Origin of the sequence: Bacillus sp. EB01 (genome assembly GCF_000613125.1) — a bacterium.
Taxonomy (GTDB): domain Bacteria; phylum Bacillota; class Bacilli; order Bacillales; family Cytobacillaceae; genus Bacillus_D.
In genome coordinates this window covers 580,691-638,361 of the sequence record NZ_HG964497.1, presented here as the reverse complement: position 1 = coordinate 638,361, position 57,671 = coordinate 580,691, and the positions used below count along the sequence as shown (strand labels likewise).

General features: G+C 42.5%; 51 protein-coding genes and 1 riboswitch (2 of these 52 running past the window's edge). Of the genes, 36 read left to right on the top strand and 15 right to left on the bottom strand.

What is annotated here, in order from left to right:
- The 10 genes in view from gvpO to gvpU are tightly spaced (at most 42 nt apart) and all read left to right on the top strand, a layout consistent with a single transcriptional unit that may run on beyond the window.
- A protein-coding gene (gvpO, locus tag TY16_RS02835; RefSeq protein WP_043930219.1) for a gas vesicle protein GvpO crosses the window boundary here: on the top strand, positions 1 to 72 show its 3' portion. Its footprint begins 192 nt before the window's first position; only the last 72 of its 264 coding nucleotides appear in the window; its start codon lies off the left edge, out of view; the stop codon is at positions 70 to 72.
- 14 nt (positions 73 to 86) lie between these two features.
- Positions 87 to 1,013 (top strand): gas vesicle protein GvpN, encoded by a 927-nt coding sequence (gvpN, locus tag TY16_RS02830; RefSeq protein WP_043930218.1) that lies wholly within the window; start codon positions 87 to 89, stop codon positions 1,011 to 1,013.
- Positions 1,014 to 1,028: 15 nt separating this feature from the next.
- On the top strand, positions 1,029 to 1,796 hold the full coding sequence (locus TY16_RS02825; RefSeq protein ID WP_043930217.1) for a GvpL/GvpF family gas vesicle protein: 768 nt from the start codon (positions 1,029 to 1,031) through the stop codon (positions 1,794 to 1,796).
- Positions 1,793 to 2,047 carry a gas vesicle protein GvpG gene (locus TY16_RS02820; RefSeq protein WP_043930216.1) on the top strand — a complete coding sequence of 85 codons (255 nt, stop codon included), beginning with the start codon at positions 1,793 to 1,795 and terminating at the stop codon, positions 2,045 to 2,047. The genes TY16_RS02825 and TY16_RS02820 overlap by 4 nt, the downstream gene beginning before the upstream one ends.
- A complete protein-coding gene (locus TY16_RS02815; protein ID WP_231505551.1) occupies positions 2,044 to 2,868 on the top strand; it encodes a GvpL/GvpF family gas vesicle protein in 825 nt (274 codons plus the stop codon). The genes TY16_RS02820 and TY16_RS02815 overlap by 4 nt, the downstream gene beginning before the upstream one ends.
- A 14-nt stretch (positions 2,869 to 2,882) precedes the next feature.
- Entirely contained in the window at positions 2,883 to 3,155 is a 273-nt protein-coding gene (locus TY16_RS02810) for a gas vesicle protein (protein WP_043930213.1), read from the top strand.
- Positions 3,121 to 3,405 (top strand): gas vesicle protein K, encoded by a 285-nt coding sequence (locus TY16_RS02805; RefSeq protein WP_043930211.1) that lies wholly within the window; start codon positions 3,121 to 3,123, stop codon positions 3,403 to 3,405. The genes TY16_RS02810 and TY16_RS02805 overlap by 35 nt, the downstream gene beginning before the upstream one ends.
- 22 nt (positions 3,406 to 3,427) lie before the next feature.
- A complete protein-coding gene (gene gvpJ / locus TY16_RS02800; RefSeq protein ID WP_043930210.1) occupies positions 3,428 to 3,760 on the top strand; it encodes a gas vesicle protein GvpJ in 333 nt (110 codons plus the stop codon).
- Between the two features lie 42 nt (positions 3,761 to 3,802).
- Positions 3,803 to 5,398, top strand: coding sequence for a GvpT/GvpP family gas vesicle accessory protein (gvpT, locus tag TY16_RS02795; RefSeq protein ID WP_043930209.1), 1,596 nt, complete (start codon positions 3,803 to 3,805; stop codon positions 5,396 to 5,398).
- A complete protein-coding gene (gene gvpU, locus TY16_RS02790) occupies positions 5,391 to 5,792 on the top strand; it encodes a gas vesicle accessory protein GvpU (RefSeq protein ID WP_043930208.1) in 402 nt (133 codons plus the stop codon). Before gvpT ends, gvpU begins: the two co-directional genes overlap by 8 nt.
- 54 nt (positions 5,793 to 5,846) lie before the next feature.
- On the opposite strand, the gene TY16_RS02785 is transcribed toward gvpU, so the two are convergent.
- The 4 genes from TY16_RS02785 to TY16_RS02770 all read right to left on the bottom strand — a co-directional run bounded on the left by TY16_RS02785 (position 5,847) and on the right by TY16_RS02770 (position 10,350).
- Positions 5,847 to 7,793, bottom strand: coding sequence for an FtsX-like permease family protein (locus tag TY16_RS02785; protein ID WP_043930207.1), 1,947 nt, complete (start codon positions 7,791 to 7,793; stop codon positions 5,847 to 5,849).
- A complete protein-coding gene (locus tag TY16_RS02780) occupies positions 7,783 to 8,544 on the bottom strand; it encodes an ABC transporter ATP-binding protein (protein ID WP_043930206.1) in 762 nt (253 codons plus the stop codon). Before TY16_RS02780 ends, TY16_RS02785 begins: the two co-directional genes overlap by 11 nt.
- 107 nt (positions 8,545 to 8,651) lie before the next feature.
- Positions 8,652 to 9,659 carry a sensor histidine kinase gene (locus tag TY16_RS02775; protein WP_043930205.1) on the bottom strand — a complete coding sequence of 336 codons (1,008 nt, stop codon included), beginning with the start codon at positions 9,657 to 9,659 and terminating at the stop codon, positions 8,652 to 8,654.
- Positions 9,652 to 10,350 (bottom strand): response regulator transcription factor, encoded by a 699-nt coding sequence (locus tag TY16_RS02770; protein WP_043930204.1) that lies wholly within the window; start codon positions 10,348 to 10,350, stop codon positions 9,652 to 9,654. Before TY16_RS02770 ends, TY16_RS02775 begins: the two co-directional genes overlap by 8 nt.
- Before the next feature lie 318 nt (positions 10,351 to 10,668).
- On the opposite strand from TY16_RS02770, the gene TY16_RS02765 reads away from it, so the two are divergent.
- The 6 genes from TY16_RS02765 (at position 10,669) to TY16_RS02740 (ending at position 18,836) form a co-directional block, all read left to right on the top strand.
- A complete protein-coding gene (locus TY16_RS02765) occupies positions 10,669 to 11,952 on the top strand; it encodes an NCS2 family permease (protein ID WP_043930203.1) in 1,284 nt (427 codons plus the stop codon).
- Positions 11,953 to 12,248: 296 nt separating this feature from the next.
- Positions 12,249 to 12,980 (top strand): sulfite exporter TauE/SafE family protein, encoded by a 732-nt coding sequence (locus TY16_RS02760; RefSeq protein WP_043930202.1) that lies wholly within the window; start codon positions 12,249 to 12,251, stop codon positions 12,978 to 12,980.
- 278 nt (positions 12,981 to 13,258) lie between these two features.
- Positions 13,259 to 15,382: a choice-of-anchor J domain-containing protein gene (locus tag TY16_RS02755; RefSeq protein WP_155922120.1), complete on the top strand. Its 2,124-nt coding sequence runs from the start codon at positions 13,259 to 13,261 to the stop codon at positions 15,380 to 15,382.
- A 181-nt stretch (positions 15,383 to 15,563) separates the two neighbouring features.
- Positions 15,564 to 17,444, top strand: coding sequence for a molecular chaperone HtpG (gene htpG, locus TY16_RS02750; RefSeq protein ID WP_043930201.1), 1,881 nt, complete (start codon positions 15,564 to 15,566; stop codon positions 17,442 to 17,444).
- A 67-nt stretch (positions 17,445 to 17,511) separates the two neighbouring features.
- Positions 17,512 to 17,558, top strand: a riboswitch (PreQ1 riboswitch).
- Positions 17,559 to 17,677: 119 nt separating this feature from the next.
- Positions 17,678 to 18,178, top strand: coding sequence for a preQ(1) synthase (gene queF, locus TY16_RS02745; RefSeq protein WP_043930200.1), 501 nt, complete (start codon positions 17,678 to 17,680; stop codon positions 18,176 to 18,178).
- A 13-nt stretch (positions 18,179 to 18,191) separates the two neighbouring features.
- The gene (locus TY16_RS02740; protein ID WP_043930199.1) at positions 18,192 to 18,836 is read left to right on the top strand and encodes a queuosine precursor transporter; all 645 of its coding nucleotides are present in this window, start codon (positions 18,192 to 18,194) and stop codon (positions 18,834 to 18,836) included.
- Between the two features lie 43 nt (positions 18,837 to 18,879).
- On the opposite strand, the gene TY16_RS02735 is transcribed toward TY16_RS02740, so the two are convergent.
- Together TY16_RS02735 and abc-f are read right to left on the bottom strand one after the other, a co-directional pair.
- The gene (locus tag TY16_RS02735; RefSeq protein WP_043930198.1) at positions 18,880 to 20,214 is read right to left on the bottom strand and encodes a S8 family serine peptidase; all 1,335 of its coding nucleotides are present in this window, start codon (positions 20,212 to 20,214) and stop codon (positions 18,880 to 18,882) included.
- Between the two features lie 206 nt (positions 20,215 to 20,420).
- Positions 20,421 to 22,163 carry a ribosomal protection-like ABC-F family protein gene (gene abc-f / locus TY16_RS02730; RefSeq protein ID WP_043930197.1) on the bottom strand — a complete coding sequence of 581 codons (1,743 nt, stop codon included), beginning with the start codon at positions 22,161 to 22,163 and terminating at the stop codon, positions 20,421 to 20,423.
- A gap of 424 nt (positions 22,164 to 22,587) precedes the next feature.
- Between abc-f and TY16_RS02725 the strand changes: the two genes are divergently transcribed.
- From TY16_RS02725 to TY16_RS02705, 5 genes are all read left to right on the top strand, one after another.
- Entirely contained in the window at positions 22,588 to 23,703 is a 1,116-nt protein-coding gene (locus TY16_RS02725; RefSeq protein WP_043930196.1) for an NAD(P)/FAD-dependent oxidoreductase, read from the top strand.
- A 160-nt stretch (positions 23,704 to 23,863) separates the two neighbouring features.
- On the top strand, positions 23,864 to 24,556 hold the full coding sequence (locus tag TY16_RS02720; RefSeq protein WP_043930194.1) for a response regulator transcription factor: 693 nt from the start codon (positions 23,864 to 23,866) through the stop codon (positions 24,554 to 24,556).
- The gene (locus TY16_RS02715) at positions 24,534 to 26,720 is read left to right on the top strand and encodes a sensor histidine kinase (protein ID WP_043930193.1); all 2,187 of its coding nucleotides are present in this window, start codon (positions 24,534 to 24,536) and stop codon (positions 26,718 to 26,720) included. The genes TY16_RS02720 and TY16_RS02715 overlap by 23 nt, the downstream gene beginning before the upstream one ends.
- A gap of 150 nt (positions 26,721 to 26,870) precedes the next feature.
- Positions 26,871 to 27,722, top strand: coding sequence for a KPN_02809 family neutral zinc metallopeptidase (ypfJ, locus tag TY16_RS02710; protein ID WP_043930191.1), 852 nt, complete (start codon positions 26,871 to 26,873; stop codon positions 27,720 to 27,722).
- 38 nt (positions 27,723 to 27,760) lie between these two features.
- A complete protein-coding gene (locus TY16_RS02705; RefSeq protein ID WP_043930190.1) occupies positions 27,761 to 28,261 on the top strand; it encodes a cupin domain-containing protein in 501 nt (166 codons plus the stop codon).
- Between the two features lie 50 nt (positions 28,262 to 28,311).
- Here the strand turns inward: TY16_RS02705 and TY16_RS02700 are convergent, their stop codons facing one another.
- The 3 genes from TY16_RS02700 to TY16_RS02690 all read right to left on the bottom strand — a co-directional run bounded on the left by TY16_RS02700 (position 28,312) and on the right by TY16_RS02690 (position 32,253).
- Complete coding sequence (locus tag TY16_RS02700) at positions 28,312 to 30,009, bottom strand: membrane protein (RefSeq protein ID WP_043930189.1); 1,698 nt, start codon at positions 30,007 to 30,009, stop codon at positions 28,312 to 28,314.
- A gap of 121 nt (positions 30,010 to 30,130) precedes the next feature.
- Complete coding sequence (locus tag TY16_RS02695; RefSeq protein WP_043930187.1) at positions 30,131 to 30,850, bottom strand: YebC/PmpR family DNA-binding transcriptional regulator; 720 nt, start codon at positions 30,848 to 30,850, stop codon at positions 30,131 to 30,133.
- A 146-nt stretch (positions 30,851 to 30,996) separates the two neighbouring features.
- Positions 30,997 to 32,253, bottom strand: coding sequence for a GGDEF domain-containing protein (locus tag TY16_RS02690; RefSeq protein ID WP_043930186.1), 1,257 nt, complete (start codon positions 32,251 to 32,253; stop codon positions 30,997 to 30,999).
- Positions 32,254 to 32,589: 336 nt separating this feature from the next.
- On the opposite strand from TY16_RS02690, the gene TY16_RS02685 reads away from it, so the two are divergent.
- The 3 genes from TY16_RS02685 to TY16_RS02675 all read left to right on the top strand — a co-directional run bounded on the left by TY16_RS02685 (position 32,590) and on the right by TY16_RS02675 (position 35,285).
- Positions 32,590 to 32,925, top strand: a complete 336-nt coding sequence (locus TY16_RS02685; RefSeq protein WP_043930185.1) for an MGMT family protein — start codon at positions 32,590 to 32,592, stop codon at positions 32,923 to 32,925.
- A 260-nt stretch (positions 32,926 to 33,185) separates the two neighbouring features.
- Positions 33,186 to 34,070 carry an ABC transporter ATP-binding protein gene (locus TY16_RS02680; protein ID WP_043930183.1) on the top strand — a complete coding sequence of 295 codons (885 nt, stop codon included), beginning with the start codon at positions 33,186 to 33,188 and terminating at the stop codon, positions 34,068 to 34,070.
- A complete protein-coding gene (locus tag TY16_RS02675; RefSeq protein WP_043930181.1) occupies positions 34,071 to 35,285 on the top strand; it encodes an ABC transporter permease in 1,215 nt (404 codons plus the stop codon).
- An 86-nt stretch (positions 35,286 to 35,371) separates the two neighbouring features.
- Here TY16_RS02675 and pepT read toward each other — a convergent pair whose 3' ends face one another.
- Complete coding sequence (pepT, locus tag TY16_RS02670) at positions 35,372 to 36,604, bottom strand: peptidase T (RefSeq protein WP_043930180.1); 1,233 nt, start codon at positions 36,602 to 36,604, stop codon at positions 35,372 to 35,374.
- Positions 36,605 to 36,894: 290 nt separating this feature from the next.
- Here pepT and TY16_RS02665 point away from each other — a divergent pair, with 290 nt between their 5' ends.
- From TY16_RS02665 to TY16_RS02640, 7 genes are all read left to right on the top strand, one after another.
- Positions 36,895 to 38,061 carry an ABC transporter substrate-binding protein gene (locus TY16_RS02665; protein WP_043930179.1) on the top strand — a complete coding sequence of 389 codons (1,167 nt, stop codon included), beginning with the start codon at positions 36,895 to 36,897 and terminating at the stop codon, positions 38,059 to 38,061.
- Positions 38,062 to 38,307: 246 nt separating this feature from the next.
- Positions 38,308 to 38,472, top strand: coding sequence for a hypothetical protein (locus tag TY16_RS26030; protein ID WP_155922119.1), 165 nt, complete (start codon positions 38,308 to 38,310; stop codon positions 38,470 to 38,472).
- A 148-nt stretch (positions 38,473 to 38,620) separates the two neighbouring features.
- Positions 38,621 to 39,499, top strand: a complete 879-nt coding sequence (locus tag TY16_RS02660) for a branched-chain amino acid ABC transporter permease (protein ID WP_043930177.1) — start codon at positions 38,621 to 38,623, stop codon at positions 39,497 to 39,499.
- Positions 39,500 to 39,510: 11 nt separating this feature from the next.
- Positions 39,511 to 40,485, top strand: a complete 975-nt coding sequence (locus tag TY16_RS02655; protein WP_043930175.1) for a branched-chain amino acid ABC transporter permease — start codon at positions 39,511 to 39,513, stop codon at positions 40,483 to 40,485.
- Positions 40,460 to 41,239, top strand: coding sequence for an ABC transporter ATP-binding protein (locus TY16_RS02650; protein ID WP_043930174.1), 780 nt, complete (start codon positions 40,460 to 40,462; stop codon positions 41,237 to 41,239). Before TY16_RS02655 ends, TY16_RS02650 begins: the two co-directional genes overlap by 26 nt.
- Positions 41,239 to 41,946, top strand: coding sequence for an ABC transporter ATP-binding protein (locus TY16_RS02645; RefSeq protein ID WP_043930173.1), 708 nt, complete (start codon positions 41,239 to 41,241; stop codon positions 41,944 to 41,946). The genes TY16_RS02650 and TY16_RS02645 overlap by 1 nt, the downstream gene beginning before the upstream one ends.
- A gap of 180 nt (positions 41,947 to 42,126) precedes the next feature.
- A complete protein-coding gene (locus TY16_RS02640) occupies positions 42,127 to 43,335 on the top strand; it encodes an MFS transporter (protein WP_043930171.1) in 1,209 nt (402 codons plus the stop codon).
- 396 nt (positions 43,336 to 43,731) lie between these two features.
- On the opposite strand, the gene TY16_RS02635 is transcribed toward TY16_RS02640, so the two are convergent.
- The 4 genes from TY16_RS02635 to TY16_RS02620 form a co-directional block, all read right to left on the bottom strand.
- On the bottom strand, positions 43,732 to 44,475 hold the full coding sequence (locus TY16_RS02635) for an amino acid ABC transporter ATP-binding protein (RefSeq protein ID WP_043930169.1): 744 nt from the start codon (positions 44,473 to 44,475) through the stop codon (positions 43,732 to 43,734).
- A gap of 12 nt (positions 44,476 to 44,487) precedes the next feature.
- Positions 44,488 to 45,153, bottom strand: a complete 666-nt coding sequence (locus tag TY16_RS02630) for an amino acid ABC transporter permease (protein ID WP_043930168.1) — start codon at positions 45,151 to 45,153, stop codon at positions 44,488 to 44,490.
- 39 nt (positions 45,154 to 45,192) lie between these two features.
- Positions 45,193 to 45,972, bottom strand: coding sequence for a transporter substrate-binding domain-containing protein (locus tag TY16_RS02625; RefSeq protein WP_043930167.1), 780 nt, complete (start codon positions 45,970 to 45,972; stop codon positions 45,193 to 45,195).
- A gap of 215 nt (positions 45,973 to 46,187) precedes the next feature.
- A complete protein-coding gene (locus tag TY16_RS02620; protein ID WP_043930165.1) occupies positions 46,188 to 47,975 on the bottom strand; it encodes a TIGR04190 family B12-binding domain/radical SAM domain protein in 1,788 nt (595 codons plus the stop codon).
- Positions 47,976 to 48,497: 522 nt separating this feature from the next.
- On the opposite strand from TY16_RS02620, the gene TY16_RS02615 reads away from it, so the two are divergent.
- From TY16_RS02615 to ybaK, 5 genes are all read left to right on the top strand, one after another.
- Positions 48,498 to 50,360 (top strand): GAF domain-containing sensor histidine kinase, encoded by a 1,863-nt coding sequence (locus TY16_RS02615; protein ID WP_043930164.1) that lies wholly within the window; start codon positions 48,498 to 48,500, stop codon positions 50,358 to 50,360.
- Entirely contained in the window at positions 50,335 to 50,982 is a 648-nt protein-coding gene (locus TY16_RS02610) for a response regulator (RefSeq protein WP_043930163.1), read from the top strand. Before TY16_RS02615 ends, TY16_RS02610 begins: the two co-directional genes overlap by 26 nt.
- A 250-nt stretch (positions 50,983 to 51,232) precedes the next feature.
- Positions 51,233 to 53,716: a S8 family serine peptidase gene (locus TY16_RS02605; RefSeq protein WP_052342570.1), complete on the top strand. Its 2,484-nt coding sequence runs from the start codon at positions 51,233 to 51,235 to the stop codon at positions 53,714 to 53,716.
- Positions 53,717 to 53,920: 204 nt separating this feature from the next.
- On the top strand, positions 53,921 to 56,374 hold the full coding sequence (locus tag TY16_RS02600; RefSeq protein WP_052342569.1) for a S8 family serine peptidase: 2,454 nt from the start codon (positions 53,921 to 53,923) through the stop codon (positions 56,372 to 56,374).
- A gap of 157 nt (positions 56,375 to 56,531) precedes the next feature.
- A complete protein-coding gene (gene ybaK, locus TY16_RS02595; RefSeq protein WP_043930161.1) occupies positions 56,532 to 57,008 on the top strand; it encodes a Cys-tRNA(Pro) deacylase in 477 nt (158 codons plus the stop codon).
- A gap of 306 nt (positions 57,009 to 57,314) precedes the next feature.
- On the opposite strand, the gene TY16_RS02590 is transcribed toward ybaK, so the two are convergent.
- On the bottom strand, positions 57,315 to 57,671 hold the 3' portion of the coding sequence (locus tag TY16_RS02590; protein WP_043930160.1) for an HD domain-containing protein. Its footprint extends 180 nt past the window's final position; the window shows 357 of its 537 coding nt (coding positions 181–537); its start codon lies off the right edge, out of view; the stop codon is at positions 57,315 to 57,317.

Sequence of the window (57,671 nt, the reverse complement as noted above, 5' to 3'; positions counted from 1 at the left end):
CAGGAAAAGGAAATTACCTCTTATAAAAGAAGAGATTTGCGGTTTAGAAGTTCCGTTAACCTAGAAATGTAGGGCGTGGTGAAAGAGTGACGGTATTAAAGAATAAAACTAAAACGCAAAAACAAAAGCAATCAATTGTTCGAGATCAAGTTACAGAGGATTTGTTGGCCCGTTCAGCCCGATATTTGAAGGCAGGTTATCCTGTCCATTTTACAGGGCCTTCCGGGACAGGGAAAACCTCACTGGCGCTTGAACTCGCAAAAACAAGAAAAAGGCCAGTGATGCTTATCCATGGGCACCACGAATTGAACAACAAAGACTTGATAGGAGACTTTACAGGATATACGAGCAAAAAGGTAGTAGATAACTATATTCGCTCTGTTTATAAAAGAGACGAAAGCATTACCGAAACATGGAGAGATGGGCGCTTGCTAGAAGCGGTGAAGAACGGCTACACACTTGTTTATGATGAATTCACCCGCTCCAAACCTATAACAAATAATATCTTCCTATCAATCTTGGAAGAAGGAGTTCTCCCTCTTTACGGAACAAAATTAACCGAACCGTTTATTCGTGTCCATCCTGATTTTGCTGTCATTTTTACCAGTAATCCTTCTGAATATGCGGGGGTCTATACAACACAGGATGCGCTATTGGACCGCGTGGTTACCATTCATATTGACCATAAAGACAGCGAACGGGAGGCTCTCATATTATCAGGGAAAATTGATATCAGTAAAAGTGAAGCAACAGCTATTACAAACCTGGTAGCTGGTTTACGGAAACAGTGCAAAGGCGAGTCTGGTCCAAGCCTTAGAGCCTCATTAAGGATTGCTGCAATAGCCAAAGATGAGGGGATTTCTATAAATGGAAATGATCCGGAATTCCAGAAGCTTTGCACCGACATTTTAGGCCAGCAAATAAGCCGTTCTATTGATGTAGAGAACCCAATAGAAACAGCAAAGGAAATGATTAAAAAGGCATGCAATAACCTGGAGCTTAATAAGGAGTAAAAGGAGAGACGTACTATGAGCCAAGGAGAAACGGGGATTTATATATTTTGCGGAATACAAGCTGATTCGGATGAAAGTTTTGGCCAGGTCGAAGTTGAAGGTGATAAAGTAGACCTTTTTGTTATTCGTTATAAGGATGCAGCAATGGTTGCAGCAGAAGTCCCGATGAAAATCTACCACCCGAATAAAGAGAATTTAATGATGCACCAGGGGACTGTTTCTCAAGTTATGAAACAAAACCAGACAGTCATCCCAGTCAGCTTTGGTAATGTTTTTAAATCCAAAGAAGATGTTGCTGTACTTCTAGAAAATCTATATCCGCAGTTTGAAAAACTCTTTCCTGCAATTAAAGGAAAAATTGAACTTGGCCTTAAAGTGATTGGAAAGAAGGAGTGGCTGGAGTCCCAGGTGAGCGAAAACGAAAAGCTTGGGAATTTAACTAAATCGCTTCAAGGAAAATCTGAAGCAGCTAGCTATTATGAAAGAATTAAATTAGGCGGTATAGCACAAAAAATTGTTCAATCCCTTCAAAGAGAGGTTGAACAGGAAATATTTGAACCTTTAAAAAAGCTGGCTGAGGCTTCAAAGGCAAATGATCCGATAGGAGAAAAAATGTTATTGAATGCCGCGTTCTTGATAGACCGAGAAAAAGAAGCAGAGTTTGATCAGAAAATTAATGAGGCTTATGAAAAATGGAAGGATAAGGTCGATTTCAACTACAGTGGCCCCTGGCCTGCGTATAACTTTGTCAATATCCGTTTAACTGTCGAGAATGCGGGATGATTCATAAGCTTGTTTCTGCACCTATTAACCTTGTTGTAAAAATTGCGGAGAAGGTTAAGGAGGAGGCGGATAAGGAACTTTATGACCTTCCTACCATACAGCAAAAATTGATTCAGCTACAAATGATGTATGAGCTTGGAGAAATACCAGAGGAAGCCTATAAGGCTAAGGAAGAGGAATTGATCCTCCGGTATGAAGTTGCAAAGCAGCTCGAAATGAAACAATGGGAAGATATGGCGAAAAAGAAATGAGGGCAGCAGAAACGATGGAAGACTTAATTTATTTATATGGATTGGTTCCGACAAAGGAAATGGCTGAAAAACCATTGCCATCCTATAAGGATTTTGACGGCAAAGGAGAGATTTATCCTATTAAAATCAATGGGATAACGGCCGTCGTATGCAAACTGGATTCACAAACCTATACGGAAGAAATGATTAAGGAACGAATTGACAATGATATGGATTGGCTTCAGGAAAAAGCCTTTCACCATCATGAAACGGTTTTGCATCTATCAAAACTTTTTACTATTATTCCTTTGAAATTTTGTACTTTGTACAAAAGTGAAAACAGCCTAAAGGAGTCGATTCAGTCCAATTCTTCCCGAATGGAAAGTGCCTTCAATTTAATTTCCAACAATGAAGAATGGAATTTAAAGATATACTGCGATGACAAGTTACTAAAAAAAGAGGTAAGCGCGAATAACCCTGCAATAGAAGCGAAAAGAGAAGAAATTAGCAGTCTATCAAAAGGAAAGCAATTTTTTGAAAAGAAAAAGCTGGACCAGCTAATTGAAAAAGAGGTTGAAAAAGAAAAGATTGCTGTGAGCGAGGCTATCCACTTACACCTCAAGAAGTTTACAGTCGATGGGAATGTAAAGAAAACCTGGGGCAAGGATGTTACCGGCAGAAAAGATCAAATGACGTGGAATAGTGTTTACCTAGTTTCTAAGACAAAGGTGGAACCATTTCTGGAACAAATTCAGCAATATGAAAAGGACATGAAGGAAAAGGGGTGGCAGTTTGAAGCTACGGGACCATGGCCTGCCTACCATTTTTCCAGCCTTTCATAAGTGGGGATGAGGATATGACAGTACGAGAAACAATTGAAAACAAAGATATAGGGTTAATTGATATATTGGATGTCATCCTCGATAAAGGGGTCGCAATCAAGGCAGATTTAATAATTTCTATCGCAGGAGTCGACCTTGTTTATTTAGATCTTCGGGTATTGATAGCTTCTGTTGAATCCCTTGTCCAGGCTCAGCAGAAAGGTAAAACAATTTCTTCTGAACAATTTGACCAACAAAGGGAGGACTTAATCCATGCAACCGGCCAGCCAAGCAAATGGAAGAATTAATTTGGACCCTGATAACGCAGAACATGGATTAGCCCAGCTTGTTTTAACAATCATTGAGCTCCTAAGGCAAATCGTTGAACGGCATGCCATGAGGCGTGTTGAAGGTGGGACGCTGACGGATGACCAGATAGAAGCCTTGGGTGAGGCCTTGATGAACCTTGAAGAAAAAATGGAAGAGTTGAAGGAAATATTCGGCTTGGATGCTGAGGATTTAAATATTGATTTGGGTCCTTTAGGCAGCTTACTTTAAACAAAGCAAGGAGGCTTTCCGAATGGCAGTCGAGCATAATATGCAATCCAGCACAATTGTAGATGTATTAGAAAAAATATTAGATAAAGGTGTAGTGATAGCGGGTGATATTACAGTTGGAATTGCCGATGTAGAACTTTTGACGATAAAAATCCGGCTAATTGTTGCATCTATCGATAAGGCAAAAGAAATTGGTATGGACTGGTGGGAAAGTGATCCTTACTTAAGTTCAAAAGCCAATGAAAAGGGAACCAAAGCCCTGGAGGAAGAGAACAAGAGGCTTCAGGAGCGGCTGGAAGCTTTAGAAAGTAAGCTTTCCGGAAACCGGTTAAATTCACCTGAATTCAATGTGTAATCTACTAATAACCACAATTAAAACGTAAACGGAGGAACAAACATGGAAGAGAATAAGAAAAATCAAACAACTTTACTAAGTAACAAAACGAGTGTTAATTCAGCAGCACTAAAACGAACTCTGGCAGGAGGAGTAATTGGTGCGACACTTGGATATTTGGCTACTCCCGAAAATGGAAAAAAAGTAATGGAAGGTGTTAATGGCAGTGTTGTCGGCCTAGGGAACGCGGCAAAGAGTAATTCCAAAAAAGCATTCCACTCATTAAAGGATTCTACTTCAAAACTTTTTAGTAAAGAAGGAAAAAACACAGAAGAAAATGAAACCTCAAGAGAGGACGGAAGTGATACTAGCCTTTCTACTGCTTCTAGTGAAAAAAAGGAATCAAAGAATGATAGTGTTGATAGTCGCTTGAATAGGCTTGAAGAAATGTTAACAAAGCTCATTCAGGAAAAGGAAGGCCAGGAGAAAAATCAAAGTGGTTCAAAAGCTTCAAAGGCTGAAAAAGGCTCAGTAGAAGGCAAGGCAAATAGCCAAGAGAATGAAGGGGAAACTTCACTGGATTCCGAGGGTTCCGAAAAGGAGTCGGATTCCGAAAAAAATGGAGATGCCAACGCGGATGAGTCACAACTTGTACTTTCCAATGAAGGTAAATCGCAGACACCGGAAAATGAAGGCGAAAAGAATAGTGATCAAAATGAAACCTCTGTGGAGGACGACGAAAAAGAAGGCACTAGTGATGTAACCCCATCGCATACTGAAAATTCACGGGATAATGAGGAGTCTAAAAAGCTGAGTGAAGAACAAGAGGATGCTGAAAGCAATAAAGGCGAGGATGGAGCCTCTACAGATGAAAGCTATGAGACGTTAAAAAAGCAAAATAAAGATTTACAAGGACGATTAAGCTCGTTGGAAGGTATGCTTTCAAAATTGATTGAAGCAAAAAATAGCCAAACTAAGAGCGATAGGGACAATGATACAGAGAATTCGGATACACAGTCTGAAAGTAAAGATGAAAAATCGACTGAACAAGATTCCAGCGATGGCAGCTCTTCAAATGGAAGCTGGAAAGATAACAAAGAAACCGATGCTTCATCGGAAGAATCGGAAAACAAAAAGGAAAAAGGTGCGGCCTCAGGGGGTCAGGACGATAAAGAGGAAAAGAAAGACGCTTCCCAGGACCAGGATGATGAAGAAACAGACGCACCTCAGGAAGATCAGGAAGATGAAGAAGAAACAGGTACTTCTCAGGAAGAACAGGAAGCAGCCTCTCAAGAAGACCAGGAAGATGAAGAAGAAACAGATGCCTCTCAGGAAGATGAAGATGGAGAAGAAACAGATGAATCCCACGAAGGTAAGGAAGATGAAGAGAAGGAAGACGATTTCTTAGTGGACCAGGAAGACGAAGAAAAGAACAATTCTGAAGATGAACAGGAAGACAAGGATAGCAGTAAAGAGAATGAGAAAGATGAGTTAAATGAACACAAAGGCAAGGAAAATAAAGACAAGCCCAATGACTTCGGTAAAAAAGCAGGCAAACCAACTAAAGAAAAACAAAAGGGAAGCTACACGGTTCTCTCGGAAGAGGACGACACCTACCTTCTCTTGGAGGGATTGGAAAGGAAGAAGGAAGATGAGTAATCAGCCGGAAACAAAAGACACTGTACTTGAGTTATTTGTTCAAGCAGCCAATAATCATAGCTTTAACCTGGATATAACGTTAAATGTCAAGGGAGCAGTGATTACAGGCACTATCATTTCGGCTAAGGAATACTTTGAATCTTTAAGTGAAACTGTTGAAGATGGTAGCGATGTGGCAGAAAAACTTAGTGAGATGCTTTCCAATGCGGCAGAGAGCGTTGGTTCGGAAAGCCAGGCTGAGGCCAGTTATATCCATTTGAAAAACGCCAATGTTTATGTTGGCGACAGCAAACCGACACCCTCAAAGGGTGATATTCTCTGGAGAGGAAAGCTCAGTGAAATTGATGGTTTCTTCATTGGAAGAATCGTAGATGGCAAATCAAAAGATTCATAGGTAGTTCATTTATAAAAAGTAAACCTCCAGCTGTTCAGTTGCTGGAGGTTACTATTAAAGAGCTTCCTTAATGACCTTCCTGTAATACATGATTGAAAGCAATCCAAATATGGAGTACAAAACGGTATAAAGGGCCATAACCATAATCATCGGTGTCCATAATTCAGTTCCAAAGAAAAACCAGCCCGATTGGACGGCAAAATAGCTATGCAGGAGCCCGATCGCAAGTGGTATGCCGAAGTTGAACAACTGCTTTGCCTGGATTCCTTTTAACAGGTCAACTCGGGTGAAACCGAGTTTCCGCAAAATTGTGTAGTTCGGCTTTTCGTCTTCACTCTCATCCATCTGTTTAAAATAGAGAATACAGCCGGAGGTAATTAAAAAGGTCAGTCCCAAAAATCCGACGATAAACATAATTAATCCGAACGTCATTTTCTGATCTATTGACATTTGAAGGCGGGAATCATTGAAGTTACGTTCACTAAAAGAGTTGGCAAGGAAAAGCTCGTTTGCTTCCTCTAGTTTTTCTTCATGTTTTAATGTAATTCCGGTAAAGAGTGAAGATTTCTTTTGTATTTCTGGTAACAGGTCCTTCTCAAGTTTTTCAAATACACTATGGTCAACGATTGCAACAGGAGTGCCACCGCTAGTAAAATACCATGAAATATGATGCTCGTTTCTCATTCCTAGATAGGACTGTGAAATCACGACATTCTTCCCTTTTAGTTCAATGTTTCCAGCATCCTTTAGAGGCATGAACTTTTGGAGTGCATCGTGGTAGCCGGTAAAGTACGTTTCATCGGGAGCAACAGCTGCTCCTTTTACACTTTCCTCACTTATAACTGAAATTTGCATAGAGTCAGAATCTGAAATTCCTCCTTCAAATTCTGTTAGCATAATTTCCTCAAGATTAGCCAGAACTTGAATTACAGGGATTTCTTTCTTTGTAAAAGGGATAGTATTCTCCTCCAGTAGGCTAGTAAACAGCCTGGCATCTTCCTTTGTTACAAATGCGAAATCAGCTGCAATACTTTTGCGGGCAGATTCTTCGGCAGAATAGTAGGAGATGTAGCTTAATGAAAGCAATCCAATTGCAAGGGCAGATACGGTTGTAATGATTGTCAGCAACAGCGCATTTGATTTCATTCGGAACATTATGCTCGAAAGGGACAGCACTTCATTGACTGTTAAATATCCGTCTTTCTTTTTACGGATTAATTGAAAGACAAAGCTGACTGAGCCTTTGTAAAAAAAGTATGTTCCTATGATGACCGATCCCAGGATAAAAATCATTGCCATGAATAGTTTGTTCATTTCTGTAATGTCACCACTAAACAGCCTTGAAGAAACATAATAACCAGTGGCAATCAATCCAATGCCCATGATACCCATGAGAATTTCCCAAACAGACAATTTTTTTACCCGTGTCTCAGTTGAGCTAGTAACACGGAAAAGGGACAAAATACTCTGCCTTTTAATAAATGCATAATTCATGCACATGATTAATAAATAAATCAAACTAAAGACCCCAACTGTTTGATAAAAGGCCTGTGAAGAAAAATTAAGGCTCGCTTCCAGTTCACTTTGCAGGATTTTAAAGAGAATCATCATGATTAGCTTTGAAAAAGAAAACCCGACAAATATCCCAATCGTCATGGAGCAAAAGTAAAGGATACAATTTTCGGCAGTGAGAATGCGGAATATCCGCGATTTCGTCATACCAATCAACTGGAATAAGCCAATCTCCTTGCTTCGGCGCTTAATAAAAATGTTATTTGCAAACAGCAGGAAAACTGTAACGATTCCAACTAGCAGGACCGATGCTGCCCGAATAGAAGCAGCGCCCTTAACTGTCCCTTTTGACTCATCCAGTGCAGGATCATATTGCAGTGTAACAAAAGCGAAATAAAGCGCTACAGTAAAGATCAATGCAAAGACATAAAGATAATAATTGTTTAGGTTCTTTTTCAGGTTCCGGAAAATGAGTGAATTAATGCTCATATTGTACACCGCCCAATACACCCTGGGTTTTGATGATATCCTTAAAGAATGCCTGCCGGGTTTCATCGCCCTTGGTCAGCTGTGTATAAATCTGGCCGTCTTTAATGAAGATCACCCGGCTGCAATAGCTAGCTGCCGCGGGGTCATGGGTAACCATCACGATGGTTGAGTGCCGTTTCCTATTTAATTGGCTAAGCTTGTTTAATAGATCAGAAGCTGATTTCGAATCAAGCGCCCCTGTCGGTTCGTCAGCAAAAATAATGCTAGGCTCATGGATGAATGCCCGGGCTGCTGATGTCCGCTGTTTTTGCCCGCCGGAGATTTCATTCGGGTATTTGTCCTTGAGTTCATAGATGCCTAGCTCTTCGGCGACCTGCTTAAACTTTTCATCTGCTTCCTTCTTTGAGACGTTGGCAATGGATAATGGCAGAAGGATGTTTTCCTTCACTGTCAATGTATCGAGCAGATTGTATTCTTGAAAAATGAAACCAAGGTGGTTTTTTCGGAATTCAGCAAGCTGCTTTTCCTTCATTCCTGTAATTTCTTTTCCTTCAATTTTAATTGTTCCATGTGTAACAGAATCAATAGAAGAGAGTACATTCAACAGGGTGGTTTTTCCTGACCCGGAGGCACCCATAATGCTCACAAACTCTCCTTTTTCAATTGAAATATCAAGTCCTTTCAGCACTTCCTGTCTATTGAACCGGTTGCCGTATGCTTTATCTATCCTTGCTGCTTCCAATAGCTTCATCACTTGCACACTCCTTTAAATCCTTCGATACGTCTATCATACCGGCTTTCCGATCATGCTTTCCTTCGAATCATCTAACAAAAGCAGAAAAGCATGTGACATTTTTGTCACATGCCTGAGAGCTCGTTGAAAACATTTCTCTTTGGAAAGGTAAGTGTAAATACTGATCCTTCTCCAGGGGTTGAAATGACACTAATGGAAATCAAAAGGGGGGATGCGGCTTTTTTGGCAAGATAAAGGCCCATTCCTGTTGCTTTATTATCATGATGCTTGGATGTGGATGTATAGCCTTTATCAAATATCCGGGACAAGTCCCTTGCTGATATCCCTGTTCCAAAATCCTTTATTTCAAGGACCGTACCGCCATTATAATCAAAGGACCGAATAGTTATATCTGCCGTTTCAATGCTGTATTTAACTGCATTGGTCAATAGCTGTCTAATGATAAATGCTGTCCATTTTGCATCGGTCAGCACTTCGGAGCTTTCGAATTCTATTTCGAAACCAATGCCTTTTTGCATGCACCACGATTGAAGTGTCTTAATTTCGGAGGATACGATTTGGCGTAAATCTGTTTTTTCAATATACAAATCGTTTTCCATGAACGGTAACCGCTTCTGGTGGAGCTGCTGGTCAAGCAGTAGATGGATTCTTAGCCATTCATATTGAAGGCTTGCCTTTGAATCCTTATTGTCAAGCCTATCTATGATCAGCTGCATAGCCGTTAAAGGTGTCTTCACTTCATGAATCCATGACAATAGTTCATCCTTTTCCTGTTCTAATGAATGCTGTTTAAACGATAGATCCTTTTGAAATTCAGTTGATTGCAGTGTAATAGCGTCTCTGACCATTTTTTCAAATGGGCTTTCAGTGTCGATACTGCCAATTGTTGTAAGATTTATATCTGATTCCTTTAGAGTTTTGTAAAAGCGGGTCTCTTTATGGTAGCGATAGAATAAAAAGACTAGGAAAAGGCAGGATGACAGAAAGACAATATAAAGAAGTGATTCTACTGGGATGGTCGGATCAACATAAGCAATGAAAAGGGATAGGAGTTCAAGTGCCACAAACATGGTAATCCAGCTCTTTCTTTCAACAAGGAAATCTTTAAACATAGCCGCTTGCCTCTTCCAGAGCGATATATCCCTGACCAACCTTCGTTTCAATGAATCTCCCAAGCCCAACTTCATCGAGCTTTTTCCGGAGGCGGTTTATATTGACTGTCAATGTGTTGTCGCTTATGAACCGCTCATCGTCCCAAAGGCTTCTAATTAAATCCTCCCTGGAGACAATCTTGTTTTTTTGTTCAATCAAGGCCCTTAATATGTAAATTTCGTTTCTTGTCAGCTCAACTGTACCTATTTCATTGGTTACTGTATTGTTCTCGTAGTTGACAGTTGCTCCGCACCATACCTTTAAGGTTTGGGGCTTTTCTACATTGTAGTTGTGGACCCTTCGCAAAATGGCCTGAATCTTTGCTATTAAAACATCAAAGTGAAATGGCTTCTGGACGAAGTCATCAGCACCAAGCTGCATCGACATAACCTGGTCGGCTGGATGATCACGGGAGGAAAGAAAAATAATCGGTACCTTCGAATGGGACCTGATTAATCGGCACCAATGGAATCCGTCAAACCTCGGCAACTGGATATCAATAATGACCAAATCAGGCATGATTGCCGTAAATTCAGACATCACCTGGCCAAAATCGCGTACCCCGTGTACTTCGTAGGACCATTGCGTAAGTCTGTCTTTCATTTCCACAAATAATGTTTCATCATCTTCTATAAGCAGCAATTTAAACATTTTTTCACCCACCTTATGGATAACCACTACAATAATTTTATAGTAAAAAGGTGCTTATTTCTATTATCCTAGGTCCTTTACCTATAATTGTACCTTGATAAAAATCGGATAAATGAACTTAGTTATCCATTTATGTTCGTATATTTGTAAAAATTTATCCCTTGTTGGGAAGGGGATGGTATGAATTTACCGTAAAAAGGCGAACGTTGACTATTGACTTGTAAGTCGACTTGGCATACTATTGGTTTTGTTGTTTTTTTTCAGGCGAACAATTAAATAAGAAAACTATTAAAACATATGCCTTTTGGGGGAAATTGAATGGAAAAGTTATTTAAACTTCAAGATTTGAAGACAAATATACGGACTGAAGTTATGGCTGGCTTTACAACGTTTATGGCGATGGCCTATATCATCGTCGTTAATCCAGCGATACTTTCAGCATCAGGCGTCCCTTTCAACCAAGTATTTACGGCAACTATTATAGCTGCTGCTGTGGGTACCTTAATCATGGCATTGTTCGCAAACTACCCAATTGCGATTGCACCTGGGATGGGCTTGAACGCCTATTTTGCGAGTGTTGTGGCCACTCATGGAGTCAGCTACCAAATTGTATTCGGAGCGGTTTTCCTAGCTGGAATTTTATTTTTGCTATTGTCCCTAACTAAATTCCGCGAGATGCTCATTGAAGCAATACCAGATTCCTTGAAATACGCCATTACGTCGGGTATTGGTTTGTTCATTGCGTTCCTCGGTTTAAAAATGTCCGGTATCGTTGCAGCTAATCCTGAAACACTTGTCTCAATTGGTGACCTTCATAAGCCGGGAACCCTCTTGGCAATAGGAGGCTTGCTTATTACACTGATCCTCCTTGCGCGCAATGTGAAGGGGGCGCTGTTCATCGGAATGCTGGTAACGGCAGTCATTGGATATTTCCTTGGCATGCTAAAGGTCGAGGGCATTGTTTCGGCCCCGCCGTCTATTGTTCTCTTTGAAATGGATATAGCAGGTGTCGTTTCGAACGGGTTGTATACGGTCATATTTGCCTTCTTATTGGTGACTCTATTTGATACAACGGGAACCTTAATAGGTGTCACTGAACAAGCTGGGCTAATGAAAAATGGCAAGTTAACAAGAGCAAAATCAGCCTTGAGTGCTGATGCGGTTGCCACTACGGTCGGCGCCGCGCTGGGTACAAGCCCATCAACTGCTTATATTGAGTCGTCTACAGGCGTTGCGGCTGGTGGCAGGTCAGGGCTTACAGCTTTGACAGTCAGCGGACTATTCGTCGCTGCGCTGTTCTTCTCGCCGCTTGTAGGTGCGATTGCCGCGCTGCCAGCGATTACCGCTCCAGCCTTAATCATTGTTGGCTGCTACATGATGGAGGGGTTAGCGAAAATTAATTGGAAGGCATTTGATGAGGCGTTTCCTGCATTTATTATTATCCTTACAATGCCGCTTACCTCAAGCATCGCAACAGGTATTTCGCTGGGATTCATTGCATATCCAATTATTAAGCTTGTGAGCGGGAAGGCACGGAATATTCATCCGCTTATCTATGTTTTTGGGATTATTTTCGTAATCCAGATGTCTTTCTTCTCTTAATCCTGTTCCCTGGGTCCTCTTGGTCCCAGGGACAGGTTTTTATTTTATTAAGGCGACTTTATACGGGGTAGCTTCCTCTCGCTTTTCTACTACCAAAATGTCCTCTAAATCTGCCAATTGTATTTGTTACTCTCATACTAGTATGAAAGAGGGCTTTATATGTAGGAGATGATTGGTAGCTTAGTTCGTGAAAGGTGAAAATTATATTAATAAGTAAGTCTTATGGTTTTTCATTAAAATATGTGAATATCCTTATTATCCTCGAGTGCTTATACTGAAACTGGAGGTGGAACAGGATGGAATATATGTTGATGTTTCTAATCGGAGTTTGTGCAACAACCTTGGGTACATTGGCAGGAGGTGGCGGGATGATTAACCTGCCCGCTATGCTGCTTCTCGGGATGCCTCCCCATTCAGCAATTGGTGCTAACAAGGTGTCGAATACATTAAGTTCGCTTTCAAGCTTTTATCATCTTTATCGTAAAAAAGAGATATCCATAAAGGAATCATTCTGGATTATCCCGGCCAGCTTGCTTGGAGGGGTGAGTGGAGGCTATACAGCTTCAAAGATTTCTCCGGAAAACATGTATAGTGTTGCTGTTTTTCTCTTGGTCTTTGCATTTTTAACTTCTTTTCTAGGGAAAGGAGGCTTTACTGGAAACGAGCCTCTGCGTATGAATAAACTGAGTGTCCCGGGCCTTTACGGAATTGGCATGTATGACGGGATGTTTGGCCCAGGGCAGGGGACGCTGATGTTTTATCTGTTTAGCCATTTAAATATAGCCTATATCAAGGCTGTCGGTCTGGTACGTCTTGCTACCTTTTCTAGCTGTATAGGCGCGGCAGCCACATACATTGCCACTGATAAAATCATTTGGCCAATGACACTGGCACTTATGATTGGATCGGTGACTGGTGCACAGATGGGTGTCAGGATTGCGGAAAAAATGAACCCGAGGTTTGTAAAGCCAATTCTTAGACTGACTACTTTAGCACTAATTATTCAAGTCACAGTGAAATCACTATAATTTCTTGATATAAGTAAAAATGGTTAAAAATGATTATTATGACCTGTTAATTTCCGTTATTTAACAATATCCATGAGAATAGTTGCATCAATAATTGAAGAAATTTTCCGAATAAAGGAGAATTTCTTTTTTGTTAAGAAAAGAAAATATGTAATATGACCTATTTTAATAGTAAAGATACATGTAAATGGAAGTTATTGCTAAATTAAACATATTTATTCTGAATATTCCCCATGTTAAGATTACTCTTGTACTTCCAAATGAAAGGGGAAAAGCAATTGAATACGAAGAAATTGCTATCATTACTTACAACGGGGGCCCTCGCTTTGACATTGGCTGTGCCATTTGGGACAAGCTCCTCCAAGGTTCAGGCTAAAACAACTCCTGATTGGAACGTCGAACGGTATGGGGACCGGGTCGACATTGATGGACAGCTGAACCAGCTGTCACAGAATGAGTCATTTTTGAAACAGGCAGAGAAAAGCATTGAGGAGCAAGCCGCAAAGATTAACTTTAATGAAGCTCCAGCAGCTTCAAATACATCTGCCCAGAGTACATTTACTTATGATGGCGGAACTAAGCAATTTTTAAATAGAAACTTGAAGTTTAAGCCTTTCACCCTGCGTAGTGTTGGTGAAAACGTTGAGATTTGGGTAGCAAATGATCTTGCATTCCCTGCTGGAGATACACGTGCTGCACATGTTGTAACTCAGCAACAGGTTGATAAGCTCCGCGATGAGTTTGATAATAATATTTATCCAAAGGCAACTGCATTTTTTGGTACTCCGGACAAGCATGATGGTTCAAAGTCCCCTCTAGCTGGGCGAAATGTACCAGCCGGGTATTATGAAGGCAGTGACAAAGTAATCATGCTAGTAGATAACATCCAGGATGATAACTATACCAATCCTAATTATCCATTTTTTGTTGCTGGTTTCTTCTGGCAAACACTAGAGAACTATATTGATAGAAATATCATTACAATCGACACAAACAGCTGGGAAACCCGCCTGGAGTCGACATTCTTCGGAACAACTATCCATGAGCTTCAACATTTAATTCACGCTGACAACGATGGTGCCGAAGAAACATGGATTAACGAAGGTATGTCGACATTCTCCGAATACCTTGGCGGCTATGGACATGATGACAGTTCAATTAACTTTTACTTGGATCACCCAGAAAACTCACTTGTTAACTGGGATGACCATCGTTCAGCAAAAACTGGACCCGAAACAATAGCTGACTACGGCCAAGTATACCTGTTCACTCTTTATATGAACGATAAATTCGGACGTGAATTCATTCGCGACCTGGCACTTAGTGAAACACAGGGTATCAACAGTGTAAATAAAACGTTGAAGAAGCATGGTATTGAAAAAGACTTCACTCAGCTTTACCAGGACTTCATTACAGCGCTAACACTGGATTCTGACCGTGTTGGAGGCGGCGTTTACAATTTCGATAGCATCGACCTACGTGATGTTGTTGTTGATAAGCAAGGTACTAAACGCGGCAAAACAGTAGATTTTGAAAAAGCGGTTAAGTTTGAAAAAGAAGGCGTTCCGGCGTGGGGCGGTGATTTTAAAGCGCTAGACTTCCAGGATAAAATCAGGTCAATTGAGTTTGATGGCGTTGACTTCTTAGGTACTCCTTGGACCTCTGTTGCCTCACCAACAGATGCAGCAAACAAAGTCCTTTGGGGTGGTTCCGGCGATGAAGCTGATAATGCGCTTGTATTTGAGGCAGACCTTACTGGTGTCCAGAACGCTACTTTAAATTTTGATAACTACCTTGATATTGAAGAACAATGGGACTTCGGTGTTGTTCAGGTGTCTACAGATGGCGGCAAGACATGGAAGAGCCTAGCGAATGAAAATACACGCAGTGATGTAGTAGAGCAAGGCTATCCGAAGATCAAAGAAAACGTTCCTGGCTTTACCGGAAACCTTAAAACATGGCAAAAAGAATCCTTTGACCTGAGTGAATATGCAGGCAAGAAGGTCCATGTTGCATTCCGTTATTTGACCGACTGGGGCCACACTGACGGCGGCTGGTTCATTGATAATGTGGAAATTCCAGAAGTTGGATTTACAGCGAATGGAAGCTCAACAGATAGTTTCATGTCCTTCCAAGAGCTTGCAGGCCAATACGTCAACTATACTGTAACGTTCATCAATGAAACAGAAGTTGGTAATAAAAAGGGTGCAAAGACAAATTACAAAGTTATCACAGTTGATCCATTCAATGTGACAGAAGAGGATGCTTTAACATTAAGGCAGCTTTTCCAGAACGGCAAAAACTACATGATTACGTCATATGCTGCTCCTGCAGATGATAAAAATCCGGTAAACTTTACTTATGAGGTAAAGTTGAAGGAAAAAGGGCCATTAAAGAAATAATAGCAAATTGGGAACCTCATTCCACCAGGAGTGGGGTTCTTTTTTATTATTATGAAGCCTCTATTAAAATGTAAGCTATTGACATACATAATTGTGATATGATATTTAAATAGTGGGATTAGCACTCTTGTAATCAGAGTGCTAACGAATGATTTCTACAATAAGGAAAGGGGAAATAAATATGGAAAAGAAGCAATTCCAGGCTGAGTCGAAGCGGCTGCTTGAAATGATGATCAATTCGATTTATACAAAAAAAGAAGTATTCCTTCGCGAGCTGATTTCTAACGCATCTGATGCGATTGATAAAATTTATTATAAGGCGCTAACAGATGATTCACTTACTTTTGATAAAGAAAGCTATTACATAAAAATCGTTGCTGATAAAGAAAACCGGACCCTTAAAGTCATTGATACAGGAATTGGGATGACAAAGGAAGAACTGGAAACAAACCTTGGGACGATAGCCAAAAGTGGTTCACTTGCGTTTAAGAAGGAAACAGAATTAAAAGATGGCCATGACATCATTGGCCAGTTCGGAGTCGGGTTTTACGCAGCCTTCATGGTGGCGGATGTGGTAACGGTTGTTAGCCGAGCGCTTGGCAGCGAAGAGGCATACAAATGGGAGTCAACAGGTGCAGAGGGTTACACAATCGAGCCGGTTGAAAAGGAAAGCATCGGTACGGAAATTACTTTGAAAATAAAAGAAAATACTGAAGACGAGAACTATGATGAGTTTCTTGAGCAATATAGCCTAAAATCGATTGTCAAAAAGTACTCCGATTTCATTCGCTATCCAATCAAGATGGATATTAGCACGAGCAGGAAAAAGGAAGGCAGCGAGGATGAGTGGGAAGAGGTTGTTGAGGAACAGACTGTCAACAGCATGGTGCCAATCTGGCGCAAAAACAAGAGCGAGCTGACTGATGAGGATTATGAGAACTTTTATAATGAAAAGCATTACGGTTTTGACAAGCCGCTAAAGCACATCCATATCAGCGTTGATGGTGCAATTAGATACAACGCCATCCTGTTCATCCCGGAAACGATTCCGTTCGATTATTACTCAAAGGAATTTGAAAAAGGCCTCGAGCTTTACTCCAATGGCGTTCTGATTATGGATAAGTGCGCAGATTTGCTGCCAGACCATTTCGGCTTTGTTAAAGGAATGGTCGACTCTGAAGACCTGTCGCTAAATATTTCGCGGGAAATGTTGCAGCATGACCGACAGCTTAAGCTGATTGCGAAGAATATTAGTAAAAAGGTTAAGAGTGAGCTCCTATCTCTGTTGAAGGATGAACGAGAAAAGTATGAAACGTTTTACAAATCATTTGGCCGCCAGCTGAAATTTGGTATCTACAATGATTTTGGCGCTCATAAGGAGACCTTGCAGGATTTGCTTATGTTCTATTCATCCAAGGAAAAGAAGCTTGTTACTTTGGATGAGTACGTATCACGGATGCCTGAGGACCAAAAGTATATTTATTACGCGGCTGGTGAATCCATCGAACGGATTGAAAAGCTGCCACAAGCAGAACTAGTCTCAGAAAAAGGCTATGAAATGCTGTACTTCACAGAGGATATCGATGAGTTTGCAATTCGGATGCTGATGAATTACAAAGAGAAAGAATTCAAGTCCGTTGCAAGCGGTGACCTTGGCATTGAGTCGGAAGAAGAAAAGAAGGAAGCTGAAACGGAAGCGCATGAAAACAAAGATTTGTTTGATGCCATGAAGGATGTCCTCGCCGGGAAGGTAAAGGATGTCAGGGCATCAAAGCGTCTTAAGTCGCATCCGGTTTGCCTGACAGCTGAAGGCGAATTGACCATAGAGATGGAGAAAATCCTCCGCGCCATGCCGAACAGCCAGGATGTTAAGGCTGAAAAGGTACTTGAAATTAATCCGAATCATGAAGTGTTCAATTCACTGAAGGATGCACTTGCAAATGACCGTGAAAAACTTGGTCTCTACACGAACCTGCTTTACAATCAAGCTCTCTTGATTGAAGGCCTTCCTATTCAGGATCCGGTTGAATTCACGAATGATATTTGCAAGATCATGGTCTAAATAAAGGGTTGACGTTTATAGCCCTGTTCTGTAGTATATGAAAAGGAAAATTAAATCCGTTCCTGAAACGGGAGAGGTTCATAGCTGATACCCTCTATAAAAAACTATGGATACATGACAATTTGCCATGTCCATAACCGGACATGGCTTTTTCTTTTTATCCTAGATTTTTATTAGTCGTTCACTGAAACTCTCTTGTAAAGGACCGGAAACTTTTACGAGGGGGTTTTTTTATGTCTGGACGGACTCAAGAGGAAGGCTTGAAGGATTTAACACTATTGGGGAATCAAAATAACAACTATACGTTTCAATATGCGCCTGAAGTTTTGGAGGCGGTTGATAATCTCCATACAAATAGGGATTATTTCGTGAAATTCAATTGTCCGGAGTTTACGAGTCTTTGCCCGCTGACCCATCAGCCCGATTTTGCAACGATGTACATCTCGTATATACCTGATAAGAAAATTGTAGAAAGTAAGTCTCTCAAACTGTACTTATTCAGCTTCAGGAACCATGGTGACTTCCATGAAGACTGTGTCAATATCATCATGAATGACTTGATCAAGCTGCTGGATCCTCGCTATATCGAGGTGTGGGGAAAGTTTACACCGCGGGGCGGGATTTCAATAGATCCTTGGTGCAACTATGGGAAGCCAGGCACAAAGTATGAGGAAATGGCGAATTTCCGTTTGATGAACCACGATCTTTATCCTGAAAAAGTAGATAACCGATAAGGGGGGATCAATGATGCTATTCTATCTGAACGGTGCATTTGTAGGTCTGTTGATATTGGCCAACATCGTAGCAGTAAAGCTTTTTAGTATCGGCAGCTGGGCAATCCTGCCTGCCGCGGTTATCGTTTATTTTTTTACCTATCCAATCATTGATGTGATTGTTGAAGTGTACGGGAAAAAAGCCGGGCAAAGGACTGTCCAGGCCGGGCTGATTACCCAAATTCTAGCCCTTGTGTTTATTTCCATCACGGTTGCGCTTCCTGCTGCCCCAGTGTTCACAGAGCAGCAATCGTTTGAAACAATCTTGAACGGTAGTTTCAGAGTCATAATCGCAAGCCTGATTTCGTATGCTATCAGCCAGAACCTGGATGTATTTGTCTTTAATAAGCTGAAAAACCGCCATGGACAGAAGAAGCTTTGGCTGCGAAACAATGCTGCAGTGATGTTAAGCCAGCTTGTTGACACAACCATATTCATTGCAATAGCTTTCTATGGGACTGTTCCAGTTGCCATACTTGGCACAATGATTGTAACTCAGTATGTATTTAAATTTTTCGCATCGATTGCCATTACCCCGCTAGTGTACTTCCTGGTAAGTTTAATCCGGAAGCGGGAGGCTTTGGATACAACCGAAGGCAAAGTTGCAATAGCTGAATAATAGTAAAAAACTCCGCCATGACGATAGGCGGAGTTCTTTAACTTTACTGAGCGGAAGCAGCAGCCTGAACAGCTTTAAAGGCATTGACATAACCAGCGCCAACTTGATGGTAGGTGTAACCAGCCATAGGGTCTGCCGTCTGTACCATATAGTCTAGAGCCTGGCTAGGTGTCAAATTAGGCTTTGCTTCTTTCATGAGTGCAACAACCCCGGATATATGCGGAGCGGCCATGCTTGTGCCGCTAGATGTCGTATAAAACAACAGGTGTTCCGGATCCAGGTATGAAAGATCGGTTGTAGTGCCGAGTACATTCATGACAAGGCCTGTTGATGAACGGGTTGCGACAATATCAACTCCAGGAGCCGTAATGTCCGGGTGGAGGAGTGTGTCTCCGGCCACTCCCCTGGAAGAGAAGTCGGCCAGCTGCCTATCCTTTGTTCCGGCAGCAACGCTAATTACCCATGGTGCAGCAGAATATGGATTAAGAGTATTGTCCCCGGGACCTTCATTCCCAGCTGCAAAAACGACCGTCATACCAGCATCGTGGGCGACTTTTGAAGCAACATTGATTGGGTCATTTGGTGAATATTCCCCAGTCGTTCCCCAGCTGTTACTAATAACATCAATGCCGTATTGGTCTTTATTCTCTATTGCATAGTCGAAAGCTTCCAGTGACCATAAAATATTGATGCCTTCACCAACCCCAAGGCCAACAAGTTTAGCATCCGGTGCAACTCCTTTATAAAGGCCTCCGCTGGCCGTGCCGCTGCCAGCAATCGTACCTGCTACGTGGGTGCCATGCCCCGAAGAAGTATCAGTATTGACCACATTTTCGAGATAAATAGGCTCATTGCCAAAAAGATTCCCAGCAACAAACTTAACGTTTTGGACGACCTTATCACCAAATTTCAAGTCCTGGTGGGTTGAGTCGATACCGCTGTCAATGACGGCAACGGTAACGCCTTTACCTGTAAAGCCAAGGTCATTCCAAACGGCCTCTGCTCCAATCAGGTTCCGGCTATCACGGAGGAAATACGTAAGTTCCTTATTTTCATAGACTGAAAGAATGTTAGTGGATGAGGCAAGAAGGGTAACAAGGGAACCAAGCTTTCCTTTAACTGCAATCATTGGTAAATTGTCGAACATCTTTGTTTTAAAACCAAGGTTCTGTAATAACTGTACATCCTTTAATACAGGTAGAGTCTTGTACGTGATAATTGCTTCTGTCTCGCTGCCAGATAGGGTAGTGCCTAAAAGCTTTTGAATAGCAGGGCTCAGCTCGGCTGTAATTCCAGCTGCCTTTGGTGCAGGGGAGAAGGATGTGCTTGTGAGTGCAAACATCATCATCAATAAGACAAGGAATTTAACTTTTTTCATGAAGGCCTCCTGGGAATAGTAGTCGTATTGTTTTGCCCAGGATTAAACTAGTACGAAACCTTTTTTATGTTGGGAAAATTATTAGAGGAAAAAAGGATGGAGCTATATTCAAATTGGGATAGCTCCATCCTTCGTACGGAATCCATATTTGTTTTTCATTCCTCGGGGTTATGAATGACATTTGCACTGCTCGGAAACCCGAAATGTCATTCATCTGCATTATGAACGACGATTTGTTGATAGGACTGCTTTTTCTCAATTAACTCTTTTAGTTGTGAATCAACTTGTATATTTTCCTTGCTATCCTTGGGAAACTGACTAATTTTTCCGAGAAGTTCTGTAATCCTTGTATCGAGCACAGCCAGCTCCTCCTGGCGGATCCTTTCGCCCTGATTCACATTGGATTCTTTTTTCTTCAAAAATTCTGTTACGCCCATTTCATACCGCTGGATTCGATTATCCTCTATTAAAAGAATTTTATCGCACAGCCTTTCAACGAAATAGCGGTCATGCGAAACGATAATAAGTGTACCCGAGAAGCTTTCAAGGGTCTGTTCCATCTGTTCCCTGCTGGGCAAATCAAGGTGATTTGTCGGTTCATCAAGAACGAGCACATCGTATTCCTGCATAATCATATGCACAAGCTTTACCCGGGTCCTTTCACCGAGGCTCAGTGCAGAAATAGGGTTTAGCAGCTTTTCTTCCTTCATTCCCATATTGGCAAACAGGGTTCTCGCCTTCGATATCTCCTCCCATTTTTCAAGGTCAAGAGATTGAAGAGGGGTCTTTTCTTCCGGTAGGTCTTTAACATCCTGACTTAGATAGGCAATCTTCATTGATTCACTTTTCCAGAGCGAACCCTTCGTAACAGGCTCATCGCCAAGCAGCATCTTGATAAATGTTGTTTTTCCGGAACCATTTGGACCTAGCAAGGCTACTTTTTCCCCATGCCGTATATAAAAATGGCTCTTCCCAAATAACATGCGCTCTCCAAACGCTTTTGTAAGGCCTTTTGCTTCAAGTATCCGCTTGCCTCGGCTCCGGTTCGTTTCGAAATTGAAATCTACATTCAGATCTTCCTTTGGGCGATCAACCTTGTGCTTTTCAAGTTCTAGGTTCAGGCGCTTTAGCTTTGACCTGATTTGGATGTCTTTTTTCTTGGCCTGGACCCGTCCGTATTCTTTAAAGCCTGCCTGCCGGTTTTCCGCGGGTGTTCTGCCTTTTCCTGCCTCGCGGTGTCCTTTTTCGGACCATCTCTTAAAGATTTCAATTTGTTCGTTGATTATTTCTATTTTTCTTTGCTGTTTCTGATAATCACGTTCTTGCTGCTCACGGCGACGCTGTTTCTCTTTTCGGTAGGCAGTGAAATTTCCATCATAAACAGCAATGTTACCATCCTCAATTTCCAGTATCTTTGTCACCGTTTCGTCTAGAAAGTAACGATCATGGGAGATGATGAGAGCTGCCTGCTTCGCTTTGTTCAGGGATGTGATGAGCCATTCTAGCCCTTTTTGATCGAGATGGTTGGTTGGTTCATCGAGGATCAGCAGTTCAGGGTTTACTGACCAAATACCGGCCAGTACAAGTTTAAGCCGCTCGCCGCCGCTCAAGTTTTCAAGTCTTTGCCCTTCCCAGGCCGATATTTTTTCCAGACCGAGCTTGCTGGCTGTCTCCAAAAGCTCCTTTCCATTTTCCATATAAGGGGCAGTCATTTCGTATTCAGTGGATTGGGGAAGATAACCAATCCTCAAGCTGACCGGACTTTTTACGATTGTCCCGGCATCAGGGATCAGCTCTCCAATAATAAGTTTGATCAGCGTTGTCTTGCCTGAGCCATTCCAACCAACTAGGCCGATTTTTTCACCATTCCGTATATCAAAAGAAATACCCTTGAGTATATCTCGATCTCCAAAGCTCTTTTTTACATTTCGTACTTGGATTAGTTCCATACAGATCACCTCAGTTAATTTGTTAGGCACGCTTACGGGTAAACTGAGTTTCTATAATCAACAGAAAAACCTCCCCAGGTTATCCTGGAGAGGTTGGATGTATGTATGCAAAGATCCCTATGCAAGCATCGCCAAAAACAAGCATACCAAAAAAGGCATACGGAAGGCACGGTACTTGATAAGCAAAAAAGGGCATACGAATCCTATTCTCCAGGTTTCCTCATTTTTATTCATCATGAGTTCACTCCAAAAAATAAGATTATAGCTTCATTGCTCCTGTACCTTTTCCTTTCAGTTTTGTGGTGCTGCTGCATTTAGTATATTTCCATTTGCTTGAATTTGTCAACGAGGGAGGGCCTGGTTTTGAGTTGGCCAAGCTTTTTTGTAAAATAGAGAAAAGAGGAATTCTAGAAAAGGTGTTAATATGAAAAAATTCATTATAATAGGTGCTGGTATCCTCGGGGCTTCAACTGCCTACCATTTGGCAAATTCAGGAGCTGCTGTTACGGTCATTGACCGGAAAGATCCGGGCCAGGCAACGGATGCTGCAGCCGGGATTATCTGCCCATGGTTGTCACAGCGCCGCAATAAAGCATGGTACGCACTTGCCAAAAATGGTGCTGCGTATTATTCATCGCTTATCCAGCAGCTTGAAGAAGATGGGGAAACAGATACTGGATATGCGAGGATAGGGGCATTAAGTCTTCATAAAGATTCCGTAAAGCTTGATAAAATGGAAGAGAGAGCTCTTGCAAGACGTGAAGATGCACCTGAAATTGGCGAGGTTGCCCAACTCAGCGGGCCGGGAACAGCTGAACTATTTCCTCCTGTTTGCAAAGAGTTTTCTTCTGTTAAGGTCGGCGGTGCGGCAAGAGTGGATGGCCGCGCATTAAGAAATGCGCTCTTAAGCTCAGCCTGCAAGCATGGTGCTGCCCTTATTACTGGATCTGCAGAGATTGCTGTTGAAGCTGGAAATGTAGTTGGAGCTAAAGTCGATGGAAAGGTTTATTTTGCCGATAAAGTCATCGTCACTGCCGGTGCGTGGGCTGGGGACTTGCTTGCATCCCTAGGAATCAAGCTAAGGCTTACCTCACAAAAGGGGCAGATTGTCCATCTTAAGCTTGAAAATCAGGATACATCTAGATGGCCAGTAATCATGCCTCCGAACGACCAATACATCCTTGCGTTCGAAAATGGCAAGATCGTTATAGGGACAACCCATGAGAATGATATGAATTTCGATATGCGAATCACAGCCGGGGGACTCCATGAGGTGCTCAATAAGGCACTGGAGATTGCCCCTGGTCTAGGAGATGCTTCTTTTATTGAAGCGCGTGTTGGATACCGGCCGTATACACCGGGGTTCCTTCCGGTTATTGGGGAAATTCCAGACTTTAATAATTTGTTGTTCGCGAATGGGCTCGGTGCCTCTGGACTTACTGTAGGCCCATTTCTTGGTGCACAGCTTGCAAAGCTCTCGCTTGGCATGGAGCCTGATTTAGATTTGAAGCCTTACAATGTTAGTGGTGCAATTGAATAATTAATACAAAAGGCTTTCCCATTGGTTGGGGAAGCCTTTCTTTTCGCCCAAAAATCTTAAGAATTTCTTCAGAAATTGGATGGGGCAATCGTAAGACTTTATGTTTACAGTTATCTTAACGAAATGGGGATGCTATAATTCTCCTGGGGGTGGGAAAATAGTGGAAAAATGCAATGTGCTAGTTGTAGATGATGAAAAAGAGATACGTGATGCCATAGAGATATATTTGCGGAATGAAGGCCTTACAGTAATTAAGGCCAAAGATGGGCTTGAAGCAATTGAGAAACTACATAGTCAGGAAATACACCTTATCGTGATGGACATCATGATGCCGCGCCTAGATGGCATTGCAGCTACATTCAAGATACGTGAGAAGAAAAATATACCGATTATCATGTTAAGCGCGAAAAGCGAGGATACAGATAAAATTCTTGGGCTGCAAATTGGGGCGGATGATTATGTAACGAAGCCCTTTAATCCGGTTGAACTAATTGCAAGAGTTAAATCCCAGCTTAGACGGTATATGAATCTCGGAACTTATGAGGGTATGAATAAGCAGATAGATTTGAATGGACTGACATTGGACCAAACAGCAAAGCAAGTGGCCCTTGACGGGGAGCCAATTAGACTGACTCCGATTGAATACCGGATTGTTGAGCTTCTTATGACGAACGCTGGCAGGGTTTTTTCAATCAATGAAATCTATGAACTGGTTTGGAAAGAGCCTGGCTTCAATGCCGAAAACATTGTAGCAGTTCACATCAGGAAAATCCGTGAGAAGATTGAAATCGATCCGAAGAATCCCAGGTATTTGAAGGTGGTGTGGGGCATTGGCTACAAAATGGAAAAATAGTCTTGTGGTGTTAGCTGCTCTGTTACTTGGTGCGGGATTGAGCGGGATTATTACATTCTTGCAATATAGCAAAACCTATTTTGGAAATAGCTTTTTTGAGACTTCGGATTATCGGGCAATTCAAGGCTCGTTTATTGATAGCCTTAATATGCTTGAGGTAAACGGACTCACGAAAGAGGAAGCCTTGAAACAGTTAAAGGTATCAGATGGGGATATTCAATCTGCTCGCCAGGAAAAATATAATCTTGATACTCAGATACGAGCTATTTATGATGAATACCACTATCAAATTGAAGAGGCGAGCCGCTCAGGCGAAAAAGAGAAGGCTGCTGAGCTTGAGAAAGAACGGGATAAGAAAATATCGGAAATGGAGCGTTTCTTCAAAGATGATGAGTATGTCCGGGCGATTCTGATGAAGCAGAAGGTAAAGAAATTGGAAACCTATTATGCAAACCTTGAGGTGACCACGCTGGAGCTGGAACGGGGGAAACAGGCGTTTAACTATTACTTTGAAGATGTATTGAGCGGAAAAATTTATACAAATATTTCTACGGATAATATGAATGAGGCCATTGACAAGATCAGTCAAGAAAGTCCACTTTACTCTAAACAAATAAATACACTGATCTATCCTAACGGCCCTCCCGGAATACCTTTTGATGAAAAACAACTGAGCGGATATATCGGTGTGGCTGCTGACACCCCTGAAAACCATCCCGTTATGGCTAGCTACGACCATTTTATGAAAATGCAGAAATCATATTATATTAATATAATTATAGGATTCGTTTCACTTATAACAAGTCTTGTTATCTTCACAAAACTGACACTTACGCAAGAGCGAAATCTTTCGAGAATTTTCAAAGCTATTCCAATTGATGTGATGGTTTTGGTATCCGGATTGGCTACCATTGCATTTGTAATTTCTCTCTTTGATAATCGACATAGTTTCTTCGTATATGTAGGCGCACCATTAATTGGGACATTTATAAAGTCAGTCCTCATAGGGATTCCCGCGGCGCTTATTGTTTTGCTCGTTACGGCTCTCTATAAAAGAATGAGTGATCCGGAGTTTCTGTCGAAGGACATTAAGGGAAGTCTCGTAGGTAAAGCATATCACGCACTAAAGGAAGCATTCCTTCATTGGGAGATAGGCGCACAAATCCTGGCTTTGCTGGCTGTTATTGTTGGATTCATTCCAATCACTGCCTTTATATTCGGAAGGAATCAATATATTTATATAATCAAGCATGACGGGCTATTTTGGGTATATGCGGTGCTCCTCGTTGCTATAGCAGTGCCAATAATATATCTTATTCTGAAATATGCTGGACAGTTCAACCGGATACTGGTGACGACAGAAGAACTTGCCAATGGCACTATCGGAAAAGACCTTGTAATCTCAGGAAACTCACCACTGAGCAGACTGGCAAGAAATATAAATAGTGTAAAGCAGGAAGTGAAAGAGTCTCATAAGGAACAGGTTAAGAGCGAGCGGCTAAAGACGGAGTTAATTACGAATGTGAGCCATGATTTACGGACACCGCTGACATCGATTATTACCTACACGGAATTATTAAAGATGCCTCAATTGGCAGAGGAAGAGCGGGAATCATATATTGAAATAATTGATAGAAAATCAAAAAGGTTAAAGGTTTTGATTGATGATCTTTTTGAAGCATCAAAAATGGCAAGCGGGGCGATTGAATTGGTAAAGACCAAAGTTGACCTTGTCCAGTTATTGAATCAGTCCCTTGCCGAGCACGATGAGCATATACAGGATTCAGGATTAGTTTTCCGAGTTTCACTCCCGGAACACCCCGTATATGCTGTAGTGGATGGCCAAAAAATATGGAGGGTTTTTGACAATCTCATTCTTAATATCCTGAAATATACGCAAGAGGGAACCCGTGTTTATTTAGCTGTCAGACAAGAAGGCAATTTAGCTTGGATTACCTTCAAGAATATCTCCAGGTATGAATTGAATGGGAATGGTGAGGAACTATTCGAGCGATTTAAACGGGGGGACACTTCCCGCCACACAGAGGGTTCTGGCTTGGGCCTAGCCATTGCCAAGTCTATTATTGATCTTCATGATGGCAGAATGGATATCGAAACCGATGGTGACTTGTTCAAAGTTACAATTGAACTAGAAATAGAATAACGGAGAAGGAGCAGGAATTAGAAATGCCTGCTCCTTTTTAGTTTCAATGGAAAATAACGGTTCCTGCAATTTAGATTTTAAAAGCAGCTTAACTGGGTATAAGGGAGTAAAAGTGAAATGATCTTTATTTACTCCAAGGAGGAACAACAGATGCAATGGAGAGGAAGACAAGGAAGTTCCAATGTTGAAGATAGACGAGGTATGGGTGGCGGCGGGAAGCTTCTTGGCGGCGGGATTGGCGGGCTTGTGCTGGTTCTAATCATGACTTTTCTTGGTGGAGGGGACCTTGGCAGCCTTTTAAACGGTATGGGGGGCGGTACTGGCATGCAATCGCCAGCACCATACCAGGAAACAGCAGAAGAGCAGGAACTGGCTGATTTTGTTTCAGTTGTTCTTGCAGATACTGAACAAGTTTGGTCCGAGATATTCAGGGAACAGGGGCTCGAGTATAAAGAGCCAACATTGGTGTTATATACAGGAAGTGTCCAGTCAGCTTGTGGCTCTGCCAGTGCGGCGGTCGGACCATTTTATTGTCCGGGAGATCAAAAGCTGTATATTGATTTAAGCTTCTATCAAGATTTGCAGACAAAGTTTCAGGCGCCAGGTGATTTTGCCATGGCCTATGTTGTCGCGCACGAAGTAGGCCACCATGTACAGACATTGCTCGGACAAAGTGATAAATTGGCTGCTCAGCGCCAAAGGTTGAATGAGAAGCAATTCAACCAATATCAGGTTCGCTTTGAACTGCAGGCTGACTACTATGCAGGCGTTTTTGCTCATCATGCACAAGGAATGGGATACCTGGAAGAGGGAGATCTTGAGGAAGCCTTGAATGCCGCAATGGCAGTAGGTGATGATACCATTCAGAAACGATCGCAAGGTTATGTGGTTCCAGACAGTTTTACACATGGAACCTCTGAGCAAAGGAAGAGATGGTTTTACAAAGGCTATGAGGCAGGAAATTTGGATAAAGGAGATACCTTTAACGCAAGAAATCTTTAACCAATAAAACATATGGCTATAGAAAGGAGAGTTTCGTTATGTCAGCGAATGAACGTTCATTTTTCCTTAAGGACGATGGACGGATTCCAAACAATCAAGAATTACCAGTGATTATCTACGAGGGCATCTTTAGTGATAACCCCAATGAAATTGTAGCAACATTCAACCGCCATAATTGGACAGGCAGTTGGTCTGGAGGCATTTATGATTATCATCATTATCACTCCAATACCCATGAAGCTTTAGGCGTAAGGTCTGGACAGGCAACTATTCTGCTAGGCGGTGATTCAGGGAAACGTCTGGAAGTCAAAGCTGGGGATGTTGTCCTGCTTCCGGCTGGAACCGGTCATCAGCTTGTAGAAGCAAGTGAGGAGTTCGAAGTCATAGGCGCATATCCAAATGGGATGACCCCTAATATAATCCAGCAGGATCCGGCCAAGCGGGCTGAAGCTCTCCAGGAAATCAAGAATGTTCCTGTACCGGAAACTGACCCAGTTTATGGCGACAACGGACCTTTACTCCGTAAGTGGGTAAAATAAGATAAAAAACAAAAAAACACGATGGGGAAAGCCCCATCGTGTTTTTCGTATTATTCTAATCCTTCTATCCTCATCTCTTTAACAGTCAGGAAAGTTTCACCTGTATCGAGATAGGTAATAACGACCTTGTCTCCCTCTTTCAGATAAATAGCAAGCGGAAGCCGTTCGGATGAGAGAATAAAGTTTTGGCGGTTATCAAGCAGGAACGATACAGCAGTGTAGTCTCCTGACTTTTCCTTATACACACGGAGGACCGTACCGCTTACTTGCTTTTCTTCAGCCTGGGAACTGCCATCAACACCACCACCGCCTCGTTGGAGGGCAAGTTTATATTGGCGGAGAGCATCATTCGGTGTTGTACCGTATACTGAAATCTCTGGGTTTGCAGCTGAGACGATAAAGTAATTTTGTAGAAACCCGTTTGAATCAAGAACAGGTGTCAGCCAGCTTGCTTCTCCATAGAAGTTATAGAGGACTGGCATCCGGCCCTTCCACTTCTTTTCAATGAATTTTTTCTCAATAATTTGCAAGGCACCTTCGGAATCCATATACGATTCTTCAAGGTTGCCCGTATAATAGGTGGCATCCCCGCTGCGTGAGTCTGTCAGTGAATAGCCGAGCATTGAATCGACGCCTTCCTTCGGGCTAGTGAAGTCGGTGAAATAATACATAACTCCGTTTTCATCAAAGATTGGAGTCACATTAGCTTCCGTTCCCTCATCTGAAGGAAGCTTCACATCGGTTTTTCCGAACATGCTGTTCCAAAAACCATGTATATATTTGCCGAAATAGCTGTTTTGTAGGCTCACAACTTCAGGTGAAACAGAACCATCTATGAATGAAGGTGCATCCTTTAATAAAAAGTCTTCGGTCTTGCCGCTTAAAGGATCAACGACAACGATGCCTTTAACAGAAAATCCATTTCTTGCTGAAATGAAATTACCATAAGAACGGATATAATAAGGTTTGCCTTCCTCATCGATTTCAAGCTGAACATCGCCTTTAAAAATATATTCCGGATATTGCATCCTGATATGGCGTTCAATATTTTTACCAAAATAAGATGATGGGGTATAGATCATATCTGATTTAACAAATTTCGGGTTTGCTGTAGAGTCTGTAGCACTTAGAGTAAAATAACCCGGGGTCTTATCGCCATTGAGCCATTTGAATAATCCGGAAAACTCAACAGGAGCAATATAGACATACTCATTATTTATCTTTTGAATCTGCAGACTGCCGAGCTCATAGTAGCTGGTATTTGGTACTTGGCCAAACGCTTTTCTCATTTTATTCCGGGCAAATTGAGGCGGGACGCTGGCGGGCGTCTTTGTTTCATCAAAGGTCTTTATCTCGGTCTGCTGCTCCATTTTTGCAGTTTCGAACTTTTCATCAGCATTAAATAGAAAGGCTGTCATGAAATAAAGTCCAAGCAAAAGGCTCGCAATAAAGATCAATGACTTTATAAGTTGTTCCTTTCCCCGGGCCAGCAGAGCACCCAAAGCGGAGATGAGGATGAGAAATGGCCAGAAGGAAGAGAAGTTCCTATCTAGATTAGTTATATAATAATAAATAAAAATAACTATAGTAAAAATAATTGCTATTCCTGCCAGAATTCCCAATCCAGGCTTGTAGTCCTTCTTTTTAGCCGTTTTTGCCTTTGCTGCAGGCTGATTGGCTGTAAATGGAAAAATAAGAATTGATGCCAGCAACCCGAAAATCAATGAAAAAATATAGATATTCCCCATGGTGGCTCCTTTCAATACAACTGACTTGTAACAAGTAATACGTATGATGAAATAAAAAGATTCAGATTTAGCCCGGGCAAAAGAAAAGGCTTTCCCTTAAACCGGAAAGCCATTGTTATATTTATTCACTCAGATCCACGTTATGGTATACTTGGCGGACATCTTCAAGGTCCTCAAGGGCATCAATCATTTTCTCGAATTTGGCTAACGTATCCCCATCTAGTGTCACATCAGTTTGGGCGAGCATAGTGAGTTCGGCAATAGTGAATTCGGTGATGCCAGCCTGTTTAAATGCTTCCTGTACTGCATGGAATTGGTCTGGCTCTGCATAGACAATGACAGAGTCTTCCTCTTCAATGATATCCCGTACATCCACATCAGCTTCCATAAGAAGCTCGAGCACCTCATCAGAAGTCTTTCCTTCGATACCAAAGACCGCTGTAGCATCAAACATGTAAGAAACAGACCCGCTTACACCCATATTGCCGCCATTTTTGCCAAAGGCAGCGCGGACATCGGATGCTGTGCGGTTGACGTTGTTGGTCAATGCATCTACGATTACCATCGAGCCGCTCGGGCCAAAGCCTTCATACCGCAGCTCGGTGTAGGCTTCTTCAGAACCGCCCTTTGCTTTTTCAATTGCTTTTTCAATAATATGCTTGGGAACACTGTATGTCTTAGCGCGTTCAAGAACAACCTTAAGTGCCTGGTTGGACTCGGGATCAGGCTCTCCTTGCCTTGCTGCTACATATATTTCACGGCCAAACTTAGCGTAAATTCGGCTTGTGTTTGCATCTTTTGAAGCCTTTTTTTCTTTAATATTATTCCATTTGCGGCCCATATGGTCACACTCTCTTTCCACAAAAGTAAGCAATGAATGATTGCCCAATAACATAACTAATTACCATCGCCTATTATACCTTAAACTGTCAAATATTTTAAGTAGCACTTAAAGCAAAAAGCCATTCCTTTATCGGGAATGGCAAGTTATTTTACCAGAGTTGGTTCAAGTTCAGTACATTCACTGGAGGCAGTCACCCGGTTCCGACCGAGCTGTTTGGCTTCCAAAAGCAGCTGGTCAGCCTGGATATAGCCTTTCTCCATTGAGCTTTGGCTTTTCACCTTAAAATAATAAAGCCCAAAAGAAGAAGTATAGGGAATATGTACATGCTCAGACCCAAATTCCGCTTCCACAATTTTTTCATCTAGCCCGTTCAAGATTCTTTCAACCAACTCTTTGCATTGAAGATAATTTCGATTGCAAAGGAAAATGGTGAATTCCTCGCCACCGCTTCTGAACAGATTATCGTTACTGTTTAAATAGCTTTTCAATGTGCTGGCAAAATGTTTAATAACCTGGTCACCTACTGAATGGTTGTAACTGTCATTAATACTTTTAAAGTTATCAATATCGGCAACAATGATTCCAATATATTCTTGAGTGCCGCCAAGTTCAGCCATTCGCTTGTCCATAAACGCACGATTGTTGACTCCTGTCAGGAAGTCTGTGTAAGCCATTTGTTCGAATTTATCTCGTTCAAATTTATCTTGAATGCTTTGCGATTTTGAGTAAAACGACAGGCTGACAATGTAATTCAGGCAGAATAACACAAAGAGCATAGCCCAATCAATGTCAAATAGAAATAGAAGCAGCAGGCCATTGGTCAGAGCTGTTTTCCCCATATCAAGGACGTTCCGGCTTTTAATGAAATCAATCGCTTCAGTTGCGGTTTTGATATCCCCAAGGAAGTAAAAAGCTACGATTAAAAAAACGTCAATTAATAAAGATGTAATACCAACAAGCAAGATGATTAAAAGCCAAAAGCCAATTGGAAATGCTTCTTCAATTGAAGGTTTAAAGAGATTATAAACATAATAAGCAAATGAATTGATAATAGTAAAAGCACCAATGTTGTAAAATGTATCAAATAATTCCTCGGGATCATCAGTTTTTGTTTGTTTCCGCCTGAAATAAACTAAAAACCGATAGATACTTTCGAAGATAAATAATCCTATAGGGCCAGCAAAAATTCCAAAAGCAAGACCGTAATTGATGCCGTAATCAACAGAGGCGCTGCCGGTTTTGTCTACAATCCGAAGATGCTGATATAACATGGAGAATGATAAAAATAAAAGCAATGTTTTCAAATACAAGTTTGTATCTATCGGTAATTCTCTCGAATAAAAGGCAATAGTTATTGCGAAAAAAAACAAAACAAAATCGTAAACTCTTGCTTTCTTCATTCCAGTTGGTTGCCCCTTCCCAATGCTATACCTTAATAATACTTTAAAGAGGAAAAGGTTTATAGAACTATTTTTTGGAGTAATCTGAAAAAATATTATCGGTGGAAAAAAGCTTGATTCTATTTAGGGTGTTCTCGAATTTTGTCGAACGGTTTACCTGAAATGCTATGCCCTCATCGTACAAAAAGGCTTTCACACGTAATGAATTGCGTTTTGCTTCTCAATGACAAATTAGGGTCTCTTGTGTATTATTTCATAGAAGTTCATTTCAAAAAGCTTGAATCTGAAGATGATTTTTACAAGGCTTCAGTTTCATGATTAAAGGAAAGATGTTGAATGGAGCAGTTTTCTGAACGAGTTATTAAAATCATAAAGGACATACCACGTGGAAATGTTATGACTTATGGGCAAATTGCCAGAGTGGCAGGCAGTCCCCGGGCAGCGAGGCAGGTTGTCAGAATTCTTCACTCCATGAGTGAAAAGTATCAGCTTCCCTGGCACAGGGTTGTTAATAGCAAAGGAGAGTTGGTAATTAAGGATGAAGATACCAACATGACCCAGCGCAGGCTTCTTGAAAAGGAAGGAGTTAAATTTTCATTTGGGCGGGTCGATCTTCAAGCTTCAATCTATTCCCCTTTGGAAGTGGATGGGATGCTATTTTTTGAAGAATAATAGCACGATTATCAATAGAATTATGGATTAACCGTATCCTGTAGAATAGACACTAGATAAAAACAGTCTATTCTACAGGTTTTTTGCATTGGAGGCAGTTGGTTGGAATATTTTTTCAATTAATGGGAACTTATTGCTCTTAACAGCCGTATACGTAGGGGTGGGCAACTTTTATTTGGCCAATAAGGCTCAGGTCTTCAACAGCCAGGGATCTGGAATTTAGTTAATCAGAATAATAGAGTTGGAAAAGGGGGATCTACATGGGATTGGAAATTCGCAATCTTACTAAGCGGTATGGAGAAAATGTAGCTGTAAATAATATAAGCCTCGAATTGCAGGAAGGCCAGGTACTCGGCCTGCTAGGAAGGAACGGAGCGGGTAAGACGACAACCATTAAGATGATGCTCGGCCTTGTTGGCCGTGATAGCGGAGAAATCCTTTGGAATGGCCATCCTTTTCTCAGAGATGAGTTGTCGATTGGCTACCTTCCCGAAGAACGGGGCCTATACCCTAAAACAAAAGTATCAGAACAATTAAGATACTTTGGAGAACTTGAAGGGCTCAGCAAGAAGAAAGCGATTGAAAGAATAGATTACTGGCTAGAGAAGTTTGAAATCACTGACTATAAAAATAAGCTTGCAAGTGATCTTTCAAAGGGAAACCAGCAGAAAATACAAATTATTGCTACCCTCCTCCATGACCCGGATATCATTATCCTTGATGAGCCTTTCAGCGGTCTTGACCCGGTCAATGCCACAATGCTTGGGAATGTTATAGAGGAGCTTGTCGCTCTGAAAAAAACAATCATCCTTTCAAGCCATCGAATGGAATCCATTGAGATGTTTTGTGAGAATGTGTGCCTGATGAAGCAAGGAAATATTGAAGTATCTGGAAAATTACAGAAGGTCAAGGATGATTACGGCTATAAAAATCTCAAAATCACTTCAGCACAGAAGCTTGAACCTGTCTTCGGCAAATTCAATTTGCCATTTGAGAAGAGTGGCAATGTGTACATAGCAAAGGTGCATAACGAAAAGGAAGGTATGGATATATTGAATGCAGCCGCATCCACTGGGATTACCTTGCAAAACTTTTCGCTGCTAGAGCCTACACTGCATCAAATCTTTGTCGAGAGGGTGGGTTAAGTGAGAAAATTTCTGACGGTATTAAAGTTTCATCTAAAGGAAGGTTTATCAGCTAAAAGCTACATAATAACAGCCGCTGTTCTATTTTCGGTAGTTCTGGGCTATTTCGGGTTTATGCATTATTTTGATAAAGAAGAAAAGATGACCGTCTATGTAAGTGACCAATCTCAAGCCTATGAATTCAATACTAGCGAAGCGGGGGACGCCGCTGATTTTGCAGAAATTAAAAAGATTGGTGAAGATAAAGTTTCGGGGATTAAAAAAGAGGTTGAGGCAGGAAATATTGACGCGCTGATTGTCTTGAAAGGAAGTGGCGAAGCCCCCGAGGTGGACTACCATTTCAGGCGCATGGCAGATTATCAGGTACTGGCACTGATTAATGCTGTCGTTCAGCCGCAATATATAAACAATGTGGTTACAGCCAATGGCATCGATCCTGCTGTTGCGGGAGCCCTTCTAACCCCGGTAAAAGTGAATGAGGTTACCTTAAAGGAAACAGAATCCCTTGGACTAGTATACTTCTTCCTGTTCTTGATGTATATGTTTATCATCATGTTCGGAAATACGGTTTCGCTGGGGATTGCCGGAGAAAAGACAACCAGAGTAATGGAAATCATGATTACAAAAGTGAAACCCATTACGATGATGTATGCAAAAATCATTGCCGCAATGCTTTCAGGACTATTGCAAATTGGGATGGTCGCTCTTGGTTATGTCATTGCCAAGCTTCTGGGATGGACAACTGGGGAAATGAACATCATGGGAATGGCATTGGACCTATCCGTCTTGAATCCTAAAATCTTCTTATTCCTTGGACTTTATTTCATGCTGGGATATACGGTCTATGCTTTGTTATTTGCTTCCATAACCTCGACGATCAGCAGGATGGAGGATATCGGTACAATCATATTCCCAATATCCATACTGCTAATGGGTGGTTTCTTCTTAGGGTTTAAAACCATGATGGATCCGAATGCAGGAATCGTTCTGGCAAGTTCTTATATTCCATTTTTCTCGCCAATGGTTACATTCTCAAGGATTGTCCTTGGTGAAGCTGGTTCGCTTGAGGTCATCCTGTCAATTGTTGTCCTGGTAATATCAATTGGCATTTTGAGCTATATTGCAAACCGTATTTATTCAAAAGGTGTTATGAGATATAGCGGTAAAACCAATCTTACAGATGTAATAAAAATGGCTAAGAGTACTGAGGCATAAAAAAGAGTGGGTTAGAAAGTTGAAGCGGCTGTCCTAAATGGACAGCCGCTTTTTTAATCGTTAAAATTGTCGCTTGCACTTTGTTGTTATGCACGTTTCTCAAATGATTCAGCAATTCCGATTATGACCTGGACAGCTTTGAGCATGTTATCTACTGAGATGAATTCATATTTTCCGTGGAAGTTCTCGCCTCCGGTAAAAATATTCGGAGTTGGAAGCCCCATATAGGACAGTTGTGAGCCATCAGTTCCGCCCCGTATCGGTTTAACAATTGGGGAGATGTCCAAACCTGTCATTACCTCGTGTGCAATGTCGACAATTTCCTTTACAGGTTCAATTTTTTCTTTCATGTTATAGTACTGATCATTAAGCTCCAATATAACAGCATTTTCTCCATACGCTTTTTTAAGCTCTGCTGCAATTTCCCTCATTTTTTCTTTCCGGGCCTCAAAATTTTCCTTATCAAAGTCTCGGATAATATAATTGAGCCTGGTTTCTTCAACATCACCATTAAAGGAAAGCAAATGATAGAATCCTTCATAGCCCTCTGTCAGCTCTGGGGCCTCACTAGCTGGCAGGTGATGATGGAAATCCATCGCCAGTTTCATCGAATTGACCATTTTGCCCTTTGCAGTTCCAGGATGGATATTGGACCCTTTAAAGGTTAGCTTAGCAGCTGCGGCATTGAAGCTTTCGAACTCCAGCTCCCCAAGAGGGCCGCCATCCACTGTGTATGCATATTGAGCGCCAAAGGCTTGAACATCAAACCGATGCGGCCCGCGGCCAATTTCTTCATCGGGGGTAAAAGCAACGCTGATTTTACCATGCTTGATATCCGGGTTATGTATTAGATAATCCATTGCTGTCATTATTTCGGCAACACCTGCCTTATTATCCGCACCCAGTAAAGTAGTACCATCGGTTGTAATCAGCTTATGGCCTGTGTAATTAGCTAGCTGAGGAAATTCAGATGTTTTCATCACAACTCCTAAAGCTTCATTGAGAGTGATATCCTTTCCATCATAGTTTTCAACCAACTGGGGATTTACCCCTTTGCCAGTAAAATCCGTAGCCGTATCCACATGAGCCAGGAAGCCAATTACAGGGACATCCTTTTCAGTATTAGCTGGAAGAGTGGCCATAACATAGCCGTTTGCATCTATTGTCACATCCGCCATGCCGATGCTTTTAAGTTCGTTTACTAGCATGTTAGCCAACTCAAGCTGGCCATCAGTTGAGGGGCAGGACTCGCTTTCTTCACTGGATTGAGTGTCGATTTTAACATAAGAAATAAATCGGTCTATCAATTTTTTTTCCACTATAGTCACATCTCCTAAATATAAATTGAAAAATATTCGTTGATAGTGTCATTATAATACAAACCACTCAAAAGAAAGGATTTGCTAAGAAAAACATTTTCTCGTGTTTGTCGAAGTTTGGGGAAGCTTGAAGATAAAAAGCTATGGCAAAAAACTATTATTATACTAGACGGATTTAGGACTATCATGTACAATGTTTTCAGAATATTGGTTTTATTATGAATTAAAAGAATTCATTTCGCAGCACGAATTATCATCATCCGAAAAAAGAATATAAGGGGGATAATTGGATGAAGAAAAGAAAGTTAGCAGGCATTTTTCTATCATTTTCCTTGCTTGCCGGCGTGATGGCAGGCTGCGGCGGTCAGGGAACAAGCGGATCGGGTGGAGACAGCAAGACGATTAAAATTGGAGCGAACCTCGAATTATCCGGGGGAGTAGCTTCCTACGGCCAATCCATTGCGGAAGGGCTAGAGCTTGCACTTGAAGATATTAACAAAGAAGGCATCGATGGAAAGAAAATTAAGCTGATCAAATTCGACAACAAATCAGAGGCTTCAGAAGCTACTGCAGGTGCCGTAAAGCTCGTCAGCCAGGATAAGGTAGCGGCAATCATAGGCGCAGCCACAAGTACGAACACATTGGCCCAGATTCAAGTAGCAGAGAAAAATAAAGTGCCGGTCATCACTCCTACAGGTACAAATCCAGATATCACGAACAAGGGAGGAAAAGTAAATTCCTATGCCTTCCGGACATGTTTTATTGATCCTTTCCAGGGGACAGTAGCGGCAAACTTTGCTGCGGATAAGCTAAGCTCCAAGAAGGCTGCAGTATTTGTAGATACTGCAAGCGACTATTCAAAAGGCCTTGCCGCAGCGTTCAAGGAAGCCTATTCAGGAGAAGTGGTGGCTGAGGAAGCGTATGTTGCCAAGGATACTGATTTCCGTGCCACTCTCACTCGTATTAAGTCAAAGAACCCTGATTTCATCTTCCTGCCAGGCTACTATGAGGAAGTTGGCCTTATCATCAAGCAGGCACGTGAATTGGGTATTACCGTGCCAATTATGGGAGGAGATGGATGGGATTCTCCTAAGCTTGTTGAAATTGCAGGCGGTGATGCGTTGAATAATACCTTTATCACTAACCACTATTCCGCTGCTGACCCGGATGAAAGGATTCAAAAGTTTGTTGAGGCCTTCAAGGCAAAGTACAAAGGCAAATCACCGGATGCGTTCGCTGCACTTGGTTATGATACAGCCTACTACTTGGCTGACGCAATCAAACGTGCCGGAAGTGCGGACCCTGCGAAAATCCAAAAGGCTCTAGAAGAAACAAAGGACCTTCAACTTGTGTCCGGCCTGCTGACACTTGATGATAAACATGATCCAATCAAATCTGCGGCAATCCTGAAATATGAGGGCGGCGAACAGAAATTTGAAACGAAGGTAAATCCTTAACGAAAAGCGTAAGCGCCTTCGCGACAGGCAAAGAACGCCTCGAGCCAGGCAAAGAGCCGCCTGTCTCTGCGATGTTAATTCACAGATGCTTTCCTTTGTGTCCCTGCGATGATTATTCTGAGAAGCTTTCCTTAGTGGTCAGCCCCGACAAGCGCTCCTCGAAAATGTAAAAAACGCATTTTCTTCGTGCGATGTCTATGCTTCCGAAGCCTAGTCTTGTGGGGGGACAGAAGGTGAAGTCGTTCTTTGACTTCAACTGAGGGACCGAAGCGACCTCGAGCTGTACCAATCATCGCTTTTCAAGCCATGATTGGTACAAGATACTCAAGGATGTCTAATCAGGATGAAAACTGGCTAGGCGCTGAAGCTGGACATAACGAAAAGCGAAAGCGTCTTTGCTTCGATAATTAACTAGTAAAACAATAAGCATATGAGGACAAATAGGGGGCGATGTCCCCCTATTTCGGCTTAAAAGTTAAACTATAGCGGAACAGGCGCATCGTCATTTAGGAGGATGTGCTTCTATTCGACTAAAGTACCTTTCAAGGGGAGTTTAATAATGGAATTTGTACAGCAGCTGATAAACGGAATTTCACTTGGGAGCATTTATGCTCTGATTGCGCTGGGCTATACAATGGTATACGGAATTGTTAAACTGATCAATTTTGCACACGGGGATGTATTCATGGTAGGCGCCTTTGTCGGATTTTATTCGATAACCATCCTTGAGCTGAGCTTTTTCCCGGCACTTATCCTGACAATGACGGTATGCGCCATTTTCGGTGTGTTGATTGAAAGGATTGCGTACAAGCCTCTCCGGAATGCCACGAGAATTGCAGCTCTTATTACCGCTATCGGTGTTTCTCTATTAATTGAATATGGCGTTATCTATTTCCGCGGCGCACAGCCTGAGGCCTATCCCTCTGATGTTCTTCCTAAAGAAACGATTAATTTATTCGGGCTCTCGGTCGGCAGCCAGTCCCTATTTATATTAGGTGTTTCCGTCGCTCTTATGATCATTCTCCAATTTATCGTCCATAAAACAAAGATTGGCAAAGCCATGCGCGCTGTTTCACACGATGCCGATGCAGCAAGGCTGATGGGCATTAACGTTAACAATACGATTTCGGCTACATTTGCAATTGGTTCCGCACTCGCAGGAGCTGCGGGAGTTATTTTTGGTACGTACTATACAAAAATTGAACCTTTAATGGGAATCATTCCAGGCCTCAAGGCATTCGTTGCAGCGGTTTTGGGGGGGATCGGCATTATCCCGGGTGCCATGGTCGGCGGGCTTCTGCTCGGAGTGATCGAAGCGCTTGTCAGTGCTCTTGGCTATTCCCTCTGGCGTGATGGCGTTGCCTTTATCGTCCTGATTCTTATCCTGATTTTTCTCCCGGCTGGACTGTTTGGTAAAAACGTGAGAGAGAAAGTATAGGGGGGAACAGAATGAAAACCTTAAAACGCTCTAAGGGTTTCTGGTTTTGGATCGCTCTTGCCTTGGTTGTATTTTCAGTCATCCAGGTCCTCATAACCAGCGGAACCCTGAATATTTTCCATATAAATACGCTAATTACAATAGGAATAAATATTATGCTCGCAGCTAGCCTGCATCTAATTATTGGAATTACCGGCCAATTTTCAATTGGCCATGCGGGATTCCTTGCTGTCGGGGCTTATGCTTCCGCAATCACGACAATGAAGTTCGAGCTCCCGTTCATTGTTGCGCTTCTCGTAGGCGGCCTGGTCGCTGCTGTTTTTGGCCTAATCATTGGAATCCCTAGTTTGAGGCTTAAAGGAGATTATCTAGCTATTGCAACTCTGGGGTTCGGGGAAATTGTCCGGATTGGCCTCTTGAACTTTGATTTCGTCGGGGGCGCAAGCGGTATGCAAGTTTCCCAAATGAGCACGTGGGGCTGGACGTTCGCCTGTGTATTCATTACGATCCTTGTTATCGTCAATTTCACTAATTCAACTCATGGTCGGGCATGTATTTCTATCCGGGAGGACGAAACGGCCGCTGATGCAATGGGGATAAACACAACGTATTATAAGGTGGTTGCATTTGTCATCGGTGCATTTTTTGCCGGGGTGGGTGGCGCATTATTTGCCCATAACTTCTACATCATCCAGCCATCAAATTTCGGTTTCCTGAAATCATTTGATATTTTAATCTTTGTTGTGCTTGGAGGATTAGGAAGCATGTCGGGGGCAATTATTGCCGCAATTCTTCTGACCCTCATTTCAACAACGCTGCAATCATATGCCGATACAAGAATGATTATTTATAGCCTTGTACTCATTCTTACAATGATTTATCGTCCGCAAGGCCTTATGGGAACACGAGAAATAACATCATTCTTTAAAAAGTCGAAAAAGCAGGAAGGGGGGCATAGTGATGGCACAGGACAAACCGTTGCTTAAGGTCGAAAAGGCTGGAATTCGATTTGGCGGGCTGAAGGCAGTATGGGATGTAAATCTGGAATTATTTCAGGGTGAGCTGGTTGGCCTGATCGGCCCCAACGGAGCAGGCAAGACAACTTTTTTCAACTTGCTTACGGGGGTATATGTCCCGACTGAAGGTGAAATTGTCCTTGATGGTGACAGGCTAAACAAGCTTGCACCTTATAAAATAACAAAAAAAGGGGTCAGCAGGACCTTCCAGAATATTCGGCTGTTTGGAGAGTTATCTGTCATAGACAATGTAAAGGTTGCTTATCACTCGCTTGCAAAACATGGCATTCCCAGCTCAGTTTTCCGCCTTCCTAAGCATTTTGAAGGAGAAAGGGAAATGGATGAGAAGGCAGTCGAGTTCCTTAAAATCTTTGGACTGGAAAAATACAGGGATGAAAAGGCGAAGAACCTTCCTTACGGTCAGCAGCGGAGGCTGGAAATTGCCCGGGCGCTTGCTGCAAATCCCAAAATACTCTTATTGGATGAACCGGCAGCGGGCATGAATCCACATGAAACGAAAGAACTTATGAAACTGATATCGTTTATCAGAGACCGTTTTCACCTGACAGTATTGCTTATTGAGCACGACATGGGGTTAGTTATGGGAGTCTGTGAACGGATATACGTCCTTGACCACGGCCAGCTAATTGCACAAGGAACACCAGAGGAAATCAGGAATAATCCAAAGGTTATTGAGGCTTATTTGGGCGAGGAGGTATCCTGATGCTGAGAGTCGATGGAATCAATGTATATTACGGAAATATCCAGGCATTAAAAGGCGTTTCTCTTGAGGTCAACGAAGGGGAAATTGTTACGCTGATTGGAGCGAATGGAGCTGGCAAAAGCACTCTCCTTAAAACGGTTTCTGGACTGCTCAAGCCAAAGCAGGGCAAAATTGAATTTCAAAACCAGTCTATCTCAGGGAAGGCTGCCCAATCAATTGTAAAAATGGGCATTTCTCATGTTCCGGAAGGGCGGAGAGTTTTTTCTAATATGACAGTTGAAGAAAACCTCGAATTGGGGGCTTATCTTAGAAAGGATAAAGCTGGTATCAAGGATGACTTTGGAAAGATATTCGAGCTTTTCCCAAGGCTTGAGGAACGCCGTAAGCAGCATGCCGGGACACTATCGGGAGGCGAACAGCAAATGCTTGCGATGGGCAGGGCTTTAATGGCCAGGCCCCGGTTGCTCCTTTTGGATGAACCATCCATGGGGCTTGCACCTCTTCTGGTAAAAACGATATTTCGGATTATTAGTGAAATTAACGAAACTGGTACAACCATTATGCTTGTGGAACAGAATGCGCACATGGCTCTATCAATTGCTCATCGAGCTTATGTGATTGAAACAGGCCGAGTTGTTCTGTCTGGTACAGCTGCCGAATTGAACGAAAGTGAGCAAATAAAAATGGCCTATCTTGGCGGCCATTAACAAAAGCAGTAGAGGCTGTCCCTAAACTTTACAAGGGAAGCCTCTATTTTTTTAATAAAATTGAAGCGTAAATACTATTACCCTTGTCTTGACAGCCGTTATAATGGTAAGGCCTAACAAATAAGAGCTGTTTGCTTTAGGACATACTACAAATAAAAAAGACAGAAGATGGGGGTCAGTATGGTAAAACAAAAAACAGTAACAGAAAGGAAGCTGCTAGGTATTGCTGGTCTTGCCTGGATGTTTGATGCGATGGATGTAGGAATGCTTTCATTTATTATAGCCGCATTAAAAATCGATTGGGACTTAACGGCCCAGCAAATGGGCTGGATTGGCAGCATCAATTCAATAGGGATGGCTGTGGGTGCCCTTATTTTTGGATTGTTTGCAGACCGAATTGGACGTAAAAAAGTATTAATCATTACGTTACTGCTTTTCTCAATTGGCAGTGGACTATCAGCGTTAACAACATCATTGGGTATATTTCTTGTATTGCGTTTTCTAATTGGAATGGGTCTCGGAGGGGAGCTTCCTGTTGCATCAACATTGGTATCTGAGTCCGTTCCTGCTGACAGGAGAGGCAAGATTGTCGTCTTGCTGGAAAGCTTTTGGGCATGGGGCTGGCTGATTGCCGCAGTAATCTCCTATTTTGTCATTCCGGAATTCGGCTGGCAGATTGCTCTTCTAATTAGCGCTATACCAGCTTTATATGCTATATATCTTAGGGTTCATTTGCCAGATTCACCTCGGTTTATCTCTGGGGAGAAACAGAAGAAACCAACAATACTAGAAAGTATAAGAACACTATGGTCAAAGGAGTATAAGCGACAGACTGCTATGCTCTGGATTCTTTGGTTCTGTGTTGTGTTCTCCTATTATGGGATGTTCCTTTGGCTTCCAAGCGTTGTAATCGGAAAAGGCTATAGTATGGTCCAGAGTTTTCAATACGTTTTGATTATGACACTTGCTCAGCTTCCTGGGTATTATACAGCTTCTTACTTTATTGAAAAAATAGGCAGAAAGTTTGTGTTAGTCGTATATCTCGCTGGAACAGCGGTCAGTGCTTATTTCTTTGGGACAAGCGAGTCACTAACCATGCTTTTGGTGGCTGGAGCCTTCCTGTCCTTCTTTAACCTTGGGGCATGGGGTGCGTTATATGCGTATTCGCCAGAGCAATACCCTACTGCTGTACGGGGAACGGGTGCAGGTATGGCGGCATCGGTGGGTCGAATTGGCGGTGTGCTTGGACCTCTCCTCGTTCCATACTTGTCCAGTCAGGGAGCATCAATGCAGGTTATTTTCACAGTCTTCTGTATATCAATATTGATTGGTGCCGCGTCAGTGTTGTTCCTTGGCAAGGAAACGAAAAATAAGGAACTCATGGAATAGCACAAAAAGCGGAAGCGCCTTCGTGACAGGCAAAGAACCGCCTCGCGACAGGCAAAGAGCGCCTGTCCCTGCGAATATTATTCTGAGAAGCTTTCCTTTGTGTCCCTGCGATGTTTATTCTCAGGATGCTTTCCTTAGTGGTCAGCGACGTATGGCCTGGAGTCTCTCCAACTGAGATAAAGGAAACACGAAGAGCCTGAGGCGCATTCGATGTTGACTTATCGTAGGACGGAGAGCGAAGGACACTAGGCGCTAGGCGCTGGAGCTAGATTCCATTCTCAGTATACAGATCTGTATTCCTATAACACAAAAATGGGGTACCGGTAAACAATCCGGTACCCAATTTATATTATTCGCGTAACATCTTAAACAAGAAAATTCGGGTGGTGCAGCCAACTACTTTAATTCAGTTGAACTAAGGAACTCCCGTGTGCGCTCTTCTTTTGGATTTGAGAAAATTTCATCAGGATGGCCTTTTTCCACAATACTACCTTCATTCATATACACAATCCAGTCGGCTACCTCGCGTGCAAACCCCATTTCATGAGTGACAACAACCATTGTCATTCCGTCCACGGCAAGTTCCTTCATAGTCTGAAGAACTTCACCCACAAGCTCAGGGTCAAGAGCGGAGGTCGGCTCATCGAACAGCATGATGTCCGGCCGCATTGCAAGGGCTCTGGCAATAGCGACGCGTTGCTTTTGTCCGCCTGACAGCTTGCTTGGATAAACATCCGCCTTATCGTCAAGCCCCACCTTCTTCAAAAGTTCAAGTGCTTCTTGAATAGCTGTTTCTTTTGGAGTTTTTTTGACATGAACGGGTGCTTCAATAATATTCTCAAGGACTGTCATATGTGGAAAAAGATTAAAGTGCTGAAAAACCATGCCGATTTGTTGGCGTACTTCATTAATATCATGGGTTCCCTGCAGAATTTCTTCTCCATTTAAAATGAGCTTGCCGCTGTCCTTCTTTTCAAGGAAATTGAGACACCTCAGCAGAGTACTCTTTCCCGATCCACTCGCACCAATTAAGCAGACAACATCACTTTCATATACTGTTAGGTTAATATCTTTTAGAACATGTAAATCACCGAAAGATTTGTTCAGGTTTTCTATTCTAATCATTTCACGAGCTTCCATACCTTGTTCCTCCTATCGATCACTGACTGCCAGTCTTTTTTCAAAACGGTTGACGATAAATGTGAGCAGAGCCACAAGTATCAAGTAATAAACGGCTACAATCAGCAAATAGGTCATTTCATCGAAATTGTTGGAACCTAATGTAGTTGCCACGTTGAATAGCTCGTTCATTGAGATAAAGGCTGCCAGTGAGGAATCTTTAAGTCCTATAATAAATTGGTTGCCCAACGGGGGAAGGGCACGCCGGAAAGCCTGGGGCAAAATAATTCTTCTCATAGCAAGCCCCTTGCTCATTCCGAGTGAGCGGCCGGCTTCCATTTGGCCCTTATCAACCGCCTGAATGGTCCCACGGAATATCTCAGCAATATATGCCCCATTATGAAAGGCAAGTGCAAGAGCCGCTGCCCAGAAGTCCGGAATCAAAAAAATCCCGCTAATACCAAAGTAAAGAATGAAAATTTGAACAATCAAGGGCGTTCCACGGACAAGATAAACATATGCATCAGAGATAAAACCAAGAATTTTTATATTTGATATTTTTAAGAGTGCGAAAAATAAGCCAATCAAAATACCGAATAACACAGATACAGCAGTAAGTTTAAGCGTTAAAAGCATAGCATCCCAAAATAGGCCGCTGCTATCTGCAAAAGTTGAGAAAAAATGTGAGAAACTAGGCAAAGTGTGATCTTCCTTTCCAAGCAAAGTTAAAATTAATGATCATTCTGGTTTTTTCGTAATATCTTCTCCAAAGTATTCCTCGGAGATTTTCTTTAAGGTTCCATCCTTACGAAGCGATTCGAGTGCTTCATTCACACGTTTCAGCAGCTGCGGGTTATCCTTTGGCAACACAATCGCCTGTTCACTACGCTCAATCAGCTGGCGGCCTTCGATTTCGAACCCTTCCTTAGCCGCGCTTTTTCCAGTTACAAAATCTGTAATTACGGCGTCATGCCTGCCGATGCTCAAAGCCTTCAGTGCAGTGATGTCACTGTCATACATTTTTAGATTCGACGTGTATTTACTTGCAGTTTCTGCATAGGTTGATCCCTTTGCAACGGCTACTTCCTTCCCTTTCAGGTCTTCAGCGGTTTGTATCCCGCTGTCGGGACGCACGAAAATTTGGGGTCCTGAATAGTAGTAGGGGGTAGAAAAGGAAACATGCTTGCTCCTTTGAGGGTTAATAGTGTGTGACGCAACTGCTACATCAGCCCTCCCTGTCTTTACACCTTCAACAATGCCTTTGAATTTCATCCTTTTTTGGACAGGTTCAAGGCCCAACTCCTTGGCAATTGCTTCACCAACTGCGATATCAAAACCGACCATCGACAAATCCTCTTCATCAATGTAACTGAATGGCTTGAATTCACCTGAAGCTGCAAATACAAATTTATCCTTATTTATCAGCTCAGATCCATCTGCCAACTTTTCCTTTTCGGCACAGCCGGTTAAAAGTGCGGCAAATAATAAACATAAAAAAAATACGTTCCTTTTATTCATTCAGAATGTTAGGCTCCTTTCATGTGCGATAAAGATTCATACCCTTTATTTTGAAATAATAATCCTGTTGGGGAAAATTAGTAGGACTTTTGACGTGTATAGGGGGTGGGCAAGGACAGTGAAGAGGATTAATATAGTAATATTTTATATTCACCAGAGAATACTTGAAACCAGGCTCCAAAAAGAAAAGGAGCCCATAGTGGACTCCTTAAATGTTAAGCATCTAGATTGACTTCGTGGCGCACTTTAGGCTGCAGGCGGGAACGGACACTATTTGAATAATCCTTGTAAAGCTGTTCAAGACCAACCATAGCTAAGGAGAAGAAATTAGCATAGTTCTTTTGAACTTCCCACTTCAGCTCGTTGCTTCCACAGATGCTGTGTTTATTCAATTCTTCAATTTCCTTCTTGATCGTGGCCAATTCCACCTGGTATTCCTCTTCAGGAAGAGTCAGCAAATGGTCAATGCGTTCGATATATTCCTGGGATTTTTCGATTTTATACTTGATATCTTCATAGCCAGCCCTGTCAATCAATTTGTACTTCAATTTGAAGTCGTTAAGAAGCTTGGCTGAATCATAGGTTGCATCGACAATGTCATCCCTGGTCATATCGACTGTTTCGTAGCTTAGCATGTGCTTCCAGGATGGCTGGGTAATTGCCTTACGGTGGTCTTCCAGGGTATGGCACAATTTTTTGTAGCCATAGAGCTCCGGATTTTCAAACGCAGCACTTGCTGGATCAAGAAATGGAGCGAGTGGTGCCACAAAGTAGAATAACCGTGGATCCTGGCCGCATTCAAGATGAATTCTTTCAGCAAAATCAACATTATCAAGTGCACTTTGATACGTTTGGTGCGGAATACCAATCATGAAGAACAAATCGATTTTTTTACAGCCATGCTTTAACGCGAATTGCAGGGTTTCGATAACCTTGGCATTGGTACATTTGAATTTGCCGTTATAGCGGCGAATTCCTTCATCATGGGTTTCGAGAGTAAGCTCGACGCTATATTTAGGGACCGCCTCGCTGATTTGTTTGAAGAAATCCTCATTTGCGTATTGAAACAGTTCGAAAACTAGTTCATTTTTTAAATTGATATTTTTCAGTCTGCTGAAAAATTCCTCGACATATTTTTTGCCGCCCTGACGGATATCATGAAGGATGAAGATGGGCGCACGGCTGAAGCGCTGAATAAACTGAATATCTTCAACCAATTTTTCAGGTGACCTGAGTGCAAGGGATTTCCGGTTGCAGTTCTGGTCATATCCATCTTTGGAGCCGCCGCAAATCAGGCAATTCTGGGTGCATCCCCTGGCAGTTAGGATAGCTGTGTTTGGGTATTGCAGCCAGCCATTGTATGGCAGGGGATCCATAAAGTTTTTATATTTGAAAACCGATTTAATCGCATATCTGTACCCTGGAACATCAAATTCATCAAGGTCCTTTGGTACATAGGAAAGTGGATTGTATCCAACCTCAGTTCCGCGTTTCCACGTTAGATTCGGGATATCCTCATAATGGGTATTACCGAATTCAAGCTTGTTCATGAGCATGAGGACAAGTTTTTCAGTTGAGTCACCGCGGAGGACGAAATCAATGCAAGGGTATTCAATTAAATCTTTATGGTAATACGTAGAAGACAAGCCTCCGAACATAATAGGTGTATCAGGATGCAGCCGCTTTACTATCTTTGCCAATTCAATGCTGCCGTGTGCATGCGGAAGCCAATGGAGGTCGATTCCGAAACACTTCGCCTTGATGCCTTTTAACTTCTTTTCTACATCAAAATTTTCATCCATTAGCATTCTGTTGGCAATGTTAATAATCCTTACCTTGAGTCCGTATCGTTCAAGATAGTCAGCGATCGAAGTGATCCCAATCGGGTACATCTCGAAAACTGGAGAAGATGGGACAACATCACTGATTGGGCCAGCCAAAAGTGAGTTTTCCCTGAAATCATAAACACTTGGTGCGTGCAAAAGAACTAAATCATACATCATTATTTTCACCTTCTAATTATAGTAATCTTCCAAGATATGTGTGGTTAATAAGGTATTTAACACTTATATGTGAAAAATTTCACAAAATATATTAAAAAAATATACCTGTTTACTCATAGAAATTAAGTGATGACGAATACAATTTAAGTTTATTACAAAAATAATCTTTATTACTTCCCATAGATTGACAATCGCGTGACAAAGTCGCCTGGATTTGTATCGATTTTAAGGCAATTGAATACGATTATCATTTTACTACTAAAGTAGTAGATCAAATATGGCTTTTGCTGAATAGTAATGGACGAGAAAGATTTGCGATAATAAATGTAAACAAACCGAGCGGGGTTTGTCCCAGCATCGGACAGTGGATTGCCATTTGGCCGGTCTGGGTTTTTCATTTGATTATAAGAATGGATAAGCGGTTCTTTTCTTTGAGGAAAGAGCCTTTTTAATGTACAAAAATAATAATTTAACTTACATTATAATTAACAGAAAATTTAGAATAGGGGAGAGGGGAAGAGGATGGCTGGACATAAACTGGTACAGCAGAAGGAAAGAGTGGCACACCTGGCGATGACGGGTATATCGATTGCCGGAGGACTTATCCTTTTCCTCACAACACCAGAGATCGAAGTTCCTGAACAGTGGTTGATTTTCGTGCTGCTCGCAGCGTTTCTCGGGGTGGTTGAAGTATATCCTATGCCCGTCTGGCGCGGCTTTACAACTATATCGTTTCCTATCGTCTATGCCATATATGTGATGCACGGTCTGGAATATGCAATCTGGTCTTACGCATTCATCGTATTAGCCGTAAATATAGTGAAAAAAAGGCCACTCAGGATTATTTGCTTTAATCCTGCCCAATTAATCATCAGTTTTTATGTAGCTCTGGCTTTTTCCGAGTGGGCCTCTGCAATTGGCGGCTTTGACACAAAGCCAGCTGTTATTGCAGGACTCCTCTATATTACGGCTGCAATTGTCCCATTTTATCTTATTAACAATTTTCTTGTTGATACCATCCTGTTTGTCCGCCCGCAGCCTTATACAATGAAAATGTGGCGCCAAAAAACATTACAGGAATTGAATAGCATGGCGATATCCTATGGATACCTTGTCCTGTTTGTGGTCCTGGGCAATCAGAATCGTGGTGAAATTGATGCAATTACATTCTTTTTCTTCTTTGCTCCTCTGGTAGGGCTGGCGCTGCTCAGTTCAAACATCTTCCGGCTAAAAAAAGAAAAGTCAAAGCTTAAGGCGCTGTTCAGCATTTCCTCAGAGTTGAATAAACAAATTGCCTCCAACAATTGGCTTGATTTCCTTGTGGAGAACCTCCCTGAATTCATTGATGTTGACGCCTGCATCCTTTGGACAAAGGAAAATGGAAACTGGAACAGAGTTTTTTCAACTGGCCTGACATATGAAGGAATAGAATTGTCCGGCGAGCATGCCAAGACGCTCAACACGATTAAGAAATTTGTCATTTACCACAATTCTCAACGGGAGGCCGGCCCAGCATCGCCATTCTTTCAAAAAGAAATCCGTTCGAAAATGTATGCCCCGCTTCTGCTGGATGAGGAGCTTGTTGGATTGTTTGTCTTTGGTAGAAGCAGGACAAAGAGTTTTACGGAAGAAGATGTCCAATCCGCGGTTACTCTTGCAAATCAGCTTGCGGTTTTAATAAAAACAAAATGGCTCTTTTCCGAGGAAGAGAAGAGGCTGATCCTTGAGGAAAGGAACCGGATTGCGCGTGATATTCACGATGGGGTCGCCCAAACGCTTGCAGGAGCAGTCCTCACTCTTGATACGGCAGAAAGAAAATTTCAAAAGGCTCCAGAGGATTCTTTAAAGCTGATACAGGAAAGTACAGAAAAGCTGCGCCTAAGTTTAAGGGAGGTAAGGGAATCCATTTATGCGCTTCGTCCTTATCCCACCGAAAGGGTTGGCCTCCTTACAGCAATAGAATCCCGTATAAAGGCGTTAAAGAAAGAACATCCCGTCCAAATAGAACTTGAAAAAAGGGGAATCGAATTTCCGCTAAGCTCCATGACGGAAAAGGTAATATTTGATATTTTTCAGGAGAGTGTACAGAACGCACTCAAACATGCAGGGGCAGCCAAAATAGAAGTAATGATTAGTTACCAAAGGGAAAATGTTTTTTTAAAAATAAAAGATGACGGAATCGGATTCTCTTTATTCCAGGCTATGATAAAGGCTAGAAATGAACCTCATTTCGGAATTCTTCATATGAATGAGGCTGCCGAAAAAATTCAGGCCTCCCTGCAAGTCGACAGCAAAGAAGGAGAAGGAACGGAAATATCACTGACCGTTCCACGGATGGGAATAGAAGGGGGAATCTTAGATGATCAAGCTCATGTTAGTCGATGACCATGCTGTGCTCCGGGATGGACTGAAGAATATCCTGGATCTTGAGGCGGATATAGAAGTCGTTGGCGAGGCTGTTTCGGGTCAGGATGCACTAGTTAAAGTGCCGGAAATCCAGCCTGACGTTATATTAATGGATATAAATATTCCGGACAAGAACGGGATTGAAGTGACTGGAATTATAAAAAAGGAATTCCCGCAAATTAAAGTCCTGGTGCTCACAATGTTTGACCATGATGAATATTTTATGTCGGCAATAAGGGAAGGGGCTGATGGCTATCTCCTTAAAGATGCTCCATCTCAGCATGTGGTCGAGGCAATCCGTTCTGTAGCACGCGGACAGTCAGTGATAGCTCCTTCCATGACTAAAAAATTTCTTAGCTTTAACCAGCCTCAAGCAGAACCTCCCAGGGAATCCAAGGATGCGTTGCTGACTGAAAGGGAAAAGGAAGTCCTGCTTTGCCTTGTTCAGGGAATGAATAACAAAGAAATCGCGCAGGCTCTTTTTATCAGTGATAAAACAGTAAAAATTCATGTAAGCAAAATCTTTAAAAAGCTTGATGTAAAAAGCCGTTCACAGGTTGTGATTTATGCAGTGCAAAATCAACTGATACCCCTGCCTTAACAGAATAACTAAACTGGCGCCCGCTTTTTAAAGCGAGGCGCTTTATTTTTATTTAGGAAATAAACTGCCATCGAAAAAGTCAAGGCTGCGGCGCTTGCGCTTTTCTAATACTACTTTGGTCTTAGAAAAATTAGTACCTTTACCTGGATAGAATATTGCCTGTGGAGAATAGGAATGGCATTTAAACAATGGGATAATAGGGTAAATGATAAATTGAATTTAGAATATTCAGAACGTGGAGGTTGGGAGATTGAAAAGAACTTCTTTAATTTTGTCCTTATTCTTGGTATTCAGTATTTTTTTCAGCAGTTTTCAAACAGCCCCAAATAAAGCGAGTGCAAATGGGACCGCTGTAATCGAAAAAGGGCTCTTATCCAAGCTTACAGAGAGTCTGCAGCCTCAGCAGGTCATTGTCACATTTAAGGAAGATGCCGCTACACAATCCAAAATTCTTTCTGTTCTTCATTCATTAGGCCTTGAAAAAGGGATAGTCCTTAACAAGCTGCCAATAGCAGGCGTGCTTGCAACAAAGGAGCAAGTCGAGAAGCTTGCACAGAACGAAAATGTACTTTCGATTTATTCAAATAAAAAGCTTAAGTATGAAAATAAGGAAGCCACTGAATTAACTGGAGTCGACAGGCTCAGAACTGAGTCAGCCTTTACAAAGCAGAACGGTGGAATACCAGTAAATGGCCAGGGAGTTGGAGTTGTCATCAATGACAGTGGTGTTGACGGAACACATAAAGATCACGAGTTTGGCGGGCATCTTGTCCAAAACGTCCTTGGGGCCACCAATTTGAATGCACTAAGTGAACTTTTGCCTGTTACATGGGTTGAAAATGTGCCGAATACAGATTCAACATCGGGTCATGGCACACATGTGGCGGGCATTGTTGGCGGAACGGGTGCGATGTCTAAAGGCGAGTATGAGGGGGTTGCACCAGGTGCCAACCTAATTGGATATGGATCGGGAGCCGCTGTAGCAATGCTAGATACGCTAGGAGGATTTGATTATGCACTTACCCACCAGGCTGAATACAATATCCGCGTGATTACAAATTCGTGGGGAGATACTGGTGATGCGGGTACCGACTTTGATCCATATAATCCTATTAATATCGCAACAAAGAAACTATACGACAGAGGCATTGTAACTATTTTTTCAGCGGGGAATTCCGGGCCAGGCGATTCTACTATCTCAGGAAACTACAAAAAAGCACCCTGGGTCATTACGGTTGCAGCGGGAACGAAGCAAGGCCAGCTTGCGGACTTCTCATCCCGGGGAGTGAAGGGCAAAGGCGGTACAGTAACAGTTGGCTCCCAAACATGGAAGTGGGAAGACCGTCCAACTGTAACAGCACCAGGGCAAACAATTATTTCAACACGTGTACTAGCGCCTGTAGCGGCACTTGGTGCAACAGATGATGTTAATCTAATTCCACCGGCCTATCTACCTTACTATACAACGATGAGCGGCACATCGATGGCCGCCCCGCATGTCGCAGGAATCGTAGCGCTTTTACTCGATGCAAATCCTGAATTAAATCCCCTTGAGGTTAAACAAATTCTTGAACAAACTGCGACCAACATGCCTGGTCATGAGGACTGGGAAGTGGGAGCAGGCTATGTTAATGCATACGCTGCTGTCGATGCAGCCTTGAATAGCAGGGGTTATGGAAGCACGTTGAATATGAAGAATATCTTCAATTCCAACGCGGTGATGAATACGAAAACACAACAAGTCAACCTGGAATACAGCCCGGTTTCTCTAACGGGCAATGAAGCATCCTTTTCCGTTTCTCCCGGACAGACAGAGCTGGTTGCCCGTGTGAATGCCTATGGCTTGCTCGGCCAGACTGGAAATCCTATCAACCTGGTCCTGACTGCTCCAGATGGAACGAGGCATACTTCCGGGGTATCCGTGCTTTTCCCTCTTTATCCTGACCGTACTGTTCAGGTGGTGAATCCAGTACAAGGAACCTGGAAAGTAGGTGTTGAAGGTCTCCAGGGCTATCTCGGCCTTCCTGAGACGCTAACTATTGAACTGGTTTCAAAACAGGCCGGCAGCTACACAGGTTTAAATGATATTGCCGGCCACCCGGCAGAGTCTGCCATCAAGCTTGCTGTTTCGAAAAGGCTGGTTGATGGAAAAAGTACGAAAAACTTTGAACCGGGAGCAGCCCTGAAGCGTTCGGAGCTGGCGCGTTACCTTGTGATGGGTGCCGGGGTAAGGCAGCAATTCCCGATAACAGAAGTGAACAGCGTTACTGACGTTAAGTCAGCAGATTTGCCTTTCATTGAGGCAGTACTTGGCAAAGGGGCTGCGTTGAAGGATATTAATCAGGACAATAAAGGTGTTATGCTGCCTGCTGCTGCGGGCAGGTTTGCACCAGATGAAAAGGTAACCCGTGCTCAGCTTGCGTACTCCCTTGTTCAGGCGCTTGGACTTGAAAAAGAAGCAAATGATTTGAAGGGCCAGGTAGTAACAGTCCAGTACAATGATACACGAGTACCAATCCAGGATGCCGATTCCATTCCAGCAGACTTGAGAGGCCACGTCCAGCTTGCACTTGATTTTAATATCCTGAATGCCTATTTCTCAGTTACCCAGGGACCATTTGATCTAAAGCCGACGATCACGGCCAAATTCGACCCTGGAAAAACTGTTACCCGTGCTGACTTTGCGGTAGCAATCACCCGCTATTTTGCCAGCTATCATCCGGAAGCTCAATAATAAGTGAAAAGGCAGAAATCCCCGCTGTGGAGGCGGGGATTTCTAGTACCATCGATATAATTGAATGATTTCCTATAACTTTTGTATGACATAAAGATAGTGCTTTTTCAAAATCAAATTACACCATTTGTTGAATAGTAGAGAACTAAAATTTTTACGATAATCATAGTAGCAGTAGAATGAAATTTGGGAGGGAAAGCAAAAATGAAAAAATGGTTTTCCGTACTTATGAGTTTAATAGTAGTGCTTTCATTGTTGGCACCAGGATTGAACAGAACAAAAGCAGCGCTGCTTCCGGCTGTGATTGACGTTCATTTGGCAAAGGCGCTTGAAACATCCACAGGCAGCCTGCAGGTCATTGTAACGTTTGAAGGTGAGGGAGCACCATCAGCTCCTCAAATCAATCTATTGGATCAACTCGGCATATCGACAGGCGTGACAATGAAGTCGCTTCCGATTGCAGGTGTGGTCGCGACAAAAGACCAGATTAAGGCACTTGCATCAACGGAAGGTGTAAAATCCCTCTATTTAAATCGCAAGCTTGAATATTATAACTATGATGCAACGGCACTGACCGGTGTAGATAAGGCTCGGACAGACGCAGCTATGCAAAAGGCGAATAGTGGATTACCACTTTCAGGTAAGGGCGTCGGGGTGGTTGTCAATGATAGTGGGGTGGATGGAACACACCGTGATCACCAATTCGGCAAAAACCTGGTTCAAAACGTCCTTGGAAGTATCAATCTTGCCTCCCTGGCCCCTGGCCTTCTTCCCGTTACGTATCTTGAAAATGTCGTCAATACAGATACAAACTCCGGACACGGGACCCATGTTGCCGGGACAGTTGGCGGCACGGGCGCAAGTTCAAGCGGCAAATTTGAAGGGGCAGCTCCTGGCGCTGACCTGATTGGCTACGGTTCGGGTGCCGCTTTGTTTGTCCTGGACGGAATTGGGGGCTTTGATTACGCCATTACGAATCAATCCAAATACAAGATCCGTGTTATCACAAACTCATGGGGAGGCTCGGGAGACTTCGACCCGAACGACCCAATCAACATAGCTTCAAAAGCAGCTCACGACCGTGGGATTACGGTTCTGTTTGCTGCCGGCAATGAAGGTCCCGCAGAGAATACGCATAACCCATACGCAAAGGCTCCATGGGTAATTTCAGTAGCAGCTGGTGAGAAAGATGGTTCACTTGCAGACTTCTCCTCTAGGGGCACAAAAGGTGTTGGCGGCACGTTTGAAATGGACGGTGAAACATACACATGGGAAGATAGGCCGACCATTACGGCGCCCGGGGTAAATATTATTTCTACACGCGTCCTTGCACCTGTATCTTCCCTGGCAATTACAGATGATGCCAATTTGATTGAACCAGCCTATTTGCCTTTCTATACTTCAATGAGCGGCACATCAATGGCAACTCCACATGTAGCTGGTATCGTTGCTTTGATGATAGAAGCTGATCCTTCGCTTTCTCCGGATGAAATTAAAAAAATCCTTCAGGATACAGCGACCAATATGCCAGGCTATGAAACATGGGAAGCAGGCTCAGGCTATGTAAACGCATATGCCGCCCTGGAAACAATCATGTTTGGTAAAACTTATGGGAAAACAGTCAATGAATATCAAAAGTTTAATAGCAGCGTAAACTCAAAAACGGAACGTGTTACTTTTGAACTTGACTATAATCCAGCGTTGCCTAGCCAGCATGAATTCACAGTGCCGGAAGGTGTAACCCAGTTGACCGCAAGGATAGACGCTTATGGTCTGCTTGGCCAGACAGGAAATCCTGTGAACCTGGTTCTGATTGCTCCAGATGGAACTGAGTACAGCTCAGGGGTTAATCTTCTTTTTGCCCTTTACCCTGACCGCACTGTTTCAGTAACGTCTCCGAAATCAGGACAATGGAAGGCAGAGGTAAGAGGGTTAAGAGGAGATGAACTCAATCCGATCGGGCTTGCATTGCCTGAGACGGTAACAGGTTCACTTGCCTTCACAAAAGTAAGTGGATACTCAGGATTAAATGATATCTCAGGCCATGCAGGCTCAGCCGCAATCCAGATGGCAGTTAGTGAAAGACTAATGGATGGCTATACTGATGGCACCTTTAAGCCTGATCAGTATCTACTGCGCAAGGAGCTTGCACGCTATCTTGTCATGGGTGCGGGAATACGCCAGAATCTTTCAGGTTCGGCAAAGGATGTAGCAGCTGCTGATCTTCCATATGCACTTGCCACACTTGCTAAAGGCTCTGCTATTAAGGATGGCGCCATTACACAAAATGGGGTTATGCGCCTGGATTCATTTGGGAACTTCAATCCAAATGGAACGCTGAACCGCGCTGAGCTTGCCTACTCACTTGTTCAAGCGTTAGGCCTTCAGGGTCTCGCAAAGGAACACACGGGAGATGTAACCTTCCTTTATAACGGAGAACGAGTTGTATTAAAGGACAGTGCCAGTATCCCAGCAGATTTAAGGGGATATGTCCAGACAGCCATCGACCTTAATATCCTGAATGTCAAGTACGGTGTTAAGCAAGGGGCATTCGATTTGAAGCCTACAATCGAGGCAGTGTTCGAACCAACAAAGAAAGTTACCCGTGCTGATTATGCTGTAGCGTCAACACGCTGGTTCCAGGCATGGTTCCAATAGAGTGTAGTTTAATCAAAGGGGGGGTCTCCACCTCCCTTTGTGCTAATTACAGAAATAACCCGCTATTTTTTTGTGCCAAGAGTATTATAATATATATGTAAAAGCTGGGGATTCGGACAGGCGAATTCCTTTTTCGTTTTTAAGGAGTTGAGAAAAAATGGCAGGCAGCAAAACTAATGCGATGAGAATTCTTGATTCGAAAAAGGCTGAATATTCCATGCTCTCCTATGGAGCAAATGACGGCAAAATTGATGGTGTATCAGTAGCTGGAAAAATCGGCCGGCCAGTAGAGCAAGTGTTTAAAACACTTGTTGCACAGGGTGTGTCAAAGGGAATTTTTGTATTTGTTATTCCCGCGGCAGAGGAATTGGATTTGAAAAAGGCTGCCAGGGCTGCAGGGGATAAAAAGGTAGAAATGATACATGTTAAGGATATTCAAAAGTTTACAGGCTATATAAGAGGTGGATGTTCGCCTGTAGGAATGAAGAAGCTTTATAGGACATTTATTGACATTCGGGCAGCCGAACAGGAAACAATTATAGTCAGTGGCGGGAAAATAGGAGTTCAAATTGAACTATCCCCTAATACGCTGGCAGAAAGTATACAAGCTGAGCTAGTCGATTTGACGAAATAGTGGTGCACAATTCCACTAAGCTGGTGTGTTTTTCCGCAAATCATTCCTAAACATCTGCCAAGAATCTTTATCGACAAAATGCACTCTTATTCCCAAGGAAATTCTCTGATTCTTTTCGCTATAAGCTATCATGACACTTTTCCTCCCTGCGGCTGTAAAGGTTAATCGTCGCCTATACTTATAATAGTTTGGGCCTCAAAACAATGACAGTAAGCAGTGTCATCAAGAACACTTTTACATTTTAAAAATAAGCCTCCCCGAAATACTAGTAAAAGCGAATATCCTAAAATCAAAAACCCTGATCCTCTACGAAGCTTGATCAGGGTTTTCTTTTTCCAACTCTTCATCAATGAGTTTATCCAACCGTTTCAGGCTGTCCAGAGCCCTGCCATATTCGATGGTACGGTAATGATGCGCTCCGCCTTCTTCCTCATCCTTTTCATCCGCCCATTTAACAATTTGCTGCAACGGGGTTCGGACAATATCATTTGTAGGCAGGAAGGAGTCGGTATGAAACAGGATAGCCAGCGCGATTGTCTTGGCCTTCACTGGGTTTTCCCCGAGCCGAATCAAAAGCTTGTGCGCCCGCTCCGCCCCCTTGATGGCATGTATATCATTTTTTCTATACAATTCGTAATCCCATTTCCCGTTCCGATACCAGGT

Excerpts from the sequence above, each read along its gene's own strand:
- htpG (WP_043930201.1), top strand. The coding sequence starts at position 15,564 with ATGGAAAAGAAGCAATTCCAGGCTGAGTCGAAGCGGCTGCTTGAAATG.
- TY16_RS02700 (WP_043930189.1), bottom strand. The coding sequence starts at position 30,009 with ATGGGGAATATCTATATTTTTTCATTGATTTTCGGGTTGCTGGCATCA.
- TY16_RS02805 (WP_043930211.1), top strand. The coding sequence starts at position 3,121 with ATGCAACCGGCCAGCCAAGCAAATGGAAGAATTAATTTGGACCCTGAT.
- TY16_RS02810 (WP_043930213.1), top strand. The coding sequence starts at position 2,883 with ATGACAGTACGAGAAACAATTGAAAACAAAGATATAGGGTTAATTGAT.
- TY16_RS02825 (WP_043930217.1), top strand. The coding sequence starts at position 1,029 with ATGAGCCAAGGAGAAACGGGGATTTATATATTTTGCGGAATACAAGCT.
- gvpU (WP_043930208.1), top strand. The coding sequence starts at position 5,391 with ATGAGTAATCAGCCGGAAACAAAAGACACTGTACTTGAGTTATTTGTT.
- TY16_RS02765 (WP_043930203.1), top strand. The coding sequence starts at position 10,669 with ATGGAAAAGTTATTTAAACTTCAAGATTTGAAGACAAATATACGGACT.
- TY16_RS02705 (WP_043930190.1), top strand. The coding sequence starts at position 27,761 with ATGTCAGCGAATGAACGTTCATTTTTCCTTAAGGACGATGGACGGATT.
- TY16_RS02740 (WP_043930199.1), top strand. The coding sequence starts at position 18,192 with ATGCTATTCTATCTGAACGGTGCATTTGTAGGTCTGTTGATATTGGCC.
- gvpT (WP_043930209.1), top strand. The coding sequence starts at position 3,803 with ATGGAAGAGAATAAGAAAAATCAAACAACTTTACTAAGTAACAAAACG.
- ypfJ (WP_043930191.1), top strand. The coding sequence starts at position 26,871 with ATGCAATGGAGAGGAAGACAAGGAAGTTCCAATGTTGAAGATAGACGA.
- TY16_RS02610 (WP_043930163.1), top strand. The coding sequence starts at position 50,335 with ATGATCAAGCTCATGTTAGTCGATGACCATGCTGTGCTCCGGGATGGA.
- TY16_RS02620 (WP_043930165.1), bottom strand. The coding sequence starts at position 47,975 with ATGATGTATGATTTAGTTCTTTTGCACGCACCAAGTGTTTATGATTTC.
- TY16_RS02735 (WP_043930198.1), bottom strand. The coding sequence starts at position 20,214 with ATGAAAAAAGTTAAATTCCTTGTCTTATTGATGATGATGTTTGCACTC.
- TY16_RS02665 (WP_043930179.1), top strand. The coding sequence starts at position 36,895 with ATGAAGAAAAGAAAGTTAGCAGGCATTTTTCTATCATTTTCCTTGCTT.
- TY16_RS02685 (WP_043930185.1), top strand. The coding sequence starts at position 32,590 with ATGGAGCAGTTTTCTGAACGAGTTATTAAAATCATAAAGGACATACCA.
- TY16_RS02660 (WP_043930177.1), top strand. The coding sequence starts at position 38,621 with ATGGAATTTGTACAGCAGCTGATAAACGGAATTTCACTTGGGAGCATT.
- TY16_RS02600 (WP_052342569.1), top strand. The coding sequence starts at position 53,921 with ATGAAAAAATGGTTTTCCGTACTTATGAGTTTAATAGTAGTGCTTTCA.
- TY16_RS02815 (WP_231505551.1), top strand. The coding sequence starts at position 2,044 with ATGAGGGCAGCAGAAACGATGGAAGACTTAATTTATTTATATGGATTG.
- TY16_RS02690 (WP_043930186.1), bottom strand. The coding sequence starts at position 32,253 with ATGAAGAAAGCAAGAGTTTACGATTTTGTTTTGTTTTTTTTCGCAATA.
- TY16_RS02640 (WP_043930171.1), top strand. The coding sequence starts at position 42,127 with ATGGTAAAACAAAAAACAGTAACAGAAAGGAAGCTGCTAGGTATTGCT.
- abc-f (WP_043930197.1), bottom strand. The coding sequence starts at position 22,163 with ATGGAACTAATCCAAGTACGAAATGTAAAAAAGAGCTTTGGAGATCGA.
- TY16_RS02625 (WP_043930167.1), bottom strand. The coding sequence starts at position 45,972 with ATGAATAAAAGGAACGTATTTTTTTTATGTTTATTATTTGCCGCACTT.
- TY16_RS02725 (WP_043930196.1), top strand. The coding sequence starts at position 22,588 with ATGAAAAAATTCATTATAATAGGTGCTGGTATCCTCGGGGCTTCAACT.
- TY16_RS02780 (WP_043930206.1), bottom strand. The coding sequence starts at position 8,544 with ATGAAGCTATTGGAAGCAGCAAGGATAGATAAAGCATACGGCAACCGG.
- TY16_RS02680 (WP_043930183.1), top strand. The coding sequence starts at position 33,186 with ATGGGATTGGAAATTCGCAATCTTACTAAGCGGTATGGAGAAAATGTA.
- ybaK (WP_043930161.1), top strand. The coding sequence starts at position 56,532 with ATGGCAGGCAGCAAAACTAATGCGATGAGAATTCTTGATTCGAAAAAG.
- TY16_RS02650 (WP_043930174.1), top strand. The coding sequence starts at position 40,460 with ATGGCACAGGACAAACCGTTGCTTAAGGTCGAAAAGGCTGGAATTCGA.
- TY16_RS02760 (WP_043930202.1), top strand. The coding sequence starts at position 12,249 with ATGGAATATATGTTGATGTTTCTAATCGGAGTTTGTGCAACAACCTTG.
- TY16_RS02775 (WP_043930205.1), bottom strand. The coding sequence starts at position 9,659 with ATGTTTAAAGATTTCCTTGTTGAAAGAAAGAGCTGGATTACCATGTTT.
- queF (WP_043930200.1), top strand. The coding sequence starts at position 17,678 with ATGTCTGGACGGACTCAAGAGGAAGGCTTGAAGGATTTAACACTATTG.
- TY16_RS02820 (WP_043930216.1), top strand. The coding sequence starts at position 1,793 with ATGATTCATAAGCTTGTTTCTGCACCTATTAACCTTGTTGTAAAAATT.
- TY16_RS02695 (WP_043930187.1), bottom strand. The coding sequence starts at position 30,850 with ATGGGCCGCAAATGGAATAATATTAAAGAAAAAAAGGCTTCAAAAGAT.
- TY16_RS02655 (WP_043930175.1), top strand. The coding sequence starts at position 39,511 with ATGAAAACCTTAAAACGCTCTAAGGGTTTCTGGTTTTGGATCGCTCTT.
- TY16_RS02615 (WP_043930164.1), top strand. The coding sequence starts at position 48,498 with ATGGCTGGACATAAACTGGTACAGCAGAAGGAAAGAGTGGCACACCTG.
- gvpJ (WP_043930210.1), top strand. The coding sequence starts at position 3,428 with ATGGCAGTCGAGCATAATATGCAATCCAGCACAATTGTAGATGTATTA.
- TY16_RS02785 (WP_043930207.1), bottom strand. The coding sequence starts at position 7,793 with ATGAGCATTAATTCACTCATTTTCCGGAACCTGAAAAAGAACCTAAAC.
- TY16_RS02635 (WP_043930169.1), bottom strand. The coding sequence starts at position 44,475 with ATGGAAGCTCGTGAAATGATTAGAATAGAAAACCTGAACAAATCTTTC.
- TY16_RS02645 (WP_043930173.1), top strand. The coding sequence starts at position 41,239 with ATGCTGAGAGTCGATGGAATCAATGTATATTACGGAAATATCCAGGCA.
- TY16_RS02770 (WP_043930204.1), bottom strand. The coding sequence starts at position 10,350 with ATGTTTAAATTGCTGCTTATAGAAGATGATGAAACATTATTTGTGGAA.